The 44,230-nt window shown below is 73.8% G+C and carries 40 protein-coding genes; 30 read left to right on the top strand and 10 right to left on the bottom strand.

The genetic code is table 11. The features are described from left to right. Window positions 1-158: 158 nt before the first annotated feature. From G8D98_RS14955 to G8D98_RS14885, 15 genes are all read left to right on the top strand, one after another. Window positions 159-1,964 (top strand): peptidoglycan D,D-transpeptidase FtsI family protein, encoded by a 1,806-nt coding sequence (locus tag G8D98_RS14955; RefSeq protein ID WP_166105163.1) that lies wholly within the window; start codon window positions 159-161, stop codon window positions 1,962-1,964. A 10-nt stretch (window positions 1,965-1,974) separates the two neighbouring features. Continuing rightward, the gene (locus G8D98_RS14950; protein ID WP_166105160.1) at window positions 1,975-3,516 is read left to right on the top strand and encodes a UDP-N-acetylmuramoyl-L-alanyl-D-glutamate--2,6-diaminopimelate ligase; all 1,542 of its coding nucleotides are present in this window, start codon (window positions 1,975-1,977) and stop codon (window positions 3,514-3,516) included. Then, on the top strand, window positions 3,513-4,919 hold the full coding sequence (locus G8D98_RS14945; protein WP_166105157.1) for a UDP-N-acetylmuramoyl-tripeptide--D-alanyl-D-alanine ligase: 1,407 nt from the start codon (window positions 3,513-3,515) through the stop codon (window positions 4,917-4,919). Before G8D98_RS14950 ends, G8D98_RS14945 begins: the two co-directional genes overlap by 4 nt. Then, a complete protein-coding gene (gene mraY, locus G8D98_RS14940; RefSeq protein WP_166105155.1) occupies window positions 4,916-5,998 on the top strand; it encodes a phospho-N-acetylmuramoyl-pentapeptide-transferase in 1,083 nt (360 codons plus the stop codon). The genes G8D98_RS14945 and mraY overlap by 4 nt, the downstream gene beginning before the upstream one ends. After that, complete coding sequence (gene murD / locus G8D98_RS14935; RefSeq protein ID WP_166105151.1) at window positions 5,995-7,479, top strand: UDP-N-acetylmuramoyl-L-alanine--D-glutamate ligase; 1,485 nt, start codon at window positions 5,995-5,997, stop codon at window positions 7,477-7,479. The genes mraY and murD overlap by 4 nt, the downstream gene beginning before the upstream one ends. A 3-nt stretch (window positions 7,480-7,482) precedes the next feature. Further along, on the top strand, window positions 7,483-8,742 hold the full coding sequence (gene ftsW, locus G8D98_RS14930) for a putative lipid II flippase FtsW (protein WP_166105149.1): 1,260 nt from the start codon (window positions 7,483-7,485) through the stop codon (window positions 8,740-8,742). Then, window positions 8,739-9,833, top strand: a complete 1,095-nt coding sequence (gene murG, locus G8D98_RS14925) for an undecaprenyldiphospho-muramoylpentapeptide beta-N-acetylglucosaminyltransferase (protein ID WP_166105146.1) — start codon at window positions 8,739-8,741, stop codon at window positions 9,831-9,833. Before ftsW ends, murG begins: the two co-directional genes overlap by 4 nt. Window positions 9,834-9,839: 6 nt before the next feature. Continuing rightward, complete coding sequence (murC, locus tag G8D98_RS14920; RefSeq protein WP_166105144.1) at window positions 9,840-11,288, top strand: UDP-N-acetylmuramate--L-alanine ligase; 1,449 nt, start codon at window positions 9,840-9,842, stop codon at window positions 11,286-11,288. Beyond that, entirely contained in the window at window positions 11,285-12,034 is a 750-nt protein-coding gene (locus G8D98_RS14915; RefSeq protein ID WP_166105141.1) for a cell division protein FtsQ/DivIB, read from the top strand. Before murC ends, G8D98_RS14915 begins: the two co-directional genes overlap by 4 nt. Window positions 12,035-12,262: 228 nt before the next feature. After that, window positions 12,263-13,570: a cell division protein FtsZ gene (gene ftsZ / locus G8D98_RS14910; RefSeq protein ID WP_166105138.1), complete on the top strand. Its 1,308-nt coding sequence runs from the start codon at window positions 12,263-12,265 to the stop codon at window positions 13,568-13,570. Between the two features lie 87 nt (window positions 13,571-13,657). After that, a complete protein-coding gene (locus tag G8D98_RS14905; protein ID WP_166105135.1) occupies window positions 13,658-14,362 on the top strand; it encodes a purine nucleoside phosphorylase YfiH/LACC1 family protein in 705 nt (234 codons plus the stop codon). Further along, a complete protein-coding gene (locus tag G8D98_RS14900) occupies window positions 14,359-15,054 on the top strand; it encodes a YggS family pyridoxal phosphate-dependent enzyme (protein WP_166105133.1) in 696 nt (231 codons plus the stop codon). Before G8D98_RS14905 ends, G8D98_RS14900 begins: the two co-directional genes overlap by 4 nt. A 55-nt stretch (window positions 15,055-15,109) precedes the next feature. Next, window positions 15,110-15,592 (top strand): cell division protein SepF, encoded by a 483-nt coding sequence (locus tag G8D98_RS14895; protein ID WP_166105130.1) that lies wholly within the window; start codon window positions 15,110-15,112, stop codon window positions 15,590-15,592. A gap of 42 nt (window positions 15,593-15,634) precedes the next feature. Then, the gene (locus G8D98_RS14890) at window positions 15,635-15,922 is read left to right on the top strand and encodes a YggT family protein (protein ID WP_166105127.1); all 288 of its coding nucleotides are present in this window, start codon (window positions 15,635-15,637) and stop codon (window positions 15,920-15,922) included. A 166-nt stretch (window positions 15,923-16,088) separates the two neighbouring features. Beyond that, on the top strand, window positions 16,089-17,426 hold the full coding sequence (locus G8D98_RS14885) for a DivIVA domain-containing protein (RefSeq protein WP_166105125.1): 1,338 nt from the start codon (window positions 16,089-16,091) through the stop codon (window positions 17,424-17,426). Between the two features lie 119 nt (window positions 17,427-17,545). On the opposite strand, the gene G8D98_RS15585 is transcribed toward G8D98_RS14885, so the two are convergent. Next, on the bottom strand, window positions 17,546-18,133 hold the full coding sequence (locus G8D98_RS15585; protein WP_229661742.1) for a hypothetical protein: 588 nt from the start codon (window positions 18,131-18,133) through the stop codon (window positions 17,546-17,548). Here G8D98_RS15585 and G8D98_RS15580 point away from each other — a divergent pair. From G8D98_RS15580 to G8D98_RS14855, 6 genes are all read left to right on the top strand, one after another. Further along, window positions 18,126-18,461 carry a TraR/DksA family transcriptional regulator gene (locus G8D98_RS15580; RefSeq protein ID WP_308788803.1) on the top strand — a complete coding sequence of 112 codons (336 nt, stop codon included), beginning with the start codon at window positions 18,126-18,128 and terminating at the stop codon, window positions 18,459-18,461. The genes G8D98_RS15585 and G8D98_RS15580 overlap by 8 nt on opposite strands. Then, on the top strand, window positions 18,434-19,006 hold the full coding sequence (lspA, locus tag G8D98_RS14875) for a signal peptidase II (protein ID WP_166105119.1): 573 nt from the start codon (window positions 18,434-18,436) through the stop codon (window positions 19,004-19,006). The genes G8D98_RS15580 and lspA overlap by 28 nt, the downstream gene beginning before the upstream one ends. After that, the gene (locus G8D98_RS14870; RefSeq protein WP_166105117.1) at window positions 18,999-19,922 is read left to right on the top strand and encodes an RluA family pseudouridine synthase; all 924 of its coding nucleotides are present in this window, start codon (window positions 18,999-19,001) and stop codon (window positions 19,920-19,922) included. Before lspA ends, G8D98_RS14870 begins: the two co-directional genes overlap by 8 nt. A gap of 79 nt (window positions 19,923-20,001) precedes the next feature. After that, a complete protein-coding gene (gene dnaE / locus G8D98_RS14865) occupies window positions 20,002-23,622 on the top strand; it encodes a DNA polymerase III subunit alpha (RefSeq protein WP_166105115.1) in 3,621 nt (1,206 codons plus the stop codon). Between the two features lie 156 nt (window positions 23,623-23,778). After that, window positions 23,779-25,560 (top strand): bifunctional metallophosphatase/5'-nucleotidase, encoded by a 1,782-nt coding sequence (locus G8D98_RS14860; protein ID WP_166105112.1) that lies wholly within the window; start codon window positions 23,779-23,781, stop codon window positions 25,558-25,560. Between the two features lie 71 nt (window positions 25,561-25,631). After that, window positions 25,632-27,776 carry a S9 family peptidase gene (locus G8D98_RS14855; protein WP_166105108.1) on the top strand — a complete coding sequence of 715 codons (2,145 nt, stop codon included), beginning with the start codon at window positions 25,632-25,634 and terminating at the stop codon, window positions 27,774-27,776. Here G8D98_RS14855 and G8D98_RS14850 read toward each other — a convergent pair. Continuing rightward, entirely contained in the window at window positions 27,766-28,626 is an 861-nt protein-coding gene (locus G8D98_RS14850) for a universal stress protein (RefSeq protein WP_166105105.1), read from the bottom strand. The genes G8D98_RS14855 and G8D98_RS14850 overlap by 11 nt on opposite strands. A gap of 116 nt (window positions 28,627-28,742) precedes the next feature. Between G8D98_RS14850 and mtnA the strand changes: the two genes are divergently transcribed. From mtnA to G8D98_RS14835, 3 genes are read left to right on the top strand one after another with little or no spacing between them, the layout of a single operon-like run. Then, window positions 28,743-29,804, top strand: a complete 1,062-nt coding sequence (mtnA, locus tag G8D98_RS14845) for an S-methyl-5-thioribose-1-phosphate isomerase (protein ID WP_166105103.1) — start codon at window positions 28,743-28,745, stop codon at window positions 29,802-29,804. A gap of 21 nt (window positions 29,805-29,825) precedes the next feature. Beyond that, entirely contained in the window at window positions 29,826-30,473 is a 648-nt protein-coding gene (locus G8D98_RS14840; protein WP_166105100.1) for a SatD family protein, read from the top strand. Next, window positions 30,470-31,240, top strand: a complete 771-nt coding sequence (locus tag G8D98_RS14835; RefSeq protein WP_166105099.1) for a hypothetical protein — start codon at window positions 30,470-30,472, stop codon at window positions 31,238-31,240. Before G8D98_RS14840 ends, G8D98_RS14835 begins: the two co-directional genes overlap by 4 nt. A 6-nt stretch (window positions 31,241-31,246) precedes the next feature. On the opposite strand, the gene G8D98_RS14830 is transcribed toward G8D98_RS14835, so the two are convergent. From G8D98_RS14830 to G8D98_RS14820, 3 genes are all read right to left on the bottom strand, one after another. Then, the gene (locus tag G8D98_RS14830) at window positions 31,247-31,870 is read right to left on the bottom strand and encodes a class II aldolase/adducin family protein (RefSeq protein WP_166105168.1); all 624 of its coding nucleotides are present in this window, start codon (window positions 31,868-31,870) and stop codon (window positions 31,247-31,249) included. 76 nt (window positions 31,871-31,946) lie between these two features. Further along, window positions 31,947-32,396 carry an Hsp20/alpha crystallin family protein gene (locus tag G8D98_RS14825; RefSeq protein WP_166105165.1) on the bottom strand — a complete coding sequence of 150 codons (450 nt, stop codon included), beginning with the start codon at window positions 32,394-32,396 and terminating at the stop codon, window positions 31,947-31,949. Between the two features lie 105 nt (window positions 32,397-32,501). Next, entirely contained in the window at window positions 32,502-33,518 is a 1,017-nt protein-coding gene (locus G8D98_RS14820; RefSeq protein WP_166105096.1) for a zinc-dependent alcohol dehydrogenase family protein, read from the bottom strand. A gap of 85 nt (window positions 33,519-33,603) precedes the next feature. Here G8D98_RS14820 and G8D98_RS14815 point away from each other — a divergent pair, with 85 nt between their 5' ends. The 3 genes from G8D98_RS14815 (at window position 33,604) to G8D98_RS14805 (ending at window position 35,506) form a co-directional block, all read left to right on the top strand. Continuing rightward, the gene (locus G8D98_RS14815) at window positions 33,604-34,389 is read left to right on the top strand and encodes a thioesterase family protein (protein ID WP_166105093.1); all 786 of its coding nucleotides are present in this window, start codon (window positions 33,604-33,606) and stop codon (window positions 34,387-34,389) included. Between the two features lie 379 nt (window positions 34,390-34,768). Next, window positions 34,769-35,134, top strand: a complete 366-nt coding sequence (locus G8D98_RS14810; RefSeq protein WP_166105090.1) for a hypothetical protein — start codon at window positions 34,769-34,771, stop codon at window positions 35,132-35,134. Beyond that, window positions 35,135-35,506 (top strand): tyrosine-type recombinase/integrase, encoded by a 372-nt coding sequence (locus G8D98_RS14805; RefSeq protein WP_166105087.1) that lies wholly within the window; start codon window positions 35,135-35,137, stop codon window positions 35,504-35,506. Window positions 35,507-35,538: 32 nt separating this feature from the next. Here the strand turns inward: G8D98_RS14805 and glnA are convergent, their stop codons facing one another. Continuing rightward, a complete protein-coding gene (glnA, locus tag G8D98_RS14800; protein ID WP_166105084.1) occupies window positions 35,539-36,963 on the bottom strand; it encodes a type I glutamate--ammonia ligase in 1,425 nt (474 codons plus the stop codon). A gap of 250 nt (window positions 36,964-37,213) precedes the next feature. Here glnA and G8D98_RS14795 point away from each other — a divergent pair, with 250 nt between their 5' ends. Then, window positions 37,214-37,648: an RDD family protein gene (locus G8D98_RS14795; RefSeq protein ID WP_166105082.1), complete on the top strand. Its 435-nt coding sequence runs from the start codon at window positions 37,214-37,216 to the stop codon at window positions 37,646-37,648. 25 nt (window positions 37,649-37,673) lie between these two features. Here the strand turns inward: G8D98_RS14795 and G8D98_RS14790 are convergent, their stop codons facing one another. Genes G8D98_RS14790 through lipB form a run of 3 tightly spaced genes read right to left on the bottom strand, consistent with a single transcriptional unit; the run spans window position 37,674 to window position 40,161 of the window. Next, the gene (locus G8D98_RS14790) at window positions 37,674-38,399 is read right to left on the bottom strand and encodes a DUF4191 domain-containing protein (RefSeq protein WP_166105079.1); all 726 of its coding nucleotides are present in this window, start codon (window positions 38,397-38,399) and stop codon (window positions 37,674-37,676) included. A gap of 52 nt (window positions 38,400-38,451) precedes the next feature. Beyond that, entirely contained in the window at window positions 38,452-39,477 is a 1,026-nt protein-coding gene (lipA, locus tag G8D98_RS14785) for a lipoyl synthase (protein ID WP_166105077.1), read from the bottom strand. A 45-nt stretch (window positions 39,478-39,522) separates the two neighbouring features. Beyond that, window positions 39,523-40,161: a lipoyl(octanoyl) transferase LipB gene (lipB, locus tag G8D98_RS14780; RefSeq protein ID WP_166105074.1), complete on the bottom strand. Its 639-nt coding sequence runs from the start codon at window positions 40,159-40,161 to the stop codon at window positions 39,523-39,525. Window positions 40,162-40,233: 72 nt separating this feature from the next. Between lipB and G8D98_RS14775 the strand changes: the two genes are divergently transcribed. Continuing rightward, window positions 40,234-42,513, top strand: a complete 2,280-nt coding sequence (locus G8D98_RS14775; RefSeq protein WP_166105072.1) for an MMPL family transporter — start codon at window positions 40,234-40,236, stop codon at window positions 42,511-42,513. A gap of 4 nt (window positions 42,514-42,517) precedes the next feature. Here the strand turns inward: G8D98_RS14775 and G8D98_RS14770 are convergent, their stop codons facing one another. Then, on the bottom strand, window positions 42,518-43,252 hold the full coding sequence (locus tag G8D98_RS14770; protein ID WP_166105068.1) for a Type 1 glutamine amidotransferase-like domain-containing protein: 735 nt from the start codon (window positions 43,250-43,252) through the stop codon (window positions 42,518-42,520). Between the two features lie 68 nt (window positions 43,253-43,320). Between G8D98_RS14770 and G8D98_RS14765 the strand changes: the two genes are divergently transcribed. Continuing rightward, a partial coding sequence (locus tag G8D98_RS14765; protein WP_166105065.1) for a serine/threonine-protein kinase occupies window positions 43,321-44,230 on the top strand: 910 nt, incomplete at its 3' end.

The following is a 44,230-nucleotide window of genomic DNA, read 5'->3' as shown; positions in this document are numbered from 1 at the left end:
GGCCGGCCGCCGCGCGGGCGACGGGGAGCGGGCGGACGGGTGCCCCCACGCGGACCGCCTCGACCCCACGTCAGCGCGCGGGGGGGCGCCGGCCCACCGCCCGGCGGCCCGTCCGGCGGCGTGCGGCGACCGGGCCGGGACCGAGCACGCGGCGCCGGATGCGCACGCTCGTCGTCGCGACGATGTTCGTCCTGTCCGTCTTCGGTGCCCAGCTGGTCCGCATCCAGGGGCTCGACGCGCACGCCGTGGCCGCCGAGGCCGAGAGCCAGCGGGTCACCGCGCAGATCATCCCCGCGATGCGCGGCAAGATCCTCTCCGCCGACGGGACGGTGCTCGCCTCGAGCGTCGTGCGCGAGGTGGTCGTCGCCGACCAGACGGCGGTGTGCACCTACCGGACCGGGGCGACGACGTGCGACCCGGCGACCTCGCAGCAGGCCGTCCAGGAGGCCGCCGAGAAGCTCTCACCGCTGCTCGACACCCCGGTGAGCGAGCTGGTGACGGCGCTCACCGGGACCAGCCGCTACCGCATCCTCAGCAAGGACGTCACGCCCCTGACGTGGAACAAGATCGCCGACCTCGGGATCCCCGGCATCGCCCGCGACCGCCGCGAGACCCGCTCGGAGCGGATCTACCCGCAGGGGCAGACGACCGCGGCCCTCGTCGGCTACGTCACCGACGACGGCCAGCCCGGTGGTGGGGTCGAGCTCATGGCCGAGGACGCCCTCAAGGGCACGCCGGGGCGCACGACCTACGAGCGTGGCGGCGACGGCACCGCCATCCCCGCCGGGGAGTCGAGCACCACGGAGGCCGTCGACGGCGAGGACGTCCGGCTGACGGTCGACTCCTCGCTGCAGTGGTACGCCCAGAACGCCCTGGCCCAGCGGATCGAGGAGACCAAGGCCACCTCGGGGACCGTCGTCATCATGAACGCCAAGACCGGCGACCTGCTGAGCGTCGCGTCCTACCCGACCTTCGACCCGAACACCGACGTCGGCACGGCGGGTGCCGAGCTGGACAACAAGGCCTTCTCGGACGTCTTCGAGCCCGGCTCGACGGCCAAGATCATGACGATGGCCGCGGCGCTGGAGAAGGGCACGGTCACCCCGAGCACACCGGTCGTCATCCCGAACCGGCTGCAGCGCTACGACACCTCGTTCAAGGACTCCCACGAGCACCCGACCGAGTACCGCACGGTGGCCGGCACCCTCGCCGAGTCGAGCAACATCGGCACCGTGCTCGTCTCCGAGACGCTCAAGCCCTCGACCATCGAGTCCTACTTCCACAAGTTCGGCCTCGGGCAGGTCTCCGGGACCGGCTACCCGGGCGAGTCGGCCGGGATCCTGCCCGAGTCCTCGACGTGGAGCGGCACCAAGCGCGCCACGGTCGCCTTCGGCCAGGGGATCTCGGTGACGGCCATCCAGGCCGCGTCGGTCTTCCAGACCATCGCCAACGGTGGGGTGCGGGTGGCTCCCCGGCTCGTCGAGAGCGTCACCGACGCCGACGGCACCGTCCACGAGGAGAAGGCCTCCACCGGGACGCGCGTGGTCTCGCAGAAGACCGCGAACCAGGTCAGCGCCATGCTCGAGGGCGTCGTCAGCCCCGAGGGCACCGCCGTGGAGGCGCAGATCCCCGGCTACCGGGTCGCGGGCAAGACGGGCACCGCGGAGTACTACGACGACAGCGTGGGGCGCTACAACGGCAAGACCGCCAGCTTCGTCGGGTACGCGCCGGCCGACGACCCGCAGGTCGTCGTCGCCGTCATCGTCCAGAAGCCCACCTACCCCTTCTTCGGCGGGTACGTCGCCGGCCCGGTCTTCAAGGACGTCATGACCTACGCCCTGCAGGAGCTGAAGATCCCGCCGACGGGCAAGAAGGCCAAGCACCTGAAGATCGAGGTCTCGCCGCAGAAGGCGCTCTCCGACCCCCACGTCCTGCGCGACGGCAAGAAGCAGGTCAAGCGGTAAGGTCGTCCGGATGCTCTCCCCCCGGCCGACCACGACGCGGCGCACCCCGCTCGGCGAGGTCGCGGCCCTCCTCGGGGTACCCGCGCCGCCGGCCGCGGCCGAGGTCAGCGGCGTCACCCTCGACTCCCGTGCGGTCCGTCCCGGGGACCTCTACGCGGCCCTGCCCGGTGCCCGGGCCCACGGTGGCGACTACGCCGCCCAGGCCGTGGCCGCCGGCGCCGCCGCCGTGCTCACCGACGCCGCGGGCCGCAGCCGGCTCGTGGCCGCCGGGGTCGAGGTGCCGGCGCTCGTGGTCGAGCGGCCGCGCTCGGTGCTCGGTGCGGTCGCCGCCCGGGTCTACGGGACCGAGGAGCTGCCCGTGCGGCTCGTCGGCATCACCGGCACCAACGGCAAGACGACGACCGCCTACCTCGTGCACTCCGCCCTGACCGCCCTCGGGCACGCGGTGGGCCTCATCGGGACGGTCGAGACCCGGATCGGGCCGCAGCGGGTGGGCAGCGTGCGCACCACCCCCGAGGCTCCGGACCTGCACGCCCTGCTCGCGGTGATGGCCGAGCGCGGTCTGGACACCTGCGTCATGGAGGTGAGCAGCCACGCCCTGGCGCAGCACCGGGTCGACGGGGTCGTCTACGACGTCGCGCTGTTCACCAACCTCAGCCAGGACCACCTCGACTTCCACGGGTCCATGGAGGCCTACTTCGCCGCCAAGGCCTCGCTGTTCACCCCCGCCCGCTCCCGGCGGGCCCTCGTGTGCGTCGACGACGCCTGGGGGCGCGAGCTGCTCGCACGCGCCACGGTGCCCGTCGAGGCGCTGGCGACCGGGGCCGAGGCGGACTGGTCGGTGCGTCGGCAGGGCCCCGACCCGGCAGCGTTCCGGCTTACCGGCCCGGACGGGGTCGACCTGCACCTGAGGTCGAGCCTGCCCGGGGACTTCAACGTGACGAACACCGCGATGGCGGCCGCTGCCCTCGTCCTGCTCGGGGAGCCTCCCGAGCGCGCCGGGGAGGCCGTCCTCGCCGACCCGCACGTGCCGGGCCGGATGGAGCGGGTCGCCCTGCAGGGCCACGACGGGCTGCCGCGCGCGGTCGTCGACTACGCCCACACGCCCGACGCGATCGCCGCCGCCCTGCAGGCCCTGCGCCCGAGCACGCCCGGGACCCTCGTGTGCGTCACGGGTGCCGGCGGTGACCGCGACCAGGACAAGCGCCGCGCCATGGGCGCCGCCGCCGCGCAGGGTGCCGACGTCGTCGTCGTCACCGACGACAACCCCCGCTCGGAGGACCCCGCCGCGATCCGCGCCGCCGTGCTCGAGGGGGCCGAGGCGGTCCGCCGCGCCGGGCGTCCGGTGCAGCTCGCCGAGGTCGCGGGCCGCCGGCCGGCCGTCCACGAGGCCGTCGCCCGGGTCGCCGCCGAGCGTGGCGCCGCGACGGTCGCCGTGCTCGGCAAGGGCCACGAGAGCGGGCAGGAGGTCGACGGGGTCGTGCACCCCTTCGACGACCGCGAGGTGCTGCGGGAGGCCCTGCGCGCCGTCGCCGGGGTGGAGGCGCCGTGATCCCGATGTCGCTCTCGCAGGTGGCGCGGGTCGTCGGCGGCACCGTGCACGGCGTCGCCGAGCCGGACGCGCAGGCGCTCCTCGTCGACGGGCCGGTGGTCACCGACTCCCGCGAGGCCGCGTCCGGCGGGCTCTACGTCGCCCGGGTCGGCGAGCACGCCGACGGGCACGACTTCGCGGCGGCGGCGCTCGCCGCCGGCTGCGTCGCGGCGCTCACGACCCGCCCGCTCGAGGGCCTGGCGTGCGTCGTCGTCGAGGACACCCAGGCGGCCTTCGCGGCCCTGGCGCGGGCGGTCGTCGACGCCTCGCCCGGCCTCACCGTGGTCGGGCTCACCGGCTCCTCGGGCAAGACGAGCACCAAGGACCTGCTCGGGGAGGTGCTCGCGACCGTCGGCCCCACGGTCGCGCCGGTGGGCTCGTACAACTCCGAGGTCGGGGTGCCGCTCACGGTGTGCCGCGTCGAGCCCGACACCCGCTTCCTCGTCGTCGAGATGGGGGCCCGCGGCCCCGGGCACATCGCCTACCTCACCGGGATGGCGCCCCCGCGCATCGGGGTCGTGCTCAACGTGGGCACGGCCCACCTCGGGGAGTTCGGCTCGCGGGAGGCCATCGCCCGCGCCAAGTCCGAGCTGCCCGCGGCCCTGCCCGAGGGTGGACTGGCCGTCCTCAACGCCGACGACCCCGCGGTGCGGGCGATGGCGGCCGTGACGCCCGCCCGGGTGACGCTCGTCGGCGAGGCCGAGGACGCCGAGGTGCGCGCCCGCGAGGTCGCCCTCGACGCCGCCGGCCGGCCGTCCTTCCGGCTGGAGACCGCCTCCGGGGCCACCGACGTCGCGCTCGGGCTCGTCGGGCGCCACCACGTGGGCAACGCGCTGGCCGTCGCCGCGGTCGCCCTCGAGGTGGGCCTGTCGCTGGACGAGGTCGGCGGGGCGCTCAGCACGGCCCGGCCGCGCAGCCGCTGGCGGATGGAGGTCACCGAGCGGCCCGACGGCGTCACCGTCGTCAACGACGCCTACAACGCCAACCCGGACTCGATGCGGGCCGCCCTGGCCACCCTCGAGCGGATGGGGGAGGGCCGGCGCACCTGGGCCGTCCTCGGCACGATGCTCGAGCTCGGGACGGAGTCCGCGGCGCTGCATGCCGCGGTCGGCGCCGAGGCCGTGGCCCGGGGGGTCGAGGAGCTGCTCGTCGTCGGGCAGGAGGCGCGTCCGCTCGCCACCGGGGCCATCGAGGCCGCGGGCGGCACCAACGTGCGCCACGTCCCGGACGCCGAGACCGCCGAGCGGCTGCTGCGTGCCGAGCTCGCCCCCGGCGACGTGGCCCTGTTCAAGTCCAGCCGCGACGCCGGGCTACGGTTGCTCGGAGACACGCTCGCGACGACCCCCGAGGAGCAGCACCCGTGAAGGCCGTGCTCATCGCCGCCGTGGTCTCCCTCGTCCTCTCGCTCTTCGGCACACCGACCTTCATCCGCTTCCTCGTGCGGCGCGGCTACGGGCAGTTCATCCGCGACGACGGGCCGACCTCGCACCACACCAAGCGGGGCACCCCGACGATGGGTGGGGCGGTCATCGTCCTGGCCTCGCTGCTCGCCTACGCGCTGGCGCACCTGCTCACCGGGCAGAAGCCGACGGTGAGCGGGCTGCTCGTCCTCTTCCTCATGGCCGGGATGGGCGTGGTCGGGTTCCTCGACGACTACATCAAGATCAGCAAGCAGCGCAGCCTCGGGCTGCGCTCGCGCCAGAAGCTCGCCGCCCAGACGCTCGTCGCGGTCGTCTTCGCGGTCCTCGCGCTCGAGTTCCCCAACGGCTCCTTCCGCACCCCCGCCTCGACGGCGATCTCCTTCGTCCGGGACACCCCGGTCAACCTCGCCTTCGCCGGCTCCGTGCTCGGCGTCATCCTCTTCGTCCTGTGGGCCAACCTCATCGTCGCGGGCACGTCCAACGGCGTGAACCTCACCGACGGCCTCGACGGCCTCGCGACCGGCGCCTCGGTCATGGTCTTCGCGTCCTACGTCCTCATCGGGATCTGGCAGTTCAACCAGAACTGCCAGTGGAACCCCGGGACCAAGTGCTACGAGGTGCGCGACCCGCACGACCTGGCCATCGTCGCCGCCGCCGGGATGGGCGCCTGCTTCGGCTTCCTGTGGTGGAACGCGTCGCCGGCGAAGATCTTCATGGGCGACACCGGCTCGCTCGCCCTCGGCGGGGCGCTGGCCGGGCTGGCCATCCTCACCCGCACCGAGCTGCTCGTGGTCATCCTCGGTGGCCTGTTCGTCACGGTGACCCTCTCGGTCATCGTCCAGGTCGTCTCGTTCAAGACGACGGGCAGACGGGTGCTGAAGATGGCGCCCCTGCAGCACCACTTCGAGCTCATGGGGTGGCAGGAGGTGACGATCGTCATCCGGTTCTGGATCATCGCCGGCCTCTTCGTCGCCCTCGGTCTCGGGCTGTTCTACGCCGAGTGGGTGGTGGGCGCGGCATGAGCGCGCAGCCCGCGCGCACCACGACCCTGACCCACCGGGACGCCGACTGGGCGAGTCTGCGCGTCCTCGTCGCCGGTCTCGGGCTGAGCGGCTTCGCCGCGGCCGACGCCCTCCTGGAGCGGGGCGCGCTCGTCACCATCGTCGACGCCGTGGCCCCCGCCGCCGGGACGCCGATGGCCGAGCGCGCCCACCTGCTCGACCTCCTCGGCGCGTCGGTGCACCACGGACCCGAGGCGGTCGCCGGGCTGCCCGCCGCGGCGCCCGACCTCGTCGTCACCTCACCCGGGTGGCGCCCGGACCAGCCGCTGCTCGCCGCCGCCGCCCGCGCCGGTGTCCCGGTCTGGGGCGAGGTCGAGCTCGCGTGGCGGATGCGCCCGCGCGAGGGCGCCGCCCCGTGGCTCACGGTCACCGGGACCAACGGGAAGACGACCACCGTGCGGATGCTCGCCGCGATGCTGCAGGCCGCCGGGCTGCGCGCGTGCAGCGCGGGCAACGTGGGCACGCCCGTCCTCGAGGCGGTCATGGACCCGCAGCCCTACGACGTCATCGCCGTGGAGCTGTCCAGCTTCCAGCTGCACTGGTCGCACTCGCTCGCGCCGCGCGCCTCGGCCTGCCTCAACGTCGCACCCGACCACGTCGACTGGCACGGCTCGTTCGAGGAGTACGCCCGGGCCAAGGGCCGGGTCTACGAGAACACCGAGGTCGCGTGCGTCTACAACGTCGAGGACGAGCGCACCCGGCGCCTCGTGGAGCAGGCGGAGGTCCAGGAGGGCTGCCGGGCGGTCGGCTTCACCCTCGGGGTGCCCGGCCCCTCCGAGCTCGGCGTCGTCGACGACGTCCTCGCCGACCGGGCCTTCGTCGCCGAGCGGGCCACGACCGCGGCCGAGCTGGCCTCGCTCGAGGACCTGGGCCAGGGGCCGGGTGCCCCGCCCCCGCACCTCGTGGCCAACGCCCTCGCGGCCGCCGCGCTCGCCCGGGCGCACGGCGTGCCCGCGGCCGCGGTGCGGGCGGGGCTGCGCGGCTTCGTGCCCGACCCCCACCGCATCGCCGAGGTCGGCGTCGTGCGCGGGCTGCGGTGGGTCGACGACTCCAAGGCGACCAACCCGCACGCCGCGCGGGCCAGCCTGGCCGCCTTCGAGGGCGTCGTCTGGGTGGCGGGCGGGCTGCTCAAGGGGGCCGAGGTCGACGAGCTCGTCGCGGCCGCCGCGCCGCGGCTGCGCGGCGTCGTCCTCCTCGGCCGCGACCGTTCGGCCATTTCCGAGGCGTTGGCCCGACACGCGCCGGATGTCCCCGTGCGGGAGGTGGCCCGTACCGACACTGGGGCCATGGACGCCGTGGTGGAGCATGCCCTCGCCCTGGGCCGGGAGGGGGACGTCGTCCTCCTCGCCCCCGCCGCCGCGTCGATGGACATGTTCACGGACTACGGTGCGCGCGGCGACGCCTTCACTGCGGCGGTGCGGCGGCTCACCGGCGGGGGGTAGCCCGTGACCTCCGCCACCGCCCCGGCCCGAGAGTCCGGACGCGGCACCACCCGCGTGCGCGCCTGGGCCGCCCGGTTCGACTCCCCGGTCGCCACGTACTACCTGCTCCTGTCGCTCACCGCCGCGCTCGTCGTCTTCGGGCTGATCATGGTGCTCTCCGCGAGCGCCATCACCTCCCTCGAGGAGAGCCGCTCGGCCTACACGATCTTCACCACCCAGGCGGTCTACGCCGGGATCGGGGGCGTCGCGCTGCTGCTCGCCTCGCGTATCCCGGTCACGGGCTGGAAGCGGCTGGCGGTGCCGGTGCTCGTCGTCGCGGTCGCCCTCCAGCTGCTCGTGCTCACCCCCCTCGGGTTCGCCGTCAACGGCAACCGCAACTGGCTGCGTCTCGGGCCGGTGACCATCCAGCCCTCCGAGCTGGTCAAGGTCGGCCTCGTCCTCGCCGGGGGGCTCGTCCTCGCCCGCAAGCGCCGCCACCTGCGCTCCCTCGGCCACGTGCTCGTCCCCTACCTCGTGCCCATCGCGGCCGTGTCGGTCGCCTCGGTCGTCCTCGGCCACGACCTCGGGACGGTGATGATCCTCGGCGCGATCGTGGCGGGGGTCCTCTTCGCGGCCGGGGTGCCGGTGCGCTGGTTCGTCATCGCCGGCGTGCCGTTCGTCGGGATGGCCGTCGCGTTCGTCGTCACCAGCCCCAACCGGCTCGGGCGCTTCGACGTCTGGCTCGGGCGCGACACCGACCCGTACGGCAACGCGCGCCAGCCCATCCACGGCCGGTACGCCCTGGCCGACGGCGGGTGGCTCGGCCTCGGCCTCGGGCAGAGCCGGGAGAAGTGGGGTCTGCTGTCCGAGCCGCACAACGACTTCATCTTCGCGATCATCGGTGAGGAGCTCGGCCTGCCCGGCACCCTCGCGATCCTCCTGCTCTTCGCCGCGCTGGCCGTCACGTGCTACCGGCTCGTCGTGCGCTCGGAGGACTTCTTCGTCCGGGTGGTCACGGCGGGCGTGATGATGTGGGTCATCATCCAGGCCGTGATCAACATCGGTACCGTCATCGGCCTGCTGCCCGTCATCGGGGTGCCGCTGCCGCTCGTCTCCTCCGGCGGCTCCTCGCTCATCACGACGATGGGTGCCCTGGGCATCCTGCTCTCCTTCGCCCGCAACGAACCCGGCTGCCGCGAGGTGCTGGCCGCCCGCCCCTCCTCGCTGCGGCGCTCGCTCGCGGTCGTGTCCGGGGCGGTCCGCTCGCGCCGGAGCGGGTCGTGAGCGCCGCCGCGCCCGGGTCGGTCCTCCTCGCCGGTGGTGGGACCGCCGGGCACGTCTCGCCCCTGCTGGCCCTCGCCGACTGCCTCCGGCGGCGTGACCCGCAGGTGCGGGTCGCCGCGCTCGGCACGGCCGAGGGGCTCGAGGCCCGGCTCGTGCCCGCCCGTGGCTACCCGCTGCACGAGGTGCCCCGGGTACCGTTCCCGCGACGGCCCGACGCCGCCGCGCTGCGGCTGCCGGGCGACCTGCGTCGTGCGGTCGCCGCCGCGGAGCGGGCCCTGGAGCAGAGCGCCGCCGAGGTGGTCGTCGGCTTCGGCGGCTTCGTCGCCTCTCCGGCCTACCTCGCGGCCCGTCGCCGCCGCGTGCCCGTCGTCGTCCACGAGCAGAACGCCCGCCCCGGGCTGGCCAACCGGCTCGGCGCCCGGGTCGCCGCCGAGGTCGCCGTCACCTTCCCGGGGACGCCGCTGCGCGGGGCCACGGTCACCGGCATGCCGCTGCGCCACGAGATCGCCACCCTGGACCGCGCGGCGCTGCGGGCCGAGGCGCGCGAGCACTTCGGCCTGGCGGAGGGCCCGACCCTGCTCGTCACCGGTGGCTCGCTCGGGGCGGCCCGGCTCAACGGCGCCTTCGCCGCCGCCGCCGCCGAGCTCTCCGCGGCCGGGGTCCAGGTGCTGCACGTCACCGGAGCCGGCAAGGAGGTCGACCCCGGCCCGCTGCCCGGTGCCCGGTACGTCGTCCTGCCCTACTGCGACCGGATGGACCTGGCCTACGCGGCCGCCGACCTCGTCGTCGCCCGGTCCGGGGCGAACACCGTGTGCGAGCTGACCGCCGTCGGCCTGCCGGCCGTCTACGTGCCGCTGCCCATCGGCAACGGCGAGCAGCGTCTGAACGTCTCCCACGTCCTGGACGCCGGGGGTGGCCTCGTCGTCGACGACGCGCTCGTCGACGCACGGTGGGTCGGTGACGTCGTCCTGCCCCTGGCGCAGGACGAGGAGCGGGTGGCGGCGATGGGCCGGGCCGCGTCCTCGGTGGGCCAGCGCGACGGCGACGAGCGGCTCGCCGACCTCGTGGCCCGTGCGGCCGGAGGGCGCTGAACGGCCGTGCCCGTCACCAACCCCCGCTTCGACCTCGCCGCACCGGTGCCGGCGTGGGAGTCGCTCGGTGCCGTGCACCTCGTGGCCATCGGTGGCGCCGGGATGTCGGCGGTGGCCCGCCTGCTGCTGGCCCGCGGCGTGGTCGTCAGCGGCTCGGACGCTGCCGACTCCCCGGCGCTGGAGGCCCTGCGGGCGGCCGGAGCGCGGGTCGCCGTCGGCCACGACCCGGCCCACCTCGCGGGCGTCGACACCGTCGTGGTGTCCTCGGCCGTGCGTGAGGACAACCCCGAGCTGGCCGCCGCGCGCTCCGCCGGCCTGCGGGTGCTGCACCGCTCCCAGGCATTGGCCGCGCTGCTCGGGCGCTCGCGTGCGGTCGCCGTCGCCGGCACCAACGGCAAGACGACGACGACCGCGATGCTCGTCGTGGCGCTGGCCGAGGCCGGGGCCGACCCCTCCTTCGCCTGTGGGGGAGAGGTCGCCCAGCTCGGGACGAACGCGGCGCTCGGCACCGGCGACGCGTTCGTCGTCGAGGCCGACGAGAGCGACGGCAGCTTCGTCGTCTACCGTCCGGCCGTCGGCGTAGTGACGACGGTGCAGCCGGACCACCTCGACTTCTACGGCACCCCGCAGGCGGTGACCGCCGCCTTCGGCGACTTCGCGGCGACCGTGGCCGACCTGCTCGTCGTCAGCGCCGACGACCCCGGGGCCGCGGCACTCGCGCGCTCCGAGCGGGCCCGTGGCCGTCGGGTGCTGACGTTCGGCGCGAGCGCCGGGGCCGACCTGCGCCTGCTCGCCACCACGGCGGAGGGGCTCGGGACCCGCACCACCGTCGTGCACCACGGCAGCCGGGTCGAGCTCGTCCTCGCGGTGCCCGGCGCGCACAATGTGGCGAACGCGTCGGCGGCGCTGCTCGCGGCGGTCGACGGGCTCGGGGCCGAGCGCGGGGCCGTCCTGCGGGGGCTCGCGGGCTTCACCGGCGCCCGCCGCCGCTTCGAGGTCCGGGGGGTGGTCGGCGACGTCACCGTGGTCGACGACTACGCGCACAACCCGGCCAAGGTCGCCGCGGTGGTCTCGACCGCGGCCGGGGTCCTCGAGCGTGCCGGCCGCGGCCGGCTGCTCGTCGTCTTCCAGCCCCACCTGTACAGCCGCACCCGCGACTTCGCCGAGCAGTTCGCCGCCGCCCTCGAGCCCGCCGACCACGTCGTCCTCCTCGACGTCTACGGGGCCCGGGAGGCGCCCGAGCCGGGGGTCACCTCGGCCCTCGTCGCCGACCCGCTCGTCCGTGCTCCCGGACAGCGCCGGGTCGAGGTCGGCGTGAGCCGGGAGAGGGCGGTCTCCCTCGTCACCGAGGAGGCCGCACCGGGCGACCTCGTGCTCACCGTCGGTGCCGGCGACGTCACGGCGCTCGGGCCGCTGCTGCTTCAGCGGCTCGCCGCGCGGGAGGCCGGGGGATGAGCCACACCGCCACGCGCAGCCCCCGTGGGCTGGACTCCTCGGCCTCGCGCTTCCGGGAGCGGGCCCTCGCCCGACGCCGCCGGCCGTGGCGGCGGGCACTGGCCACCGTGCTCGTGCTCGCGGTGCTCGCCGGTGCGGGGTGGGTGCTCGGCTGGACCCAGGTGCTCGGTCTGCGCGACGTCGAGGTCGTCGGCGTCGGCGGGCGCGAGGCCCGCCGGGTCGAGCAGCTCGTCGACGTGGCGCCGGGGACGCCGCTCGTGCGGGTCGACACCTCGGCGGTCGAGGCCGCCGTGCGGCAGCGCGTCACGGTCGCCGAGGTCTCGGTCCACCGGTCCTGGCCGGGCACGCTCGTCGTCGACGTCGTCCCGCGGGTCGCGGCCATCGTCGTGAAGAACCCCGCGGGCCGGCTCCAGGTGGTCGACGCCACGGGGGTCGCGTTCGGCACGGTGAAGAAGGCCCCGAAGGGGGTGCCGGTGGTCACCGCGACCGGGAGCCGCTCGATGCGCCCGGAGGCCCTCCAGGCCGCGCTGGCGCTCCTGCGGGACCTGCCCGAGGACCTCGCCGGCGAGGTCTCCGCCCTGCGGGTGAGCAGCGCCGACCTGGTGACCTTCACCCTGCGCGGGCACACCGTGATCTGGGGCGGGGAGGCCGAGCCGGAGCGCAAGACCCGGGTGCTACGAGCCCTGCTCACGACCAAGGCCAAGGTCATCGACGTCAGCGCGCCGGACACGCCCGTGACCCGCTGAGGCTCCTGTGACCTGTGAGGCTGCTGGGGCGGATGTGACCCGGCACGCCGGCCGTGCCAGGATTTGCCCCACGGGATGTCGCGACACGCCCGCCGCAGCTGTGCAGGACCAGCAGGGGCGACGTAGCGTCGTCCCATCACCCACCGTGACCGAACTGTAACCCTCAACAAGAGGTCGAGGGTCGAGCCGGACGCACGACCACCCTGACCGAAGTGGAAGGCCAAGCCCGTGGCATCACCCCAGAACTACCTCGCCGTGATCAAGGTCGTCGGCATCGGCGGAGGTGGCGTCAACGCCATCAACCGGATGATCGAGGTCGGCCTCAAGGGCGTCGAGTTCATCGCGGTCAACACCGACGCCCAGGCGCTGCTCATGAGCGACGCCGACGTCAAGCTCGACGTCGGCCGCGAGCTGACCCGCGGTCTCGGGGCCGGCGCCGACCCGGACGTGGGGAAGAAGGCCGCCGAGGACCACGCCGAGGAGATCGAGGAGGTCCTCAAGGGGGCCGACATGGTCTTCGTCACCGCGGGTGAGGGTGGGGGCACCGGTACGGGCGGAGCGCCGGTCGTCGCCCGGATCGCCAAGGGCCTCGGTGCGCTGACCATCGGCGTCGTCACCCGCCCCTTCACCTTCGAGGGCCGCCGGCGGGCCAACCAGGCCGAGTCCGGTATCGCCGGGCTGCGCGACGAGGTCGACACCCTCATCGTCATCCCCAACGACCGTCTGCTCTCGATCAGCGACCGTGGCGTCTCGATGCTCGACGCCTTCCGCAGCGCCGACCAGGTCCTGCTCTCCGGTGTCCAGGGCATCACCGACCTGATCACCACCCCCGGCCTGATCAACCTCGACTTCGCCGACGTCAAGTCGGTCATGCAGGGCGCCGGCTCGGCCCTGATGGGCATCGGCTCGGCCCGTGGCGAGGACCGCGCGGTCCAGGCCGCCGAGCTCGCGATCTCCAGCCCGCTGCTCGAGGCGAGCATCGACGGGGCGCACGGGGTGCTGCTGTCGATCCAGGGTGGCAGCGACCTCGGGCTGTTCGAGATCAACGAGGCCGCCCGGCTGGTCCAGGAGGCCGCCCACCCCGAGGCGAACATCATCTTCGGCGCCGTCATCGACGACGCGCTCGGCGACGAGGTGCGGGTCACCGTCATCGCGGCGGGCTTCGACGGTGGCGCGCCGGTGCGCCGGCAGGACGACCGCGCGCTCGGCACGATCCAGGGCCGCCCCGTCCCGCCGGCCTCGCCGGCCGTCCCGCCCGCCGAGAGCCCGACGGTGCCCTCCTCCCCGGGCGCTCCGCCGAGCCCCGGCGCCGCCCCGCCGCTCACCCCGGCCACCGTCGCGCCGCGCACGCCGGACCCGGTGCCGAGCGGCACCGGCAGCGCCGAGCCCGCCGAGCCGGCGGCGCCCGAGGCCGACGAGCCGCCGGTGCGCACCGAGCGCGACACCACGCCGGCCGAACCGGTGCGTGCCCAGCCGCCGCGCACCGTGACCTTCGAGGAGAACGACGACCTCGACGTCCCGGACTTCCTCAAGTAGCACCGCGCCCCCTGGGGGAGCGCGAGCAGGCGACACCGGGTGCCGGCCCCACGACGGGCCGGCACCCGGCGCGTCTACGGTGGACCCGTGTTCATCTGGGAGCAGACCCGAGGTGGTGCCCGCCGGGCCTTCACCGGCCGGCCGGGGGGCGTGAGCCGGGGCCCCTGGAGCGGTCTCAACCTCGGCCTGCACGTCGAGGACGACCCGGCCGCGGTCCACGACAACCGGCGGCGGCTGCGGGCCGCGGTGGGGCGGCCGGTCGTGTGGATGGCCCAGTGCCACGGCGCCGAGGTGGCGACCGTCGACGGCCTCCCCGCCGAGGCGCCGCGGTGCGACGCCGTCGTCACCGCCTCCGACGAGGTGGCCCTGGCCGTGCTCGTCGCCGACTGCGTCCCGGTGCTGCTCGCCAGCCCCGAGGGCGTCGTGGCCGCGGTGCACGCGGGCCGGCCGGGAATGCTCGCCGGCGTCGTCCCCCGGGCGCTCGAGGCGATGCGCGATCTCGGTGCCGGCGCGGTCGACGCCGTCGTCGGGCCCTCGGTCTGCGGGCGGTGCTACGAGGTCCCGGCGTCGATGCGCGCCGACGCCGCGCGGGTGGAGCCGGTGAGCGCCACCGTCTCCTGGACGGGGACCCCGGCGATCGACGTCGCCGCCGGCGTGGTCGCCCAGCTGGACCGGCTGGGCGTCCCGGTGACCTGGGTGGCGGGCTGCACCCGGGAGCGCGAGGACCTCTACTCCTACCGCGCCTCCCGGACGACTGGCCGCTTCGCCGGCGTCGTGACGAGGGTGTCGTGACCGACCGCCGGGCCGAGCTGGCGCAGCGCCTCGCCGCGGTCCGTCGCCGGATCGAGGTCGCGAGCGAGGCCGCCGGTCGCAGCGACCCGGTGTCCCTCGTCGTCGTCACGAAGTTCTTCCCCGCGAGCGACGTCGACCTGCTCGCCGAGCTCGGCGTCACCGACGTGGGGGAGAACCGCGACCAGGAGGCCGCCGAGAAGGTCACGCGGCTCGCCCACCGCGAGCGCCTCCGGGTGCACTTCATCGGCCAGCTGCAGACGAACAAGGCCGGGTCGGTCGCGCGCTACGCCGACGTCGTCCACTCCCTCGACCGCCCCAAGCTCGTCGGTGCCCTCGACCGGGCCGCCGGGCGCGAGGGGCGGGTGCTCGACGCCCTCGTCCAGGTCGCCCTCGACGGCGCCGAGGGGCGCGGCGGTGCACCCCCCGAGCGGGTCCCGCAGCTCGCTGACCTCGTCGCCGCGAGCGCGAACCTCCGGCTGCGCGGGCTCATGGCGGTCGCCCCCCTCGGGCAGGACCCGCACCCGGCGTTCGCCCGCCTGCACGAGCTCGCCGGGCGGGTGCGCGCGGAGCATCCGGACGCCGGCTGGGTCTCGGCCGGGATGAGCGGCGACCTCGAGGCCGCCATCGAGCACGGGGCGACACACCTGCGTGTCGGCTCGGCAATCCTCGGATCCCGCCCGTCACACGGGTAACTTCGGTCACGACGCACGGCACCGACAGGTGGGGCCGACGACCGAGGAGCACGTGATGGCTGGCGCACTGCGCAAGACGATGGTCTACCTGGGCCTCGCCGAGGACCAGGGCCACTACGACGACGAGTACTACGACGGCTACGACGAGCCCGAGGTCGAGGACCGCACCGAGCACCGGGGGGCGGAGGTCACGCCGCTGCCCACCGCCCGTCGGCCGGTCGCCGAGGTGGTCCGCACGCCGGAGGCCGGCAGCGTCTCGCGGATCACGACGATCCACCCGCGCACGTACAACGAGGCCAAGACCATCGGGGAGAGCTTCCGCGACGGGGTCCCGGTCATCATGAACCTCACCGACATGAGCGACGCGGACGCCAAGCGGCTCGTCGACTTCGCCGCGGGCCTGGTCTTCGGGCTGCACGGCTCGATCGAGCGGGTGACCTCCAAGGTCTTCCTCCTCTCGCCCGAGACCGTCGAGGTCACCGCCGAGGAGGGTCCGGTCGCCGCCACGGCGGGGCGGGGCGTGTTCAACCAGAGCTGACCCCCGGACCGCGCGCGCTGGGCCGTCCGGCACACTCCTGGTATGGCTGTCTTCGCCGTCCTCGCGTTCGTGGTGTTCCTGTACCTCGTCGTGCTCGTCGGCCGGGTGGTCTTCGACTGGATCCGGATCTTCGCCCGCGACTGGCGCCCCCGGGGTGTCGTGCTGCTCGTCGCGGAGCCGGTCTACACCCTCACCGACCCACCGCTGCGGGCGCTGCGCCGGGTCATCCCGCCGCTGCGGCTGGGTGCGGTATCGGTCGACCTGTCCTTCATGGTCCTCTTCTTCGGCGTCCTGATCCTCTACTCGGTCCTCGGGTCGCTCGGCTCCTGAGGACCGCGGCTGCCGGGGCGCTCGTCGCGGTCACTCGTGTCACGCCGCTCGACATACGTCACGGGGGCACCGCCGATCGCGTACGCTGGGCCGGGACCCCCGGACCCGGCACCCGTGCGGCGCCCCGGGTACCCCGACCGTGCCCCATCGGCCACAGGAGTTGACCATGGCTCTCACCCCCGAGGACGTCCTCAACAAGACGTTCACCCAGACCCAGTTCCGTCGTGGCTACGACGAGCGCGAGGTCGACGACTTCCTCGACGACATCGTCGCCGAGATGCGTCGGATGACCAAGGAGAGCGAGGACCTGCGCGGCGAGCTCTCCTCGGGGGGCGCGAGTGGTGCCGCGGCGGCCCCGGCGGGCGCCGACGGGCGCGAGGTCGAGGAGCTGCGCAGCAAGAACGCCACGCTCGCGGCGCGTGTCTCCGAGCTCGAGGGGGCCCGTAGCGACCTGCTCGCCAAGCTCGACGAGGCCCGCAACCAGGGTGGGGACGGTCAGGCCCGCGTCGGCGAGCTGGAGCAGCGCGCCGAGCAGCTCGAGGCCCGGGTGGCCGAGCTCGAGCAGCTCGTGGCCCAGCGCGACGCCGAGATCGAGGCGCTGCGAGGCGCCAGCGGAGACGTCGACGCCCAGGTGGCCGACGCCGAGCGCCGTGCCGGTGAGCTCGAGACCCGTGCCACGCAGGCCGAGCAGACCGCGAGCACGCTCGAGGAGCGCGTCCGCGACCTCGAGGGGGAGCTGACGCGCGTCACCACCGAGCGTGACGACCACGCCGCCTCCCTCGCCGCGGCCCGCGAGGACGCGGGTGCCGCGGCCGACGAGCAGGTGTCGGTTCTCCAGGCCCGCCTGGAGGAGGCACGCCAGGACGCCGAGGAGCGGGTGGCGGCCGCGGAGGCGCGAGCCCAGGAGGCCGAGGCGCGGGCCCAGGAGGCCGAGCGCCGGGCCGAGGGTGCGGACTCCGGTGTCGGTGCCGCAGCCCTGGCGGGTGCGGGTGGCGGGGCCAGCGCGGCGGGAGTCATCGCCCTGGCCCAGCGCCTCCACGACGAGCACGTCGCGGCCGGCGAGAGCAAGCGCGACGAGCTGGTCTCGGAGGGACAGCGTCGGCACGACGAGCTGCTCGGGACCGCCCAGCGCCGCCACGACGAGCTCATCTCGACGGGGCAGGCCCAGCACGACGAGCTCATCGCGACCGCGACCGGTCAGCGCGACGAGATGATCGGCACGGCGACCACCCAGCGCGACCAGATGCTCACCGAGGCCCGCGAGCGGTCCACCGGCATGGTCGCCGAGGCGCAGCAGAAGAAGGCCGCGATCCTCGAGGAGCTCGGCCGCGAGCGCAACCTCCTCGAGCGCAAGATCGAGTCGCTGCGCGGCTTCGAGCGCGACTACCGCTCGCGCCTGCACGAGTACATCCAGGGCCAGCTCGCCGACCTCAAGAACGTGGCGGTCGACGAGGAGGAGCCGGCCGAGCAGGCGGCCCAGCCGGAGCACGAGCCACAGGCCTGACGTCGGTCCGCGGAGCCGCCCGGTCACCCGGGCGGCTCCGGCCGTCGAGGGCCCGGCCCTGCTCCGGTGTGCAGCCGTGGCGTTGCGCACGTTGAGCGGCCCCCTCCTGCCACGTATCCTCAGCGCACCGGGCGGGCCGCGAGGGCCCGCTCGCCCCCTGAAAGGGTGTCCAGCATGGTGGTGAAGCGGGCCCTGTCCGCCGCGAAGAAGACGACAGCCAGGGCGGCCGCGACGGCGCGGCGAGCCACCGGTCGGGGGGAGACGTCGACGACGCCGTCGGCGGCGAAGACGACGACGCCGAAGGCCGCGGCCCCGAAGTCCACGGCGAAGAAGTCCACGGCCAAGAAGAGCGCGGCCACGAAGAGCGCGGCGACGAAATCCACAGCGACGAAGAGCGCGGCCACGAAGAGCGCGGCGACGAAGTCCACAGCGACGAAGAGCGCGGCCAAGAAGTCCGCGGCGACGAAGAGCGCGGCCAAGAAGTCCGCGACGACGAAGAGCGCGACCAAGAAGACTGGCACGACGAAGTCCACGGCCACGAAGGCCGCGGCGACGAAGTCCACGGCGAAGAAGACCGCGGCCACGAAGGCGTCGACGACGAAGGCTTCGGCGAGGAAGCCCGGGCGGGCGTCGGTGCCGGCGTCATCCCTCGTCGTGCGCCAGGACGAGTCGCCGTGGACCGCGGCAGAGCTGCGCTCCGTGCGCACCGAGCTCGAGCGCGACGTCGTCCAGCTGCGCGAGGAGCTCGCGCACGCCGCCTCCGACCTGGTCGACCTCCTGCGCGACTCGGGGGACGGCGCGGGTGACGACCAGGCCGACGCCGGGGCCAAGACCTACGAGCGCGAGCAGGAGATCTCGCTCGCCAACAACGCCCGGGAGATGCTCGACCAGACCGAGCGCGCCCTGGAGCGGATCGCGGACGGCTCCTACGGCACCTGCGAGTCGTGCGGCAACCCCATCGGCAAGATGCGGCTGCAGGCCGCGCCTCGTGCGACCCTGTGCATACCATGCAAGACCTCCCAGGAACGCCGCTGAGCGCGGCCGAGCCCGACCGCCCGCCCGCCCGACCGCACCCGCCGCGAGGGAGGTCGCGGGCCGTCCTGGGTCTCCTCGCCGTCCTCGTCCTCGTCCTCGACCAGGCGAGCAAGGCGTGGGCCCTGGCCGCCCTGACCCCGGGGCAGCCCGTCGACGTCCTCGGCCGGGTGCTCCGGCTCTCGCTCATCCGCAACCCCGGTGCGGCCTTCTCCCTCGGCGACGGCGCGACCTGGGTGCTCACCCTGGTCTCGCTGGCCATCCTCGGCTGGGTGCTGCTCGGGGTCCGCAGGGTCGCCGGCCTGCCCTGGTCAATCGCCCTGGGCCTGCTTCTCGGCGGGGCTCTCGGCAACCTGCTCGACCGGCTCGTGCGCGAGCCGGGGCCCGGGCGCGGCCACGTCGTCGACTTCATCGACTACGCCGGCCTCTTCGTCGGCAACGTCGCCGACATCGCGATCGTCACGGCGGCCGGCATCATCATGGTGCTCGCCTACCGCGGCGTCCCGCTCGGTGGCCACCGCACGAGGCCGGCGCGCGGCGATGGGTGACCAGCGCACCGTCCTGGTCCCGGACGGGCTCGAGGGCGAACGCGTCGACGCCGCGATCGCACGGCTCTTCGGGCTCTCGCGCACCCGGGCCGCCGAGCTCGCGAGCGCCGGCGAGGTCGAGGTCAACTCCACCACCGTCGGGAAGAGCCACCGGGTCAGCGCCGGTGACACCCTCGAGGTCGCCATCCCGAGCGCCCCGAGCAGCCCGAGCCTCGAGGTGGTCGCCGAGCCCGTTCCCGGGATGCGGGTCGTCCACGACGACGCGGACATCGTCGTGGTCGACAAGCCGGTCGGCGTCGCGGCCCACCCGAGCGTCGGCTGGAGCGGGCCCAACGTGCTCGCCGGGCTCAAGGCCGCCGGCTACCGCATCTCGACGAGCGGGCCGAGCGAGCGGCGCGGCATCGTCTCGCGCCTCGACGTCGGGACCTCCGGGCTCATGGTCGTCTGCAAGAGCGAGCGCGCCTACACCCTCCTCAAGCGCGCCTTCAAGGAACGCCAGGTCGAGAAGACCTACCACACGCTCGTCCAGGGCCTGCCCGACCCGCTCTCGGGGACCATCGACGCCCCCGTCGGGCGCCACCCCGGGCACGAGTACAAGTTCGCCGTCATGGACTCCGGCAAGCCGGCCGTCACCCACTACGAGCTCCTCGAGGCGTTCCGGCACGCCAGCCTGCTCCAGGTGCGCCTCGAGACCGGCCGCACCCACCAGATCCGCGTCCACATGGCCGCCGTCCGTCACCCGTGCGTCGGGGACCCCCTCTACGGCGCCGACCCCGCCCTGGCCCGGCGGCTCGGGCTGCAGCGGCAGTGGCTGCACGCCGTCGGTCTCGGCCTCACCCACCCCGGGAGCGGGGAGTGGGTCACCTTCCACAGCGGCTACCCGCAGGACCTGCAGACCGCCCTCGAGCGGCTCTGAGCCCGCCCGGCGGGGGAGCACGCGACACGGGTGGCGACACGCCGGGAGCTGTCCCCGGCGCGACCTAGGATGGGCGGCGATGTCGACCCCGTCCGCCCCGCCCCCCGCCCCGAACGCCCCTGCGAGCGGCGGGGACCCGTTCGTCCACCTCCACGTCCACACCGAGTACTCGATGCTCGACGGCGCGGCCCGGATCGGCGACCTCTTCGAGCGCGCGGCACAGATGGGCATGCCCGCCCTCGCGACCACCGACCACGGGTACGTCTTCGGGGCCTACGAGTTCTGGAAGAAGGCCCAGGGCACCGGGGTCAAGCCGATCATCGGCGTCGAGGCCTACGTGACGCCCGGCACCCACCGCACCGACAAGACCCGGGTCAAGTGGGGCGACGAGCGCACTCGCCCGGGTGACGACGTCTCGGGCAACGGCGCGTACACCCACATGACACTGCTCGCCAAGGACAACGACGGGCTGCGCAACCTCTTCCGGATGGACAGCCAGGCCTCCCTGGACCAGGTGTACGCCAAGTGGCCCCGGGTCGACCGCGAGCTGCTCGACCGGTACGGCCGGGGCCTGGTCGGCACGACCGGCTGCCCCTCCGGCGAGATCCAGACGCGGCTGCGCCTCGGGCAGTACGACCTCGCCAAGCAGGCCGCCTCGGACTTCCGCGACATCTTCGGGCGGGACAGCTTCTTCTGCGAGCTCATGGACCACGGGCTCGACATCGAGCGGCGGGTCCAGCGCGACCTGCTGCGCCTGGCCCGCGAGCTCGACCTGCCGCTCGTCGCGACGAACGACCTGCACTACACCAGCCCCGAGGACGCCAAGGCCCACGGTGCCCTGCTGTGCGTCCAGTCCGGCTCGACGATGATGGACCCGGGCCGGTTCAAGTTCGACTCCGACGACTTCTACCTCAAGAGCCCGGCCGAGATGCGCCACACCTGGCGTGAGCTGCCCGAGGCCTGCGACAACACCCTGCGGATCGCCGAGATGTGCAACATCTCGTTCACCGAGGGCGAGGGTCGCTACATGCCGCGCTTCCCCTGCCCGCCGGGGGAGAACGAGGAGTCCTGGTTCGTCAAGGAGGTCGAGAGGGGGCTGCGCGAGCGCTTTCCCGGCGGGGTCCCCGACTACGCCCGCCGGCAGGCCGAGTTCGAGACCGAGGTCATCGTCGGCAAGGGCTACCCGGGCTACTTCCTCGTCGTCGCCGACTTCATCATCTGGGCCAAGGACAACGGCATCCGGGTCGGGCCGGGTCGTGGCTCCGGCGCCGGGTCGATGTGCGCGTACGCGATGAAGATCACCGACCTCGACCCCGTGCCGCACGGCCTGATCTTCGAGCGCTTCCTCAACCCCGAGCGCCAGTCGATGCCCGACTTCGACGTCGACTTCGACGAGCGCCGCCGCGGCGAGGTCATCCGCTACGTCACCGACAAGTACGGCGACGACCGGGTCGCCCAGATCGTCACCTACGGCACGATCAAGGCCAAGCAGGCCGTCAAGGACTCCGCGCGCGTCATGGGCCACCCCTTCGCCGTCGGCGAGCAGCTGACCAAGGCGATGCCGGCCGACGTCATGGGCAAGGGCGTGCCCCTCTCGGGCATCTACGACCCCGAGCACCCCCGCTACGGCGAGGGCAAGGAGTTCCGCGACCTCGTGGCCGGCGAGAGCCATCTCCAGGAGGTCGTCGAGACGGCCAAGGGCCTGGAGGGCCTCAAGCGTCAGTGGGGCGTCCACGCGGCCGGGGTCATCATGTCCTCGGAGCCGCTCACCGACGTCATCCCGGTCATGCGCCGCCTCCAGGACGGCCAGGTGATCACCCAGTTCGACTACCCGAGCTGTGAGTCCCTCGGGCTGGTCAAGATGGACTTCCTCGGGCTGCGCAACCTGACGATCCTCGACGACGCCATCGCCAACGTCCGGGCCAACCGCGGCGAGGACATCGACCTGGACGCCCTGACCCGCACCCTCGACGACAAGCCGACCTACGAGCTCCTCCAGCGCGGGGACACCCTCGGGGTCTTCCAGCTCGACGGCGGCGGCATGCGCACGCTGCTCAAGCTCATGCAGCCGGACAACTTCGAGGACATCTCCGCCGCCCTCGCGCTGTACCGACCGGGCCCGATGGGCGTCAACGCCCACACCAACTTCGCGCTGCGCAAGAACGGCAAGCAGGAGCTGACCCCGCTCGACCCGCAGCTGAAGGGCAGGCTCCAGCCGGAGATGGTCGCCGCGCTCGAGCCGATCCTCGGCACGACCTACGGCCTGGTGATCTACCAGGAGCAGGTCATGGAGATCGCCCAGAAGCTCGCCGGCTACACCCTCGGCAACGCCGACCTGCTCCGGCGGGCGATGGGCAAGAAGAAGAAGGAGGTCCTCGACGCCGAGTACGTCCCCTTCTCGGAGGGGATGAAGGCGCAGGGCTTCAACGAGGCCTCGGTCGCCGCGCTGTGGAACGTGCTCGTCCCGTTCTCCGACTACGCGTTCAACAAGGCGCACACCGCCGCCTACGGCCTCGTCTCGTACTGGACGGCCTACCTCAAGGCCAACTACCCGGCGGAGTACATGGCCGCCCTCCTCACCAGCGTCGGGGACGACAAGGACAAGTCGGCCCTCTACCTCGGGGAGTGCCGCCGGATGGGCATCAAGGTCCTGCCCCCGGACGTCAACGACTCGGTCGGCCAGTTCGCCGCGGTCGGCACCGACATCCGCTTCGGACTGCACGCCGTGCGCAACGTCGGGCACAACGTGGTCGACGCGGTCATCCGGGCCCGCGAGGAGAAGGGCCGGTTCACCTCCTTCCGGGACTTCATGTCCAAGGTGCCGGCCGTGGTCTGCAACAAGCGCACCATCGAGTCGTTGATCAAGGGCGGCGCCTTCGACGGCCTGGCCGAGACCCGGATGGGTCTCGTGCGCGTCCACGAGGAGTACGTCGACGCCTTCGTCGCCGTCAAGCGGCAGGAGGCGATCGGCCAGGACAGCCTCTTCGGTGCCTTCGGCGACGACGGCGCTGCCGGGAGCGGCGAGGACCTCATGGGGCTGGCGCCGGTCCCCGGTGTCGAGTGGGACAAGCAGACCCTGCTCTCCTTCGAGCGCGAGATGCTCGGCCTCTACGTCTCCGACCACCCGCTGTTCGGCGTGGAGCACGTCCTCGCCGCCCAGGCCGACACCCAGATCGCGACGCTCACCGCCGACGAGGGCGGCCGCCCCGAGGGGTCGATGGTCACCATCGCCGGGCTGATCACCGGGCTGGCGGTCAAGCGCACCAAGAAGGGCGACCTGTGGGCGATCGCCACGGTGGAGGACCTCGCCGGGTCCATCGAGTGCCTCTTCTTCCCGAGCACGTACATGACCGTCGCCGGCATGCTCCAGCAGGACCAGATCGCCGTCGTGCGGGGCAAGGTCAACCGGCGTGACGACACCGTCTCGCTCTACGCCCAGGAGCTCACCCTGCCGGACGTCTCCGAGGGGCCGCGCGGGCCGGTCGTCGTGACCATGGAGACCGCGCGGGCCACGGCCCAGCGGGTCGAGGAGCTCAAGGGCGTGCTCAGCAGCCACCCGGGCACGACCGAGGTCCACCTGCGCCTCCTCTCGCCGGGGCGCACGGTCGAGCTGCGGCTGGACCCGGCCTACCGGGTGAGCGCCGACGAGAGTCTCTTCGGCGACCTCAAGGTGCTGCTCGGGCCGCGCTGCCTCGCCTGAGACCGACGCCGCGGCGTCGTCCAGGTGAACGCTCGCCGACCGCGCGCGGTGTGCGGCCGCCTCGAGGTGCCGGAAGCCGCCGACTCTCCTAGGGTCGTGCTCACGCGAGCGCCCGGACAGGGGGCGGTCGCCTTCGAGACGCAGGAGAACCCCACGATGAGACCGACCCGACGACGCACGCTCGGCGCCGGGGTGGCCGCCGCCACCGTCGCCGCCTTCGTCGCCGCGACGCCCGCCGCGACCGCCGGTGGCCACGGCCACGGCCACCACCCGGGCCACGGGCACTGGCCGGGACACCACCACAGCCGGACCACGAGCGTCCAGCTGCTGTCCTTCAACGACTACCACGGCCACCTCGAGGCCACCGACGGGCCGCTGGACGCCAGCCTCGACCCGAGCCAGACCCCGGTCGGCGGGGCGGAGCACCTCGCCACCGCCCTGAAGGCCCTGCGACGCACGGCTCCCCAGGGTCGCTCCCTCACGGTCGCCGCCGGCGACCTCATCGGTGGCTCGACCTTCCTGTCGGGCCTCTTCCACGACGAGCCCTCGGTGGAGACCCTCGACGCCATGGACCTCGCCGTGAGCAGCGTCGGCAACCACGAGTTCGACGAGGGGACCGAGGAGCTGCTGCGGATGCAGCGCGGTGGCTGCCACCCGGTGGACGGCTGCTACTTCCCGACCCAGCCCTACCGGGGGGCCGACTTCCAGTGGCTCGCCGCCAACGTCGTCAAGGAGTCCACCGGGCGCACCCTGCTGCCGGGCACCTCGGTCAAGAAGGTCGGGGGGGTCAAGATCGGGTTCATCGGGATGACCCTCGAGGCCACCCCGACGCTCGTCGACCCGGCCGGCGTCGCGAGCGTGGACTTCAAGGACGAGGTCGTCACCGCCAACCGCGCCGCCCGCCAGCTGCGCCGCCAGGGTGTGCGCTCGATCGTCGTGCTCCTGCACGAGGGCGGCTACCAGAGCGGGACGTACGACGAGTGCGAGGGCATCTCCGGCCCGATCGCGACCATCGCCGAGCAGATGAGCCCGGAGATCGACGCACTGATCACGGGGCACACGCACCAGCCGTACGTCTGCTCCATCCCCGACCCGGCGGGCAAGCCCCGGCTCGTGACGAGCGCCGCGTCCTACGGTCAGGTGGTCACCGAGACGACGCTGACCATCGACCGGCGCACCGGTGACGTCGTCCGTCGAGCCTCGAGCGCGACCAACCACCTCGTCGACCGCGAGAAGTACCCCGCGGACAAGACCCAGACCCAGATCATCGACAAGTGGCAGTCGATCGCCGGTCCGCTCGCGGCCCAGGTCGTCGGCACGAACGCCGAGGACATCACCGGTGACTCCAGCGGCGACCGCGGCATCGAGACGCCGATGGGCGACCTCGTCGCCGACGCGATCCTCTGGGGCACGCAGGCGCCCGAGAACGGCGGGGCGCAGATCTCCTTCATGAACATCGGCGGTGTGCGGGCCAGCCTGCTGCGCGCACCGAAGTACGCCGAGGGCACCGGTGAGATCACCTACGCCGAGGCCTACGACGTGGCACCGTTCGGCAACCTGCTGGTCTCGATGGACCTCACCGGCTCCCAGATCGAGGAGATCCTCGAGCAGCAGTACCAGCCGGTGGCCGACCGCGGCAGCCGTCCGATGCTCGCTCTCGGGGTCTCCGAGGGGTTCTCCTACACGTGGGACGCCTCGCAGCCGCAGGGCTCACGCGTCGTCCCGGGGTCGATGAGCCTGAACGGCACGCCGATCGACCCGGACGCCACCTACCGGGTCTCGACGCTGAACTTCCTCGCCAACGGCGGTGACCTGTTCACCGGGTTCTCGGCCGGCACGAACGTGCTCGGTGGCGCGGAGGACCTCGCGAACCTCGTGGACTACCTCAAGGCCAACCCCGGCCTCACCGCGCCCGAGGACCGCGTCTCCGGTCTGTAGGGGCACGAGCACGCGAGGGCCGCATCCTGCTCGGGGGCGGCCCTCGCGTGACCGGTGCGTAGGGTGGCGCCATGCCGAGCCCCACCCCTCCACGTGCGCCCCGCCGACCCTTCGTGCGCGAGCACCACGGCGAGCGCGTCGAGGACCCCTACGCCTGGATGCGCGACCTGGACGACCCGCAGCTGCTCGCCCACCTCGAGGCCGAGAACCGCTACGCCGAGGAGCGCACCGCGCACCTCGAGCCCCTGCGCTCGACCCTCTTCGAGGAGATCCGGGCCCGCGTGCAGGAGGACGACCTCTCAGTCCCCGTCGCGAGCGGGCCCTGGTGGTACTTCAGCCGCACGGCGCAGGGGAGCCAGTACGCGGTCCACGTCCGCGCGCCCCGGCGCGACGGTGACGAACGTCCCGACCCCGAGGCCCGCGCCGTCCCCGGCGAGCAGGTCGTGCTCGACGGCAACGCGGAGGCGGGTGAGGCGGAGTTCTTCGCCCTGGGCGCCCTGACGGTCAGCGCCGACCACCGGCTGCTCGCCTTCGCCGTCGACACCGCCGGCGACGAGCGCTTCGACCTCACCGTCCGCGAGATCGCCACCGGGCGGGTCCTGGACACCTCGCTCACCGGGATCGGCTACGGGTGCGAGCTCAGCCGCGACGGGTCCTTCGTCTTCTACACCCGGCTCGACGACGCCTGGCGACCCCACCAGCTGTGGCGCCACCGGGTCGGCGGGGACCCCGGCGAGGACGTCCTCGTCCACGAGGAGGAGGACGAGCGCTTCTGGATGGGCGTCAGCGGCAGCCGTGACGAGCGCTGGCTGCTGCTCGGGCTGGGGTCGAAGACGACCTCGGAGGTGTGGATGCTGCCGTCGGACGACCCGCAGGGGGAGTGGCGCGTCGTCGCCCCCCGTCGCGAGGGCGTCGAGTACGACGTGGAGCCCGCCGGCGACCGGCTGCTCGTCGTCCACAACGCCGACAGCCCCGACTCGGACCTGGCGTGGGCACCACTCGAGGCGCGCAGCCACGAGCAGTGGGTGCCGTTGCTGGCCTCGGGCGAGGGGGAGCGGTTCGTCGGGGTGGACGCCTTCGACACCGCGAGCGTCCTCACGGTGCGCACGGGCGGGCTGAGCGCCCTGCGGGTCCTGCCGCGCGACGTCACCTCCCTCTCCGGCCACGGGACGCCGTGGGACGTCACCGTCGAGCAGCCGGTGCACACCATCGCCCTCGGCGACAACCCCGAACCCGACCAGCGGGCGGTCCAGGTCGTCCTCGAGTCCTGGACGACCCCCCGGACCGTCCTCGAGGTCGAGCTGGCCACCGGGGCCCGGACCGAGCTGAAGCGCCAGCCGGTGCTCGGCGGCTTCGACCCCGACGACTACGAGGAGTCGCGCGAGTGGGTCGAGGCGGCCGACGGCACGGCCGTGCCCGTCTCGGTGGTACGTCGCCGCGGCGTCCTCCCCGACGGCAGCCACCCCGGGCTGCTCACGGCCTACGGCTCCTACGAGATCTCCTCGGACCCGTACTTCTCCGTGGCCCGCCTCGGCCTCCTGGACCGTGGTGTGGTCTACGCGGTGGCCCACGTGCGCGGTGGGGGCGAGCTCGGGCGTCGCTGGTACGACGACGGCAAGCTGCTCGCCAAGCCGAACACCTTCTCGGACACCGTCGCGGTGGCCGACCACCTCGTCGACGCCGGGTGGGTCGCGCCCGACGGGCTCGGCCTCGAGGGAGGATCGGCCGGTGGGCTGCTCGTCGGTGCCGTCCTCAACCTCGCGCCGGAGCGCTTCCGGGTCGCCCACGCCGCCGTCCCGTTCGTCGACGCCCTGACGACGATCCTCCAGCCCGAGCTGCCGCTCACCGTGGGGGAGTGGGAGGAGTGGGGCAACCCCCTGGCCGACCCCGACGTCTACGCCGTCATGCGCGGCTACACGCCCTACGAGAACGTCCGCCCGGTGGAGTACCCCGCGATCCTCGCGACGAGCAGCCTGCACGACACCCGGGTCTACGTCACCGAGCCGGCCAAGTGGGTCGCCCGGCTGCGCGAGACCGTGACCAACGACCCGGACACCCGCCCGGTGCTGCTGCGCACCCAGATGTCGGCCGGGCACGGTGGCCGCAGCGGGCGGTACGCGGCGTGGGAGCAGGTGGCCTGGGAGTGGGCCTTCGTGCTCGACCAGCTCGGCGCGAGCGAGCGCGTCGACGCCGACGACCCGCCGGTCAGCGGCTGACGAGCACCGGGCACTCGCTGCGCCCGACGAGCCGCAGCGCCGTCGATCCCACGTGCAGCCCGTCGAAGCCCCCGCTGCCACGGGCACCGACGACCACGAGGCTCGCGTCGGCGCTGCTCGCGGCGAGGGCGTGCACCGGCTCGTCGCGCACGACCCGCACCTCGACGGCGGTGTCCGCGTGCTCCGGGCGCAGCTCGGCGACGGCCTCCTCGACGAGGGACTCGACCCCGGCGACGTACTCCTCCCAGCTCGAGGCGTTCGCGAGCGTCGGGTCGGACGCACCGCGTGCCTGCCAGGCGTGGACGACCTCGACCGACCCCCGCAGGATGCTCGCCTCGCGCACGGCGGTCCGCAGCGCCTCGAGGGAGGACGGTGAGCCGTCGACCCCGGCGACGACCCGGCTGCCGGGCTCGGGTGCGCTCGTGCGGGGGTGCCCGACGACGAGCACGGGGCAGTGCGCGTGGGTGAGCACCTGCATGGCGACCGCGCCCATGCTCGTCAGGCTGAGGACGCCGTGCCCGGTCGAGCCGAGGACGACGAGGGCGGCCGTGTGCGAGGACGCGATGAGCGACTGGCTCGCGTACCCGTCGTGCAGGGCCGTGGTCACCGTCAGCCCGGGGTGGGCGGCGTGCGCGCGGGCCACCGCGTTCTCGAGCAGCTGACGGCCGTGCGTGGTGACGGCCTCCCGGTCGGAGAGCACGCCGAAACCGAGCATCGGCAGGTCCGGCGCGAAGGCGTGCAGCACGTGGAGGGTCATCCCTCGGGTGCTCGCGAAGTGGGCGGCCTGGACGACCGCCGCCTTGGACAGTGGCGACCCGTCGACGCCCACGACGACACGAGACTGGCTCATCGAACTCACCCGTCCTTCCTGACTCCGGTGTCCCCTCGACCGTCCCACCCCGAGGCCACCGCGACAAGGACGGACGTCACGTCCGGCCGGTGGCGTGCGACCCCTAGGGTGCGGGCATGAGCGTTCTCGCCCTGGACTGGGACATCGAGGCCGCGGGTGGCCGCGGCGCCCTGCGGCTGCTGGACCAGACGCTGCTGCCGGCGCGGACCGGCTACCGGGTCGTCACCACCGTCGACGCCCTGGTCGAGGCCATCGTCGAGCTCGCGGTGCGCGGTGCGCCCGCGCTCGGGGTCGCCGGCGCCTTCGGCGTCGTGCTCGCCCTCGACGAGGCCGAGCGGGAGGGCTGGGACGCCGCGCGGCTGGACGCCGAGGTCGACCGGCTGCGCAGCGCACGGCCCACCGCCGTCAACCTCGCCTGGGGGGTCGACCAGGTGCGGCCGCTCATCCCGCAGGGGCGGGAGGCGGTGCTCGCGGCGGCCCACGCCCTCGCCGCGGCCGACGAGGCGGCCAACCGGGAGCTGTCCGCCCGGGCGGCCGACTGGCTCCTGGAGCGCACGCAGCGCCCGCGCCTGCGGGTGCTGACGCACTGCAACGCGGGGGCCCTGGCCACCTCGGCGTGGGGGACCGCCCTCGGCGTGGTCCGCGAGCTGCACGCGCGCGGTCGGCTCGAGCTCGTCTACGTCGACGAGACGCGCCCGCTGCTGCAGGGAGCTCGGCTGACGGCATGGGAGCTGCGCGCGGAGGGGATCCCGCACACGGTCCAGGTCGACGGAGCGGCCGCCTCGACGGTCCTGCGGGGCCTCGTCGACTGTGCCGTCGTCGGCGCCGACCGGGTCGCGGCCAACGGGGACGTGGCGAACAAGATCGGCACCCTGGCCGTGGGCCTGGCCTGCCGGGAGGCCGGGGTGCCGCTGCTCGTCGCCGCGCCCTGGTCGACCGTCGACCTCGACGTCGCCGACGGTGACGGCATCGAGATCGAGCAGCGCCCCGACCATGAGGTGACGACCGTCGGCGGGGTGCGGGTCGCCCCGGAGGGCAGCCCCGCGTTCAACCCCGCCTTCGACGTCACCCCGGCGCGTCTCGTCACGGCCCTCGCGACCGAGCGGGGAGTGCTCGAGCCGGCGGCCGGGCGCACCCCAGGGACCGCCGAACATGAAGGGATGTCCTTCACTTCGTAGGTATGAAGGTATGATCTTCACATGAGCGACCCCGAGAGCGCCGACTGCCTCCTGCTCGGTGACATCGTCGGCTCGCGCAGCGCCCCGGACCGCCGGCAGGTGCACGCGGCGCTCACCGAGGCGCTGGCCGCGGTGGAGCGTGCCCTGCCCTCCCGGCGGGGCCTCGCGGTGACCGTCGGCGACGAGTTCCAGGGGGCGTACGCCGCCCTCGGTGACGCGCTCGAGGTCGCCCTGCGGGTCCGCCTGCTCCTCCTGCCGGACGTCGACGTCCGGCTCGGCATCGGCCGGGGGGGAGCGAGCGTGCTCGACGCCGGCCGCGGGGTCGAGGACGGGCCGGGATGGTGGGCGGCCCGCGAGGCCCTGGAGGCGGTCGAGGAGCGCGCCGGGCATGCCGCCACCCGACTGCTGCGCACCGCCCACCGGGACCCCGCGGCGGCACCCGGCCACGTCGAGGCGGTCAACGCCGCCCTGCTGTGTCGGGACCATCTGGTTGGCTCTCTCTCGGACCGGTCACTGCGACTGCTGAGAGGGCTGATGGACCCCGACACCACCCAGGCCGAGCTCGCCGCGCGCGAGGGGGTCAGCGCGTCCGCGGTCTCCCAGCGGGTCCGTGCCGACGGCATCGGTGCGGTCCTCGCGGCCCAGGCGCTCCTGCGGGAGCTGCCGTGACCTGGCTCGGTGTCTGGCTCGTCGGGGTCGGGCTCGCCGACCTGGTGCGGGCGAGCCCGCGGCCGGCGGCCGGCCGCTGGGCTCCGGCGCTCGGCGTGGCGGCGATGCTCGTCACCGGTGCGGCGGCCGGCCTCCTCGGTGCGGTCGACCTCGTCGTCGCCGTGGGGGCCGCCCTCGCGCTCGTGCTCTGGGTGCGCTGGTCGCAGGAGGCGCTGGGGTCCGGTCGCGGGCACGCGGCCGCCCTGTGCTCGCTCGCCGCAGGCGCCGCGTGGCTGGTCGCCCTCTCCGGCTGGGCCTCGGCGCCCGGTGGGGTGCTCGGGCGCTGGCTGGCGTGGGCGCAGCTGCCGGCGGCCGCTGCGGGCGCCGACCCGGGGCGGGTGCTGCTCGTCACCGGCCTGGTCCTGGCCAACCTCGCCACGGGCAACGTCATCGTCCGCCTCGTCCTCGTGAGCATCGGGGCCCTGCGCCCCGCCCGCCCCACCCTCCCGGTGGGTGGGCCCGAGCCCGCCGAGCAGCTGCGCGGGGGCCGGCTGCTCGGCCCCATGGAGCGCGTGCTCGTCCTCGGGCTCGGCCTCGCCGGCCAGCTGACCGCGGCCGGGCTCGTCATCGCCGCCAAGGGGCTGATCCGCTTCCCCGAGCTGCAGGCCACCCGCAGCGAGCGCGAGTCGGTCGACGGCCTCGGGATCGACGCGGTCACCGAGTACTTCCTCGTCGGCTCGTTCGTCTCGTGGCTGGTCGCCCTGGCCAGCCTGGCGCTCAGCCGCTGAGCGTGCTCACGCCTCGATGATCCGCCCGCGCCACTCGTCGGGGAAGTCGGCGCTCGTGTTCCCCGCAAGCAGGAGCCGGTAGGTCATCGCCGCGGCCTCCTCGAGGTTGAGTGCGCGGCGCAGCGCCATCGGCACCGAGTCGCCGAGGGCGGAGCAGCCGTGGTGGGCGAGCACGACGGCGTCGTGCTCGCGGGCGGCCTCGGCGGCGGCGTCGGCGAGCTCCGCCGAGCCGGAGGGCAGGAACGGCACCCGCCCGGCCGAGCCGAGGTAGTACTGGTGGTCCAGGGTCGTGAACCGGATCGGGGCCCCGAGGAGGTCGACGAGCAGCACGTGCTGGGGGTGCAGGTGGACGATGGCGGTCACGTCCGGGCGCACCGCGTAGGTGCGCTGGTGCAGCTGCCACTCCACCGAGGGGCGCGCGGCGCCGCCGACGTGCTCGCCCCCCAGGGTCAGCTCGGCGAAGTCGGCCGGCTCGAGGCGGTCCAGCCAGGTGCCCGTGGCGGTGACGGCGAACCGGTCGGTCCCGGGCAGACGGGCCGAGAGGTTGCCGCCGCTGGCCTGCACCAGACCCCGCGCGACGACGTGTCGCCCGGCGTCGAGGAGCTGCTCGAGGACCTCGGCACGACCCATGCTCACGACCCGATCATGGCGCATGCGCGCGACGCCGCACCCTCCAGGGTGCGGCGTCGCGGCGACCGGGGAGCGCTCAGGCGTGCGCCGGCTCGGCGGACTCGGCGGTCTCGCCGGAGATGACGCGCTGACCGCCGGTGTGGCTCACCGAGATCTTGCGCGGCTTGGCCTCCTCGGCGACCGGGATGCTCAGGGTGAGCACACCGTCGGCGTACTCCGCCTCGATGCGGTCCGAGGCGACGCCGTAGCCGAGGGTCAGCTGCCGGGCGAAGGTGCCCGAGGGGCGCTCGTGGGAGAGCCACTGGACGTCCTCGTCGGTCGCCTCACGGCGCTCGGCGCGGATGGTCAGGGTGCGGTCCTCGACGTCGACGTCGATCGAGGAGGGGTCCACGCCGGGCAGGTCCACCTTGGCGACGAAGCTCTCGCCGGTGCGGAAGAGGTCCATCGGCATCGCCGCGGTCGCCGGGCGGAAGGTGCCGGTGAGCATGCGGTCGAGGTCGCGGAACGGGTCGAAGGTCGTGGCCATCGTTGATACCTCCATGAGCTCGGGGCGGTCCACCCGCCCACGGGAACGTGACATGAGTGTCAACGACTCAACTTTAAATCGTGTTCCCGGCTCAGGGCAAGAATCTCAGGGGCGCAGCAGGACCTTGGTCGCCCGCCGCTCGTCCATCGCCGCGTACCCCTTCGCGACCTGCGCGAGCGGCAGCGTGGAGTCGAAGACCCGGCCGGGGTCGATCCGGCCGGACCACACCCGCTCCAGGAGGTCGGGCAGGTAGGCCCGCACCGGGGCGGGCCCGCCGCGCAGCCCGACGTTGCGCCAGAACATGTGCTCCTGGGGCAGCTCGCCGACGTGCGGGAGCCCGACCCAGCCGACCGTCGTGCCGGGCCGGGCACAGCGCAGGGCCTGGGTCACCGACTCGGCGGTGCCGACGCACTCCAGGACGGCGTCGGCACCCACGCCGTCGGTGAGCTCCAGGACCTCCTGCACGCCCTCCTCGCCCCGCTGGGCGACGACGTCCGTGGCGCCGAAGCCGCGGGCGATGGCCTGCCGGTCGGGGTGCCGGCTCATCGCGACGACGCGCTCGGCACCGAGCTCGACGGCCGCGAGCACGCCGCACAGCCCGACCGCGCCGTCGCCGACGACCACGGCGGTCGAGCCCGGACCCACCTCGGCGCACACCGCGGCGTGCCAGCCGGTGGCCATGACGTCCGAGAGCGCGAGCAGGCTCGGGACCAGAGCCTCCTCGGGCGTCCCCGGGGTGGCCACGAGGGTCCCGTCCGCGTTGCGCACCCGGATCAGCTCGGCCTGGCAGCCGTCGTAGCCGGTGCCGTTGACGCAGTTGGCGTGTGCGCCGTGCCGGCAGACCGGGCAGGTGCCGTCGCTCGTGAGGAAGCCCCCGACGACGACCTGGCCGGGGCGGACGGTGCTGACGTCCTCGCCGACGGCCTCGACGACGCCGACGTACTCGTGACCGATCGGGGTGGGCCGGCGGACCTCGGTGACGCCGCGGTAGCGCCAGAGGTCGGAGCCGCAGACGCAGGTGGCGAGCGTCCTCACCACGGCGTCGGTGGGGTCGACCACCGTCGGGTCCGGCCGCTCCTCGTACCGCACGTCCCGGGGGCCGTGGATGATCGCGCCGCGCATGGGGTCTCCTCGTGGTCGGGGGTGTCGGGTCTCACTCCAGCACACCGGCGCCGTGGACGGGCGCGACGGTGCGTAGGGTCGCTGCGTGGGTGAGACCAGCACGGCGTACTTCGAACGGCTCGACGAGACGCGCCTGCGCGCCACCGAGCACACCGGTGGCGCGTGGCGGGAGGACGAGCAGCACATCGCGCCGGCCCTCGGCCTGCTCGCGCACCTCGTGGAGCGCGACCACGCCGCCCGCCGGGAGGACCGCCTCGTCCTCGCCCGGCTCTCCTACGACATCCTCGGCACCGTGCCGGTCGACGTCGTCGACACCGCGGTCCGGGTGCTCCGGCCGGGCCGGACCATCGAGCTCGTCGAGGCGTCGCTGGCGCACGCCGGGCGGACGGTCGCGACGCTGCGCGCCTGGCTGCTCGCCGAGCGCGACGCCGCCGCCGTGGCCGGAAGTGCCCTGCCCTCGATCCCGCGCCCCGAGGAGCTCTCGGCGTGGGTCCCCGCCGAGACCTGGCCGGGCGGGTTCATCCGCTCGGTCGAGGTGCGCCGGCACCTCGAGGAGCCGGGCCGGGGGTGGTTCTGGGTGCGCACGCCGCTGCCGCTCGTGGCGGGGGAGCCGGTGGGTGCCACGGCACGCCTCGCCGGGCTGCTCGACATCGCCAACGGGATGACCGTGCGCGCCGACCCCGAGCGCGTGCACTTCCCGAACGTCGACCTCACCGCCCACCTGCTGCGCGAGCCGGTCGGGGAGTGGCTCGGGGTCGACACCTCGGTCTCGTTCGGCGCCACCGGGGTCGGCCTGACGAGCAGCCGCCTGCACGACGCGCAAGGCCCGCTGGGCACGCTGGCCCAGTGCCTCACGGTCCGCCCACGCTGACCGGCCACACGAGCGCGGGGCGCCTCCGCTCGCAGCGGAGGCGCCCCGGCGCCGGGTACGGCGTCGATCAGATGTCGAAGTACATCTCGAACTGCCCGTGCCTGATTGTGGGCGTTGGTCGTCGATGGCCGTAGCGCCCTGAACTGCGGAAACACCATTGCGGGCAATGGCCGGCGTTGGTTGTGACTGGAACGTGGCACGGACACTTCACGGAAACACGGGTCAGCGTCTGCCCATTGGAGACCTCGAGCTGGGCTGACGTCGCGCCGCGCTGCTGCTCCAGCGCGGGGACTGCGCACACCGACCTTGGCTAGTCGTCGCCCTCGGGGGGTCTGTTCAACCGGGCGCATTGCGTCGTTCGGTGAGGCACCATGGCGAGGTGAGCTGGGCCGAACTGCGGGAGCGTCTGTGGGTAGGTCTGGTGGGCGTGGCGATGCTGGCGGTCGTGGTCGGCGCGTTCAATTGGTTTGCGTCTACCGCTGACTCTGCCGGGACCGGGCGCATGGAACCCGCGACCGGGTGCGGGGACCAGCCCGACGCGTATGCAACCGATACCGCCACGCAGACGGCGTACGACGAGTGGCTTCGGTGCGCCTACCCCAACGTGCCGTCCTGGCGGCCCCCTGATCCCCAGGGGGACCTGCGCGAGGAGCGGTGGCTCGAGATGAAGGATGCCTGCCGCAGCATCAAAGGGTCAGAGTGCGCGGATGCCGAAGTTGACCAGCTTCTCAACGCTCCCAGTTGAGTGCAGCGGGACCTCGCGCTGGTGCTTGCCGCCTACGCCGATAGGGGTGAGACGTTCCTCGTCGATGAGGCCGGCCAGGTGCTCGGCCCCTGGGTGGTCGAGCGCGCCGTGCGCGATGCTCGCGACAGCGTGCCGGGCCTGCCGGCCGGCCTCCGATTCCACGACCTGCGCCACACGTTCGCGTCTCTGCTCATCGCGGCTGGGCTCGACGTGAAGACCGTCCAGACCCGGATGCGGCACGCGTCGGCGGTCACCACGCTGAACACCTACGGCCACATGTTCCCCGATACCGACGACAAGAGCCGCGACGCCGTAGGTGCGGCATTCGCGGCTCGTCGCGCGGACACTTCCGCGGAAACATCGACGCCCTGACCCACGTTCCGCAGGTCAGGGCGTCGAGTCGATCAGATGTCGAAGTACATCTCGAACTCGTGCGGGTGCGGGCGGAAGCGGATCGGGTCGACCTCGTTGGTGCGCTTCCAGTCGACCCAGGCGTTGATCAGGTCCTCGGTGAAGACGTCGCCCTCGAGGAGGAACTCGTGGTCGGCCTCGAGCGCGTCGAGGACGGCCGGCAGCGAGCCCGGGACCTGCTCGATCGACTCGTGCTCCTCCGGCGGCAGCTCGTAGAGGTCCTTATCGACCGGCTCCGGGGGCTCGATCCGGTTCTTGATCCCGTCGAGACCGGCCATGAGCATCGCGGCGAACGCCAGGTAGGGGTTGCTCGAGGGGTCCGGGACGCGGAACTCGATGCGCTTGGCCTTCGGGCTGTCGCCGGTGATCGGGATGCGGACGCACGCCGAGCGGTTGCGGGCCGAGTACACGAGGTTGACGGGGGCCTCGTAGCCGGGGACCAGCCGGTGGTAGCTGTTGACCGTCGGGTTGGTGAAGGCGAGCACGGCGGGGGCGTGCTTGAGCAGGCCACCGATGTACCAGCGGGCGAGGTCCGAGAGGCCGCCGTAGCCGCGCTCGTCGTAGAACAGCGGCTCGCCGTCCTTCCACAGCGACTGGTGGGTGTGCATGCCCGAGCCGTTGTCACCGAAGATCGGCTTGGGCATGAAGGTCGCGGTCTTGCCCAGGCCCCAGACGGTGTTCTTCACGACGTACTTGAACTTCATGATGTCGTCGCCGGCCGAGAGCAGGGTGTTGAACCGGAAGTTGATCTCCTGCTGGCCCGCGGTGCCGACCTCGTGGTGGCTGCGCTCGACCTCGATCCCGACCTCGGCGAGGTTGAGGCAGATCTTGTCGCGGGTGTCGGCGAAGTGGTCCACCGGGGGGACGGGGAAGTAGCCGCCCTTGTAGCGCGTCTTGTACCCGCGGTTGCCGCCCTCCTCGGCGCGGCCGGTGTTCCAGGCCGCCTCGACGGAGTCGATGAAGTAGTAGCCGGCGCTCTGCTTGGTCTCGAAGCGGACGTCGTCGAAGATGTAGAACTCGGCCTCGGCGCCCATGAACGCGGTGTCGGCGATGCCGGTCGACTTCAGGTAGGCCTCGGCCTTGGCGGCGATGTTGCGCGGGTCGCGGCCGTACGGCTCCCCGGTGAAGGGGTCGACGATGCTGAAGTTCATCACGAGGGTCTTCTCGTCCCGGAAGGGGTCGAGGTAGGCGGTCGTGGGGTCGGGGATGAGCTTCATGTCGGACTCGTGGATGGCCTGGAAGCCGCGGATCGAGGACCCGTCGAACATCTGGCCGTTGGTGAAGAAGTCCTTGTCGACCGTCGCCGCCGGCACGTTGAAGTGCTGCATGACGCCTGGCAGGTCGCAGAACCGGATGTCGACGAACTTGACGTCCTCGGCCGAGATGAAGGCGAGGACCTCGTCAGCGGAGCTGAACACTGTGTTGAACCTCCTGGTTCGGTTCCGGGGCTTGGGCCAGCCCGGGGGCGTTGCCGGCGACGCTAGGGCGCAGCGGTTTCCCGGCCGTCACCCGGATGTTTCGCCGGGGTAACGCACGGCACCGTATCAAGACGTGGACGTGCTGCCCGATGCCCGGACGCAGGGTGGACGGTCCCCGGCGTCGCCGGCCGGTCCGCTCGCGCACCGCCTGGGCGAGCCCGCTTCGGTGGCCGACCCCTAGGCTGTCCCCGTGCCGTCCGCCGACCCCGCACCCCGGTCCTCGCCGACCGCGGAGCGGGCGACCCTCTCGCGGCGCTTCGCCGGCTTCGTCCTCGACTGGGTGCTCGCCGCCCTGGTGACCTTCCTCCTGCTCCCCTACGACCTGGTCCTCGAGCCGGGCGAGCAGCCGCCCGTCGTCCTCGGCGTGCCGGAGAGCTCCTGGGCGGTCCTCGGGATCTTCGTCGTCCTCAACGTCGTGCTCGTCTCGCTCACCGGCTCCACGCTCGGGCACCGGCTGCTCGGGCTACAGGTGTGGCAGGTGCGGCGGTGGCCCTTCCCGGTCCAGGTCCTCGTCCGCTCCGTGCTCGCCGGGCTCGTCGTGCCGGCCGTGGTGACCGTCGGCGGGCGCGGGCTGCACGACCTCGCCGCCGGCACCCGGACCGTGCGGGTGCGCCGCTCGGGCTGATCCGCCGCGGCGGGCAGCGTGCGGGTCAGCGCCCCCGCATCGCCTTGCGGTCCATGCGCACCTTCGTCGGGTCCACACCCTTGGGGATCGGCGGGCGCAGCCCCCCGAGCGAGGTGAGGCGCTTGTTGACGACGGCCACCTCGGCCTTGGTGAGCACCGGGCGCATCTTGGTCAGCTTGCCGGACAGCTTGCGCACCGGGACCTGGTCCGCGCCGTCACCGACGGTCCACAGGTGGACCGGGACCCCCGGGGCGACCCGGGCGACCTTCTTCTCCTCCTGCTTGAGCAGCCTTGCCACCCGGCCCGCGGGGCCCTCCCCGATGAGGACGATGCCGGGACGGCCGAGCGCCCGGAAGACCATCGCCGCCCCGACCATGTCCTGGGGCCGGGTGCCCCGTGCGCCGTCCATGGCGACCGGCTCCTGGGCGGCGTACCAGCCCCGCTTGCCCATGCCGGTCAAGGCCGCGCCGGCCGCGCCGACCTGCCCCTCGAGGGCGTTGTACATCGCGGTGTTCCCCCGCCGGTTCATGACCACCGTCGCGGCGAGCAGCGCCGACGGGACGGCGACGATGACGCCGTACCACAGCCAGCCACCACCGATGACGGCGCCGACGGCGATGATGACCGCCGCGGTCGCCAGCGCGACGCCGAGCATCCACCACCCGAGACGCGGGTCGAGCGACTTGATCGCGCGGTAGGCCTGCCGGATCTCGGCGATGCGGCCCTGCTTCTTCTCGGGTGCGTCGGACACGGGGGAGCTGCTCCTGGTCGGGGGTGCGCCCACGGTCGCGCGGGCGCAGCCCTCAGGATACGGTGCGCGCCCCCCGGGCCACCAACGACGCCGCCTCCTGCCGGGCCGGGTCCGAGGCGGCCTGCGCCAGGTGGGCCAGGTGTGCCGGGATCGGCCGTCCCCAGCGGGTCATGGCCGTCGCCCACAGCCGGCCGGCCCGGTAGGAGGAGCGCACGAGCGGCCCCGCCATGACGCCCTTGAAGCCGGTCTCCTGGGCCACCTCACTCCAGTGGACGAACTCCTCGGGCTTGACCCACCGGTCGATCGGGTGGTGGGTCGGGGAGGGGCGCAGGTACTGCGTGATGGTCAGGATGTCGCAGCCCGCGTCGTGCAGGTCGCGGATGGCCTCCTCGACCTCGTGGTCCTCCTCGCCCATCCCGAGGATGAGGTTGGACTTGGTGACCAGGCCCGCGTCGCGCGCCATGGTGAGCACGCGCAGGGACTTCTCGTAGGTGAACGCGGGACGGATCCGGCGGAAGATGCGCGGCACCGTCTCGAGGTTGTGGGCGAAGACCTCGGGACGGGCGTCGAAGACCTGGCCGACGAGCTCGGGCCGGGCACCGAAGTCGGGCGGGAGGATCTCGACGCCGGTGTTCGGGTTGAGCGCGTGGATCTGGCGGATCGTCTCGGCGTAGAGCCCGGCGGCTCCGTCGGGGCGGTCGTCCCGGGCGACGCCGGTGACCGTGGCGTAGCGCAGGCCCATCGCGGCGACCGACTCGGCGACCTTGCGGGGCTCCTCGGGGTCCAGCGGCTGGGGACGGCCGCTGGCGATGTCGCAGAAGTCGCAGCGGCGGGTGCAGGTGTCCCCGCCGATGAGGAAGGTCGCCTCGCGGTCCTCCCAGCACTCGAAGATGTTCGGGCAGCCGGCCTCCTGGCACACGGTGTGCAGACCCTGGCCCTTGACCATGGCGTGGATCTGGGAGTACTCCGGACCGATCCGCGCGGTCGTGCGGATCCACTCCGGCTTGCGCTCGATCGGCGTCTCGGCGTTGCGCGCCTCGACCCGCAGCAGACGGCGTCCCTCGGGTGCGACAGTCACGCGCTCCAGCGTACGCGCCGCCACCGGCAGCGTCCGGGGGCGGCCTCAGGCGCGGCCGAGGACGTCGGCGAGGTGCTTCTCGGCGTACGGCAGGACGTCCTGGACGGTGACGGTGCGCCCGGCCTCCCGGCTCAGCGAGGAGACGCCGGCGTCGGCGATGCCGCACGGGATGATCGCGTCGGCCCAGGACAGGTCGGCGTCGCAGTTGAGGGCGAACCCGTGCATCGTCACCCGCTTGCTCACCCGGACCCCGATGGCCCCGAGCTTGCGGTCGGGTCCGGCCTCGTCGGCGAGCACCCACACGCCGCTGCGCCCCTCGACCCGGACGGTCTCGACGCCGAAGTCGGCGCAGACGCGGATCATGACCTCCTCGAGCCGCCGGACGTGCGCGACGACGTCGATCGGGACCTCGGGCAGGCGCACGATGGGGTAGCCGACGAGCTGCCCGGGACCGTGCCAGGTGATCTTGCCCCCGCGGTCGACGTCGATGACCGGCGTGCCGTCGCTCGGCCGTTCGTGGGGCTCGGTGCGCTTGCCCGCGGTGTAGACCGGGACGTGCTCGAGCAGGAGGGTGGTGTCGCCGAGCGAGCCGTCGACGACCTGCGCGTGGACCTCGCGCTGGGTCGCCCACGCCTGCTCGTAGTCGACGAGGTCGGGGGCGAAGCCGAGGTGGACGAACCGCATGGGACAACGGTACGCCGCCGGCGGTGTCGAAGGTGTGCGGGAGCACCCGCCCGACCTGCCTAGGCTGGGGGCATGGCGGAGGGTCGCACGCAGAGCTCGGATGCCCGCACGAACGCGCGCGCGGCGGCCCGCCGGCCCCGGTGGGCGCTGCTCGGTGCGGCGCTCGTCATCCTCGGGTGGCTGGTGGTCGGGGGCCTCGGCGGGCAGGCCCAGGGGCGGCTGTCGGGGGTGCAGTCCAACGACAACGCGACCTTCCTGCCCGAGAACGCCGAGTCCACGCTCGTCTCCCACGCCGTCGAGGGCTTCAGCGACAGCACCGAGCTGCCCTACCTCGTCGTCGTCGACAAGCAGGGCGGCGGGAGCCTGGGGCAGGCCGACCTCGCGGCCGTGCAGCAGTTCGCCGAGCAGGTGCCGGACCTGGCCCTGCCGGGGATCGGTGAGGACGCCACCCTCGGGGACTACCTCGAGGACACCGCGGTGACGCCCGTGCCGTCCGAGGACGGCGAGGCGGTGCTCATCTCGGTGCCGCTCGACGGCGAGCAGGGCACCGAGGCGGCGGGGGAGACCACGGCCCTCGCCGAGGGGGCCACGGCCCTGCGCGAGGCCATCGGCGAGACCCTGGAGCCCGCCGGCCTGCAGGGCTACGTCGGCGGCCCGGGCGGCCTGATCGCGGACTTCTCCGAGGCGTTCGCGGGGATCGACGGGATCCTCCTGCTCGTCGCCCTCGTCGTCGTCCTCGTCATCCTCCTGGTCGTCTACCGCAGCCCCGTCCTGCCGCTCGCCGTGCTCGTGAGCGCCGTGCTCGGGCTCTCGGCGGCCTCGCTCGTGGTCTACCAGCTCGCCAAGAGCGACGTCATCACCCTCTCCGGGCAGTCCCAGGGGATCCTCTTCATCCTCGTCGTCGGCGCGGCCACCGACTACGCCCTGCTGCTCGTCAGCCGGTTCAAGGAGGCCCTGCACGACGAGCCGAGCGCGTGGACGGCCCTCGTGCGGGCCTGGCGGGGGGCGGTCGAGCCGATCGGCGCGTCGGCCGCCACCGTCATCCTCGGTCTGCTCTGCCTGCTGTTCGCGCAGCTGCGCAGCACCTCGGGGCTGGGCCCCGTGGGTGCCCTCGGGATCGCCGGAGCCCTGCTCGCCTCGCTGACCTTCCTTCCCGCGGTGCTCCTTCTCTTCGGTCGCAAGATCTTCTGGCCGTTCGCGCCGCGGGTGGACCACGAGCACGCCGAGGACGTCGTCGGCAGCGCGACCGGCCTGTGGGGGCGGGTCGCCCGGATGGTCGGCAGCCACCCGCGGCGGACCTGGGGGACGACCCTCGTCGTGCTGCTCGCCGCCGCGGCCTTCGTCCCGCAGTTCCGCGCGAGCGGCGCGACCATCGAGGAGACCTTCCTCACCGACGTCGACTCGATCACCGCCCAGGAGGTCCTCGGCGAGCACTTCGCCGCCGGAGCAGCCCAGCCCCTCCAGGTGGTCGTCCCCGAGGGCGACGCCGACGCGGCGCTGGGCGTCGTCACCGGCGACCCCGGCATCGAGACCGCCTACCTCGGCCTCACCCCACCCCAGCCGGGCCAGGAGCAGCAGCCCCCCACGGTCGTCGACGGCGACGTCCTGGTCCAGGCGACGACCACCGACTCGGCCGACAGCGAGGGCGCCGAGGACACGGTGGAGCGGCTGCGCGAGAGCCTGGACGCCGTGAGCACCGACGCGCTCGTCGGGGGCAACGCCGCGGCCAACCTCGACGTGCTCGACGCCAGCTCGCGCGACCTGCGCGTGCTCGTCCCGACGATCCTCGGGGTGATCTTCGTCGTCCTGGCCCTGCTCCTGCGTTCGCTGCTCGCCCCCCTCGTGCTCGTCGTCGGCAACGTCGTCTCCTTCGCGGCGACGATCGGGGTCTCCGCCCTCGTCTTCGACCACGTGCTCGGCTTCACCGGCGGCGACCCGGCCATCCCGCTGTACGGGTTCGTCTTCCTCGTCGCGCTCGGGATCGACTACTCGATCTTCCTCATGACGCGCGTGCGCGAGGAGTCCCTCGCGCGCGGGACGAGGACCGGCGTGCTCGTCGGCCTCGCGGTGACCGGCGGGGTGATCACGAGCGCGGGCATCGTGCTCGCGGCCACCTTCTCGGCGCTGGCGGTGCTGCCGATCCAGTTCCTCGTCCAGATCGCGTTCATCGTCGGGTTCGGGGTGCTCCTGGACACCTTCGTCGTGCGCTCCCTCCTCGTGCCGGCGGTGGCCCACGACCTCGGTCCGCGAGTCTGGTGGCCGGCCCGGCTCGTCGCCGACGGCGGCCGCTCCGGGCCCGGCCGGCACGCCGACGGGCCCCACCCGCCGGCCGACCCGCCGCCGGCCCCGTGACGCGTCAGGGGGAGGGCAGCCTCCGCGGCTCGAGGCGCTCCTCGCCGGCCCGCTCGCCGCGGCGGGTCACGACGTAGGCCCCGGCGCCGTCGCGCTCGGCCACGGCCTCGACGAGCTCGCTTCCGCGGTAGACCAGCCCGACGCCGTCGTCGGTGCAGTGGGTCTCGGGCAGGGTGCCGTCGGCGACGAGCGCGTGGACGAGCGGGCGGCGGCGCTCCTCGGAGTCGTAGTGGACGCCGTTGCCGTAGGGGAGCAGACCGAGGCCGTTGGTCACCGCGCGCAGCTGCGGGCCGAAGGAGTCGGTCGTCCCCCCGAGGTACCAGCAGATCGAGCCGGCCGAGACGCCGGAGAGCACGACGCCGGCCTGCCACGCCGCCCGCATCGCCGGGCGCAGGTCGTGCACGTCCCAGACGGCGAGCAGGTTCGCCACCGAGCCGCCGTTCACCCACACGACGTCGGCGTCGAGCAGGTGGGCGGGGACGTCCTCGAGGTTGGGCATCGGGAAGAGGTCGAGGACGGTGACGTCGAAGCCCGCCACCCGGCCCGCCTCGGTCGCCTCGTGCGAGAACCAGCGCGGGTCGCCGGAGGCGGTGCCCACGAACGTGACGCGGGGGCGGCGCCCGTGCACGCCGGAGAGCTCGACGGCGTGGTGGACGAGCGCGTCGAACTCCATCCGGGTGCGTCGTCCGGGGCGGTAGCCCCCCGAGGTGGCGAGGACGGTCGGGGCGTCTGCGGGCATGCCGCCACCCTAGGGAGCCCTGTGGAAAACCGCGCGGCCGTCTCCCGCCGGTCCGGCACCGTGGACGGATGGAGACCACGGGCGTGCCCACGGTGCCGGGCATCGAGCTCGGCCCGCTGCTCGGCCGCGGCGCGAACAGCGAGGTCTGGGAGGGCGTCGCGCTCGCCGACGGGCGCCGCGTCGCCGTCAAGGTCACCGGGGGCGACCCGGAGGCCGCGGAGGCGGCGGTCCGCGAGGCGGAGGTCTCCGCCCGGGTCGCCCTCGAGCACGTCCTGGCCGTGCAGGCGTGCCTGCCGCTGCCCGGCGGACGGGTCGCCCTCGTCATGCCCCTGATGCGCGGGGGCAGCCTCGCCGCGCTCGTGCGCGCCCGGGGGCACCTCTCGCCCGGCGAGGTCGTCACCGTCCTCGCCCCGCTGGCCGGGGCGCTGGGGCGGCTGCACGGGGCGGGGGTCGTCCACGGCGACGTCTCGCCGGGGAACGTGCTGCTCGACCTCCAGGGCCGGCCCGTCCTGGCCGACCTCGGGCTCGGGCGCCTCGTCGGGGAGGCCCCCGGCGCGGTGTGGGGGACGCCCGGCCACCTCGCGCCGGAGCTGCTCCTCGGGGCCGACCCGGCGCCGGCCACGGACGTCTACGCGCTCGGGGCCCTCGGCTGGCTCGCCCTCGCCGGCGAGGTCCCCGACGCTCCGGGGCTGCGCCCGGCGCTCGCCGAGGTCTCCCGCGCCGGTGCCGGCTCCGAGCAGCTGGTCGCCGTCCTCGAGGAGGCTCTCTGCCCGGAGGCCTCGCAGCGGCCCGGGGCCGACGAGCTCGCCGGGCGGCTCTTCGCCGCCGCCCGGCCGGAGGCGCTGCGCCTCGTCGTCGGGGGTGACGAGGCCACCGCGGTCACCTACCGGCTCCGGGCCGCCGCGGGCCGGCCGCCGCGTCCGGAGGCAGCCCCCGGCGCGCCGCGTGGGCACTCCGGCAGGCACCGCCGGGGTCGCC

Source organism: Phycicoccus endophyticus (assembly GCF_011326735.1).
In the GTDB taxonomy this organism is placed as follows: domain Bacteria; phylum Actinomycetota; class Actinomycetes; order Actinomycetales; family Dermatophilaceae; genus Phycicoccus; species Phycicoccus endophyticus.
The sequence above is the reverse complement of the archived record's forward strand: the minus strand, read 5'-3'. Positions and strand labels throughout refer to the sequence as shown.

What these genes read in the sequence shown, in the direction of transcription:
- G8D98_RS14955 (WP_166105163.1), top strand. Translation starts at nt 159, where the DNA reads ATGCGCACGCTCGTCGTCGCGACGATGTTCGTCCTGTCCGTCTTCGGT.
- G8D98_RS14950 (WP_166105160.1), top strand. Translation starts at nt 1,975, where the DNA reads ATGCTCTCCCCCCGGCCGACCACGACGCGGCGCACCCCGCTCGGCGAG.
- murD (WP_166105151.1), top strand. Translation starts at nt 5,995, where the DNA reads ATGAGCGCGCAGCCCGCGCGCACCACGACCCTGACCCACCGGGACGCC.
- G8D98_RS14915 (WP_166105141.1), top strand. Translation starts at nt 11,285, where the DNA reads ATGAGCCACACCGCCACGCGCAGCCCCCGTGGGCTGGACTCCTCGGCC.
- G8D98_RS14895 (WP_166105130.1), top strand. Translation starts at nt 15,110, where the DNA reads ATGGCTGGCGCACTGCGCAAGACGATGGTCTACCTGGGCCTCGCCGAG.
- G8D98_RS14890 (WP_166105127.1), top strand. Translation starts at nt 15,635, where the DNA reads ATGGCTGTCTTCGCCGTCCTCGCGTTCGTGGTGTTCCTGTACCTCGTC.
- G8D98_RS14885 (WP_166105125.1), top strand. Translation starts at nt 16,089, where the DNA reads ATGGCTCTCACCCCCGAGGACGTCCTCAACAAGACGTTCACCCAGACC.
- lspA (WP_166105119.1), top strand. Translation starts at nt 18,434, where the DNA reads ATGCAAGACCTCCCAGGAACGCCGCTGAGCGCGGCCGAGCCCGACCGC.
- G8D98_RS14870 (WP_166105117.1), top strand. Translation starts at nt 18,999, where the DNA reads ATGGGTGACCAGCGCACCGTCCTGGTCCCGGACGGGCTCGAGGGCGAA.
- dnaE (WP_166105115.1), top strand. Translation starts at nt 20,002, where the DNA reads ATGTCGACCCCGTCCGCCCCGCCCCCCGCCCCGAACGCCCCTGCGAGC.
- G8D98_RS14860 (WP_166105112.1), top strand. Translation starts at nt 23,779, where the DNA reads ATGAGACCGACCCGACGACGCACGCTCGGCGCCGGGGTGGCCGCCGCC.
- G8D98_RS14855 (WP_166105108.1), top strand. Translation starts at nt 25,632, where the DNA reads ATGCCGAGCCCCACCCCTCCACGTGCGCCCCGCCGACCCTTCGTGCGC.
- G8D98_RS14850 (WP_166105105.1), bottom strand. Translation starts at nt 28,626, where the DNA reads ATGAGCCAGTCTCGTGTCGTCGTGGGCGTCGACGGGTCGCCACTGTCC.
- mtnA (WP_166105103.1), top strand. Translation starts at nt 28,743, where the DNA reads ATGAGCGTTCTCGCCCTGGACTGGGACATCGAGGCCGCGGGTGGCCGC.
- G8D98_RS14840 (WP_166105100.1), top strand. Translation starts at nt 29,826, where the DNA reads ATGAGCGACCCCGAGAGCGCCGACTGCCTCCTGCTCGGTGACATCGTC.
- G8D98_RS14830 (WP_166105168.1), bottom strand. Translation starts at nt 31,870, where the DNA reads ATGGGTCGTGCCGAGGTCCTCGAGCAGCTCCTCGACGCCGGGCGACAC.
- G8D98_RS14825 (WP_166105165.1), bottom strand. Translation starts at nt 32,396, where the DNA reads ATGGCCACGACCTTCGACCCGTTCCGCGACCTCGACCGCATGCTCACC.
- G8D98_RS14820 (WP_166105096.1), bottom strand. Translation starts at nt 33,518, where the DNA reads ATGCGCGGCGCGATCATCCACGGCCCCCGGGACGTGCGGTACGAGGAG.
- lipB (WP_166105074.1), bottom strand. Translation starts at nt 40,161, where the DNA reads ATGCGGTTCGTCCACCTCGGCTTCGCCCCCGACCTCGTCGACTACGAG.
- G8D98_RS14775 (WP_166105072.1), top strand. Translation starts at nt 40,234, where the DNA reads ATGGCGGAGGGTCGCACGCAGAGCTCGGATGCCCGCACGAACGCGCGC.
- G8D98_RS14770 (WP_166105068.1), bottom strand. Translation starts at nt 43,252, where the DNA reads ATGCCCGCAGACGCCCCGACCGTCCTCGCCACCTCGGGGGGCTACCGC.